The sequence below is a fragment of the Streptomyces sp. genome, assembly GCF_019510245.1.
Classification (GTDB): domain Bacteria; phylum Actinomycetota; class Actinomycetes; order Streptomycetales; family Streptomycetaceae; genus Streptomyces.
The window spans coordinates 1-42,499 of the sequence record NZ_JAEKKT010000170.1 but is presented as its reverse complement, the minus strand read 5'-3'; the positions used below and the strand labels follow the sequence as shown (position 1 = coordinate 42,499).

At 68.3% G+C, this 42,499-nt stretch carries 37 protein-coding genes and 8 pseudogenes; 26 read left to right on the top strand and 19 right to left on the bottom strand.

Annotated elements, in window-relative coordinates; translation table 11 throughout:
• Positions 1-347: 347 nt before the first annotated feature.
• Complete coding sequence (locus JF597_RS33380; RefSeq protein ID WP_294003870.1) at positions 348-683, top strand: hypothetical protein; 336 nt, start codon at positions 348-350, stop codon at positions 681-683.
• 21 nt (positions 684-704) lie between these two features.
• Here JF597_RS33380 and JF597_RS33375 read toward each other — a convergent pair whose 3' ends face one another.
• Complete coding sequence (locus JF597_RS33375; RefSeq protein ID WP_294003867.1) at positions 705-2,297, bottom strand: ISL3 family transposase; 1,593 nt, start codon at positions 2,295-2,297, stop codon at positions 705-707.
• A gap of 151 nt (positions 2,298-2,448) precedes the next feature.
• Between JF597_RS33375 and JF597_RS33370 the strand changes: the two genes are divergently transcribed.
• On the top strand, positions 2,449-2,889 hold the full coding sequence (locus JF597_RS33370) for a hypothetical protein (protein ID WP_294003864.1): 441 nt from the start codon (positions 2,449-2,451) through the stop codon (positions 2,887-2,889).
• A 66-nt stretch (positions 2,890-2,955) separates the two neighbouring features.
• On the opposite strand, the gene JF597_RS55730 is transcribed toward JF597_RS33370, so the two are convergent.
• Positions 2,956-3,204 carry a hypothetical protein gene (locus tag JF597_RS55730; RefSeq protein WP_366916478.1) on the bottom strand — a complete coding sequence of 83 codons (249 nt, stop codon included), beginning with the start codon at positions 3,202-3,204 and terminating at the stop codon, positions 2,956-2,958.
• A 670-nt stretch (positions 3,205-3,874) separates the two neighbouring features.
• Here JF597_RS55730 and JF597_RS33365 point away from each other — a divergent pair.
• From JF597_RS33365 to JF597_RS33355, 3 genes are all read left to right on the top strand, one after another.
• Positions 3,875-5,596: a stealth family protein gene (locus JF597_RS33365; protein WP_294003862.1), complete on the top strand. Its 1,722-nt coding sequence runs from the start codon at positions 3,875-3,877 to the stop codon at positions 5,594-5,596.
• Positions 5,597-5,611: 15 nt separating this feature from the next.
• Positions 5,612-7,459, top strand: a complete 1,848-nt coding sequence (locus JF597_RS33360) for a stealth family protein (RefSeq protein WP_294003860.1) — start codon at positions 5,612-5,614, stop codon at positions 7,457-7,459.
• A gap of 331 nt (positions 7,460-7,790) precedes the next feature.
• Positions 7,791-7,982 (top strand): hypothetical protein, encoded by a 192-nt coding sequence (locus JF597_RS33355; RefSeq protein WP_294003857.1) that lies wholly within the window; start codon positions 7,791-7,793, stop codon positions 7,980-7,982.
• Positions 7,983-8,091: 109 nt separating this feature from the next.
• Here the strand turns inward: JF597_RS33355 and JF597_RS33350 are convergent.
• The 3 genes and pseudogenes from JF597_RS33350 to JF597_RS33340 all read right to left on the bottom strand — a co-directional run.
• Positions 8,092-8,277 (bottom strand): annotated as a pseudogene (locus tag JF597_RS33350) (ISL3 family transposase); the annotation flags it as partial.
• Between the two features lie 1,605 nt (positions 8,278-9,882).
• Positions 9,883-10,011: pseudogene (locus tag JF597_RS33345) on the bottom strand (DUF6207 family protein); the annotation flags it as partial.
• A gap of 157 nt (positions 10,012-10,168) precedes the next feature.
• Entirely contained in the window at positions 10,169-11,014 is an 846-nt protein-coding gene (locus tag JF597_RS33340; RefSeq protein WP_294003855.1) for a DUF1206 domain-containing protein, read from the bottom strand.
• Positions 11,015-12,427: 1,413 nt separating this feature from the next.
• Here JF597_RS33340 and JF597_RS33335 point away from each other — a divergent pair.
• Complete coding sequence (locus JF597_RS33335; protein WP_294003852.1) at positions 12,428-13,873, top strand: aldehyde dehydrogenase family protein; 1,446 nt, start codon at positions 12,428-12,430, stop codon at positions 13,871-13,873.
• 832 nt (positions 13,874-14,705) lie between these two features.
• Here JF597_RS33335 and JF597_RS33330 read toward each other — a convergent pair.
• On the bottom strand, positions 14,706-15,455 hold the full coding sequence (locus JF597_RS33330) for an SDR family oxidoreductase (RefSeq protein ID WP_294003849.1): 750 nt from the start codon (positions 15,453-15,455) through the stop codon (positions 14,706-14,708).
• Positions 15,456-15,853: 398 nt separating this feature from the next.
• Between JF597_RS33330 and JF597_RS33325 the strand changes: the two genes are divergently transcribed.
• Positions 15,854-16,441, top strand: a complete 588-nt coding sequence (locus JF597_RS33325; RefSeq protein WP_294003846.1) for a TetR/AcrR family transcriptional regulator — start codon at positions 15,854-15,856, stop codon at positions 16,439-16,441.
• A gap of 617 nt (positions 16,442-17,058) precedes the next feature.
• The gene (locus JF597_RS33320; protein WP_294003843.1) at positions 17,059-17,502 is read left to right on the top strand and encodes a VOC family protein; all 444 of its coding nucleotides are present in this window, start codon (positions 17,059-17,061) and stop codon (positions 17,500-17,502) included.
• 285 nt (positions 17,503-17,787) lie between these two features.
• Here the strand turns inward: JF597_RS33320 and JF597_RS33315 are convergent, their stop codons facing one another.
• Complete coding sequence (locus tag JF597_RS33315) at positions 17,788-18,615, bottom strand: alpha/beta hydrolase (protein WP_294003840.1); 828 nt, start codon at positions 18,613-18,615, stop codon at positions 17,788-17,790.
• 367 nt (positions 18,616-18,982) lie between these two features.
• On the opposite strand from JF597_RS33315, the gene JF597_RS33310 reads away from it, so the two are divergent.
• The 4 genes and pseudogenes from JF597_RS33310 to JF597_RS33295 all read left to right on the top strand — a co-directional run bounded on the left by JF597_RS33310 (position 18,983) and on the right by JF597_RS33295 (position 22,637).
• Positions 18,983-20,470: an FAD-dependent monooxygenase gene (locus tag JF597_RS33310; protein ID WP_294003837.1), complete on the top strand. Its 1,488-nt coding sequence runs from the start codon at positions 18,983-18,985 to the stop codon at positions 20,468-20,470.
• A gap of 461 nt (positions 20,471-20,931) precedes the next feature.
• A complete protein-coding gene (locus JF597_RS33305; protein ID WP_294003834.1) occupies positions 20,932-21,579 on the top strand; it encodes a cysteine hydrolase in 648 nt (215 codons plus the stop codon).
• A gap of 15 nt (positions 21,580-21,594) precedes the next feature.
• Positions 21,595-22,079: pseudogene (locus JF597_RS33300) on the top strand (transposase); the annotation flags it as partial.
• Positions 22,080-22,259: 180 nt separating this feature from the next.
• Positions 22,260-22,637, top strand: a complete 378-nt coding sequence (locus JF597_RS33295; RefSeq protein WP_294003879.1) for an STAS domain-containing protein — start codon at positions 22,260-22,262, stop codon at positions 22,635-22,637.
• A 299-nt stretch (positions 22,638-22,936) separates the two neighbouring features.
• On the opposite strand, the gene JF597_RS33290 is transcribed toward JF597_RS33295, so the two are convergent.
• From JF597_RS33290 to JF597_RS33280, 3 genes and pseudogenes are all read right to left on the bottom strand, one after another.
• Positions 22,937-23,332: a DUF2267 domain-containing protein gene (locus JF597_RS33290; protein ID WP_294003831.1), complete on the bottom strand. Its 396-nt coding sequence runs from the start codon at positions 23,330-23,332 to the stop codon at positions 22,937-22,939.
• Between the two features lie 98 nt (positions 23,333-23,430).
• Positions 23,431-23,861: pseudogene (locus tag JF597_RS33285) on the bottom strand (Hsp20/alpha crystallin family protein).
• Between the two features lie 207 nt (positions 23,862-24,068).
• Positions 24,069-24,671, bottom strand: a pseudogene (locus JF597_RS33280) (NAD(P)-binding domain-containing protein); the annotation flags it as partial.
• 5 nt (positions 24,672-24,676) lie between these two features.
• Here JF597_RS33280 and JF597_RS33275 point away from each other — a divergent pair.
• A complete protein-coding gene (locus JF597_RS33275; protein ID WP_294003828.1) occupies positions 24,677-24,859 on the top strand; it encodes a hypothetical protein in 183 nt (60 codons plus the stop codon).
• Here the strand turns inward: JF597_RS33275 and JF597_RS33270 are convergent.
• On the bottom strand, positions 24,856-25,131 hold the full coding sequence (locus tag JF597_RS33270; RefSeq protein ID WP_294003825.1) for a transposase: 276 nt from the start codon (positions 25,129-25,131) through the stop codon (positions 24,856-24,858). The two genes, JF597_RS33275 and JF597_RS33270, sit on opposite strands and share 4 nt — an antisense overlap.
• Positions 25,132-25,336: 205 nt before the next feature.
• A complete protein-coding gene (locus JF597_RS33265; protein WP_294003822.1) occupies positions 25,337-26,044 on the bottom strand; it encodes a TetR family transcriptional regulator in 708 nt (235 codons plus the stop codon).
• A gap of 91 nt (positions 26,045-26,135) precedes the next feature.
• Here JF597_RS33265 and JF597_RS33260 point away from each other — a divergent pair, with 91 nt between their 5' ends.
• On the top strand, positions 26,136-26,615 hold the full coding sequence (locus JF597_RS33260; RefSeq protein ID WP_294003819.1) for an SRPBCC domain-containing protein: 480 nt from the start codon (positions 26,136-26,138) through the stop codon (positions 26,613-26,615).
• A 69-nt stretch (positions 26,616-26,684) separates the two neighbouring features.
• Positions 26,685-26,946, top strand: a pseudogene (locus JF597_RS33255) (DUF6233 domain-containing protein); the annotation flags it as partial.
• 12 nt (positions 26,947-26,958) lie between these two features.
• Here JF597_RS33255 and JF597_RS33250 read toward each other — a convergent pair.
• Both JF597_RS33250 and JF597_RS33245 read right to left on the bottom strand, forming a co-directional pair.
• Positions 26,959-27,351, bottom strand: a pseudogene (locus tag JF597_RS33250) (hypothetical protein); the annotation flags it as partial.
• Positions 27,352-27,356: 5 nt separating this feature from the next.
• Positions 27,357-28,334 (bottom strand): GlxA family transcriptional regulator, encoded by a 978-nt coding sequence (locus JF597_RS33245; RefSeq protein ID WP_294003816.1) that lies wholly within the window; start codon positions 28,332-28,334, stop codon positions 27,357-27,359.
• Positions 28,335-28,471: 137 nt separating this feature from the next.
• On the opposite strand from JF597_RS33245, the gene JF597_RS33240 reads away from it, so the two are divergent.
• The 4 genes and pseudogenes from JF597_RS33240 to JF597_RS33225 all read left to right on the top strand — a co-directional run bounded on the left by JF597_RS33240 (position 28,472) and on the right by JF597_RS33225 (position 32,504).
• Complete coding sequence (locus JF597_RS33240) at positions 28,472-29,110, top strand: HD domain-containing protein (protein ID WP_294003813.1); 639 nt, start codon at positions 28,472-28,474, stop codon at positions 29,108-29,110.
• A gap of 80 nt (positions 29,111-29,190) precedes the next feature.
• Positions 29,191-30,402, top strand: coding sequence for an MFS transporter (locus tag JF597_RS33235; RefSeq protein ID WP_294003810.1), 1,212 nt, complete (start codon positions 29,191-29,193; stop codon positions 30,400-30,402).
• A 156-nt stretch (positions 30,403-30,558) separates the two neighbouring features.
• The gene (gene sigJ / locus JF597_RS33230; RefSeq protein ID WP_294003807.1) at positions 30,559-31,449 is read left to right on the top strand and encodes an RNA polymerase sigma factor SigJ; all 891 of its coding nucleotides are present in this window, start codon (positions 30,559-30,561) and stop codon (positions 31,447-31,449) included.
• 179 nt (positions 31,450-31,628) lie between these two features.
• Positions 31,629-32,504, top strand: a pseudogene (locus JF597_RS33225) (NADP-dependent oxidoreductase).
• On the opposite strand, the gene JF597_RS33220 reads toward JF597_RS33225, so the two are convergent.
• Positions 32,491-32,649 carry a hypothetical protein gene (locus JF597_RS33220; RefSeq protein ID WP_294003805.1) on the bottom strand — a complete coding sequence of 53 codons (159 nt, stop codon included), beginning with the start codon at positions 32,647-32,649 and terminating at the stop codon, positions 32,491-32,493. The pseudogene JF597_RS33225 and the gene JF597_RS33220 sit on opposite strands and share 14 nt — an antisense overlap.
• Between JF597_RS33220 and JF597_RS33215 the strand changes: the two genes are divergently transcribed.
• The 4 genes from JF597_RS33215 (at position 32,648) to JF597_RS33200 (ending at position 36,854) form a co-directional block, all read left to right on the top strand.
• Entirely contained in the window at positions 32,648-33,001 is a 354-nt protein-coding gene (locus JF597_RS33215) for a cupin domain-containing protein (RefSeq protein ID WP_294003802.1), read from the top strand. The two genes, JF597_RS33220 and JF597_RS33215, sit on opposite strands and share 2 nt — an antisense overlap.
• A gap of 1,001 nt (positions 33,002-34,002) precedes the next feature.
• Positions 34,003-34,599: a TetR/AcrR family transcriptional regulator gene (locus JF597_RS33210; protein WP_294003799.1), complete on the top strand. Its 597-nt coding sequence runs from the start codon at positions 34,003-34,005 to the stop codon at positions 34,597-34,599.
• A gap of 70 nt (positions 34,600-34,669) precedes the next feature.
• A complete protein-coding gene (locus JF597_RS33205; RefSeq protein ID WP_294003795.1) occupies positions 34,670-35,722 on the top strand; it encodes an aldehyde reductase in 1,053 nt (350 codons plus the stop codon).
• Positions 35,723-35,951: 229 nt separating this feature from the next.
• Positions 35,952-36,854 carry an alcohol dehydrogenase catalytic domain-containing protein gene (locus JF597_RS33200; protein WP_294003792.1) on the top strand — a complete coding sequence of 301 codons (903 nt, stop codon included), beginning with the start codon at positions 35,952-35,954 and terminating at the stop codon, positions 36,852-36,854.
• 518 nt (positions 36,855-37,372) lie between these two features.
• Here JF597_RS33200 and JF597_RS33195 read toward each other — a convergent pair.
• Positions 37,373-37,771 carry a helix-turn-helix domain-containing protein gene (locus tag JF597_RS33195; RefSeq protein WP_294003789.1) on the bottom strand — a complete coding sequence of 133 codons (399 nt, stop codon included), beginning with the start codon at positions 37,769-37,771 and terminating at the stop codon, positions 37,373-37,375.
• 362 nt (positions 37,772-38,133) lie between these two features.
• Between JF597_RS33195 and JF597_RS55725 the strand changes: the two genes are divergently transcribed.
• Entirely contained in the window at positions 38,134-38,385 is a 252-nt protein-coding gene (locus JF597_RS55725) for a hypothetical protein (RefSeq protein WP_366916480.1), read from the top strand.
• A gap of 57 nt (positions 38,386-38,442) precedes the next feature.
• Here the strand turns inward: JF597_RS55725 and JF597_RS33190 are convergent, their stop codons facing one another.
• From JF597_RS33190 to JF597_RS33180, 3 genes are all read right to left on the bottom strand, one after another.
• Positions 38,443-39,021 carry a hypothetical protein gene (locus JF597_RS33190; protein WP_294003786.1) on the bottom strand — a complete coding sequence of 193 codons (579 nt, stop codon included), beginning with the start codon at positions 39,019-39,021 and terminating at the stop codon, positions 38,443-38,445.
• Between the two features lie 384 nt (positions 39,022-39,405).
• Positions 39,406-39,684: a hypothetical protein gene (locus JF597_RS33185; protein ID WP_294003784.1), complete on the bottom strand. Its 279-nt coding sequence runs from the start codon at positions 39,682-39,684 to the stop codon at positions 39,406-39,408.
• A gap of 321 nt (positions 39,685-40,005) precedes the next feature.
• Positions 40,006-40,605, bottom strand: a complete 600-nt coding sequence (locus JF597_RS33180) for a hypothetical protein (RefSeq protein ID WP_294003781.1) — start codon at positions 40,603-40,605, stop codon at positions 40,006-40,008.
• Positions 40,606-40,722: 117 nt separating this feature from the next.
• On the opposite strand from JF597_RS33180, the gene JF597_RS33175 reads away from it, so the two are divergent.
• The gene (locus JF597_RS33175) at positions 40,723-41,205 is read left to right on the top strand and encodes a zinc-binding dehydrogenase (protein ID WP_294003876.1); all 483 of its coding nucleotides are present in this window, start codon (positions 40,723-40,725) and stop codon (positions 41,203-41,205) included.
• 564 nt (positions 41,206-41,769) lie between these two features.
• Complete coding sequence (locus JF597_RS33170; RefSeq protein ID WP_366916479.1) at positions 41,770-42,084, top strand: DUF6234 family protein; 315 nt, start codon at positions 41,770-41,772, stop codon at positions 42,082-42,084.
• Positions 42,085-42,499: the final 415 nt, after the last annotated feature.

Below are 42,499 nucleotides of genomic sequence, written 5' to 3'. Positions count from 1 at the left end.
CTCGGCGGTCCGGTACATCCGAACCGCACGCTCACGCAACTCCAGCGGGTACTTCCTCGGGGCAGGCATCGTCTGGGCTCCTCTCGTGAGACCCATCTGACCCCCTGTCACCCATCCCCGCATCTCGGGGGAACCTCACGGCCCGTCCTGCGACCAAGCCTTGCGCCAACGCAGTACCGATCGCACGCTGCCCCGCAGATCGTGAGCGATCACCGTGTTCTCGTCGCCCTGTCTGAACCGGTCGGCCGCCTTCAACTGATGGCGATTGCTGAAAACGGGTCTGTCCGCAGTTCCGTGAACGGACATATGACAAGGAGCGAACATGCCGCATGTGGCACCCTGGCCGGATGGTGGAGAGCGACCGGGCACGCGGGATAGAGGGCTGGTTCTGGAACGAGGACGTCCAGCCCTTCATGGCTCTCTTGGCGCGTTACGCCAACTATGACTTCGATGGCACCGACTGGCAGGCGGTCGAAGTCGGTCTTGAGGCCACCGATGATGAGCACCCGGATCGTTGGTACAGCTATCCACTCGTCGGATCGGACCATCACCTCGAAGTGCATCTTGCCAAGGCCGTGGGTGGCGATGAGGTTTCTGTACGCGTGGCGGGAACTTCCAACCATGAGCTGCTACTGAGGGCGGACACCCTGATAGCGGCCTTTGCTACCAGGCTCGTCGCGTGAGGCGAGCGTGGGCCGCAGCCCTCATGGTTGGATGAGAATCCTGGTCCGGAGGAGGGCGAACGAGGCTCGGCCATACATAGCCCGCTCGAGTGTCTTCACCCGGTTCACGTTTCCTTCGACGGCTCCAGAGCTCCGGGGCAGGGTCAGGCCTGCGGTCACTGCGTCGAGGTCCTGGCTGAGGAAGCCGGCGAAGCCCTTCATGGGCTTCGGTGCGTCCTGCTCGGCCTGCCGGATCCACTCCAGCAGAAGGTATCCGCGCCGGTGACGCACCAGATCTGCGAAGGCCCGAGCGAGGTCGCAGGCCCGGGTGATGTCCGGGCAGGCGAGCCGGACTTGAAGGAGCCGCTCGTCCTGGCTCTCGTTGAGCGTCTCCCGGGGCCGCATGATCCACGAGGTGATCTTCCGAGGGCTCGGAATGTCGGCCCGGACCGGTTCTGCGGTGCCGACGCGGAGGGCGGCGAGGTGTTTGCGGACGACCCGACGGCTGCCGCGATAGCCGCGAGCCTGGATCTCCAGGAACAGCCGGGTGCCGCTGACCTGGCCTTCAGCCTCAGTGAAGCGGGCGTTGAGGTATGCCTTGAACGGCTCCGGCACGCCGTCTGGGCGTCGCTCGCGGGCGGAGGCCAGCAGCTCGTCGAGAGCGGTGTCGCGGAAGCGGCGCACGGTCGTGCGGTCGAGGTTGAGACGGCGGGCGATGGCGCTGATCGTCCAGCGTTTCTCCAGCAGGCGATGGATGTCTTCATGGCGATGGCGGGTGCGTTCGATGATCTGGGTGCGGGGCAGTTCCGCAGGCGGTAACAGCATCGGGGGCGGCTCCGGCACCTCGGTCACCGTCTCCTCCTCGGCACGTTTGCGCAGGCAGTCGCGGTGCTGGTGGCAGGTCTTCTCCACCGCAGCGGACAGGTTCTGCAACAGGTGCCACCGGTCGGCGACTTCGGCGTGAGGGGCGGCTTCCCTGACTGCCTTGGTGTAGGCGGTGGCCCGGTCCCGGCAGATGATCTCCGCGCCGGGATGCTCGGTGAGCCAGGCCGCGAACGTCTCCGAGGTGCGGTCGGGCAGTACGTCCACGACCCGGCCGGCCTCGACGTCCACCAGCACGGTGCCGTAGGTGCAGCCCTTGCGGAAGGCGAACTCGTCCACCCCCGGCACCCGCGGCGCACGGGCCGGCACCGTCGGCGCCGTCAGCAGCCTGAGCAGCCGGGTCCGGCCCGCGGCCAGCCGCAGGCGGCGGCACAACCGCGCGGCCGGACGTCCGCCGAGCTCGATCGCGATCGACCGCAGCCAGCCTGTCAGACCCGTGCTGGAGCGGCGGTGCCGCTCGGACAGGCCCGGCACCTGCTCCACGAACGTCTTGCGGGCACAGCTTTTCCGGTCACAGAAGTATCGACGGACCCGCAGCCGGACTATGACCCGGTGAGATCCCAACGGCCTTTCGTTCAAGCCGCGTTGATACGAGCTGTGCGTGCGCCTTGCCTTTTTCCGGCAGTCGGGGCAACGGCTCGGGCGAGCGGTGGACACCGCCTCCACCACCGGGACGTCGCAGGAGTCGCTGACGTGCTCCACTCGCACATCTATCCCGGGAAACAGCACAGCCTCGACCGTCTTGCTCGCCATGCCGGGACATACTCTGCCGAAGCGGTCCCTCGCTCACATCGCTGACCTGGGGATTCACGGAACTGCGGACAGAGCCAGTCTCAGACGGTGCCCTCGTCCGGCTTGCCGAGGCCCCGGGTGGCGCCCGGCATGGGAGATCTCCTGGCAGCGCATGTTCCGGCTCGTACTCGCCCAGGTGAAAGCGGACGGCGCCCTCCCGGCCGCACCGGGTCAACTCATCGTCCAGGGCGAGGACCTGGCCGTGTGGATCGCCGCGCAGCGGGCCGGGTGGGAGCGGCTGATGCCCGCACAGCAGTGGCTCCTGGAGACAGTCGGCATCGAGCCTGCCGCCGAGGGAGAGCCGGCCGCGGGCGCGCCCCGGTCGCAGGATGCCCGCTGGACGGCGAACCTCGTCGCCGCCCGCCAGTTCCATGCCCGCGAGGGCCACTTGCAGGCGCCGCGCAAGACGGTGGAGATCGTGGACGGCGCCGAGCACGAGCTGGGGGGCCTGGCTCGACAACGTCCGCAGGAGGGCCGCCAAGCTCAGCCCGCAGCGCCGCGCCGACCTCGACCAGCTCGGCATGCGCTGGCAGCCGGTAGCGGCCGGACATGACGGTGGGCCGCCCCGTGAGATCCGGGACGGGCCACTGAGGTGTGCGTGGCCGTGAAGGGCGGTCGCCTACGCGGCGAAAGGCTCCATGAGGCATCGCCGAACGATCGTCCTCATGGGCAAGAGGTGAGGCCCGGGGACGCTGTCCCCTGCACAAGGTTCTCCGTGACGCGGGCAGGCGGGCGAGCGGGGCCGGCTGAGCCCGGCGATGTGCCGTGCGGTGTCCGGGCGGCACGCCGGGCAGGACGGCACCCTGCCGGTGGTGAGGAGGCGGCGGGCGTCGCATTGGCCGACCGGCTGTCTCCGGCGGTCGGCCATCCCGCAGTCGCCGGCATGCGCGGCCGGGGGGTGCCCCGTGGCGCGGTTCAGTTCGAGGATCCGGTCCGGCGTGGGCGGGCGGCGTGCCGGGCGCGCTCCTCTTCGGCTTGTCGCTGCCGCAGGGCATCAGCCTTGCGGTCGATGCGCTCCAGCCACGTGGCGTGCCGGTTTCGCATTCTGTGGAATCAAGTCTGCCAAGGGTGCCTGGTGTCAGGCGGCGCCAGGCGCTGCGGCAGCGGACGCTGTGTTCGTGGTGGCCTTCGGCGGGGACGTACCCTCCCCCGCCTGCGCGGGACCACGAAGGTCTCGTCCACGGCCTTGGGATGGGTAGGCGTCGATCATCCTGAGCGCTGTATCGGGTGGTGTGAGGCAGCTGCTGTCCACGCTCCGTGACCGTGGAATGCGGTGGCGGCCTGAGCTGCGGCCTCCTCGTCGGCGCGGCCGGCCCTCCCGTCCTCGCCCTCACCGGCGGCGTCCTGGCCTTCGCGATCCTGCCAGTAGCCGTCACCACGTACCGCCGGCGAGCCTGTAGCACACTCAGGTGTGAGGCGGTTGTGTGCGCGTTCGGCTTTTCCTTAATTCTCTGAGAAATTTTCTACAACCATCCGACCCAGGTGTCCGTCTGGTTAACGCAAGGTTGTACAGAGGTTGATGTAGAGGAGCTCAGAACGTGACCGTGCGTTCCTTTGCCCGGCGGATACGACCGCGAGTCGAGCGGAAGGCCGCCGAGAAGGTCTGGCAGCTGCGCACCATGCGGCGGCGCCGCATGGCGGCGGTCACGGACCCGGTGCTCCGCCCGGTGGCGGTGCGCGGCCAGCAGCTCTACGGACGGGTCGTGACCCGGTTCAGCGCCGCCGAGGCGGCCGCCGCCAACCTCGGACTGGTCCTCGCCGCGCTGGAGCACGACGGCATCCCCTACTTCCTGGTGCCGGCCTCGCGCACGCGCCACACGGTCGGTGTGAACGCCGTGGACCGGGAGCGTCTCCTCACCGCCCTGGAGGCGCAGAACGCGGGGAAGGCGGTGTTCATCGGCAGACCGCTGCCCGGCGGAAAGCTCAGGCACCCCGCCCTGTTCATGGACGGCATCCTGCCGGCCGCGCTGCGTACGGCCCCGGTCCTGCGGATCGGGGAGAACCACCTGGGCCCCGCGGGCCAGCTGCTCGCCGGCCCGGAACTCGCCTGCGACGTCGAGTTCTGGGAGGACGGGGCACAGCTCCTCGCCTCCGCCGCAGGGCCCCGGCGCCTGGCCGCGGTCCAGCCGCAGGCCTGCGAGGACGTCTTCGCCGAGTCCCTCGTCGCACCCCGCAACAACGGCATCACCGACGTACTGCCGGCGTCCGAGCAGACACCGGCCGTGGTCCGGATCGGCGACCGGGAGCTGCCGAGCTTCGCCGCGCTCACCCTGCCGACCGTGAACGACGTGACCTTCCCCGTCGACGTCGTCTACACCTGGGTGGACGGCGAGGAGCCGCAGATGCGGGCCAAGCGCGCCCGCTACCAGGAGCGCGGCACCGCCGAGATCCTGGACAAGGAGACCAACGCCTCCCGCTACACGAGCCACGACGAGCTGAAGTACTCACTGCGCTCGCTGGCCATGTACGCCGACTTCGTCCGTCACATCTACCTCGTTACCGACGGCCAGAAGCCGCACTGGCTCGACGACACGGCCCCGGGGATCACGGTCGTCGACCACCGCGACATCTTCCCGGCGGACGTCCTGCCGGTGTTCAACTCGCACGCGATCGAGACCCGGCTGCACCACATCCCCGGCCTGTCGGACCACTACCTCTACTTCAACGACGACGTGTTCGTCGGCCGCCGGGTCACCGCGGAGCACTTCTTCCACGGCAGCGGTCTGATGAAGATCCCGGTGTCCCCGCTCAAGATCGGGGTCGGCAAGCCGCACGCCGAGGAGACCGCCACCAACTCCGCGAGCAAGAACGTCCGCCGGCTGCTGCTGGAGAAGTTCGGGCGGATGACCACGAACAACTTCATGCACACGCCGCTGCCGCAGCACCGCGAGACCCTGCGGGACCTGGAGGACCTCTTCCCGCAGGACATCGGCCGCACCACGGCGTCCCGCTTCCGCTCGCCGCAGGACATCGCCGTTACGGCCCCGCTGCTCTACCAGTACGCGCTGATGACCGGCCGCGGTGTGCCGGGCCGGTTCGGCTTCCGGTACGTCAACATCAGCCGTCCGGACGCCGAGGCCCGCCTGGCCGACCTGCGCCGCACCCGCCGCTTCGACTTCTTCTGCCTCAACGACGTCGACGTGCCGCCGGAGGAGCGGGAACGGGTCGGCGTCCGGATGCACGAGTTCCTGGAGGACTACTTCCCCTTCGCGAGCCCCTTCGAGAAGCCCGTCGAAAAGCCCGTCGAGAAGCAGAACTGACGGGGGCTGGGGGGCATGGACATCCGTCACCGCTTCACGTTCACGGCGCCCGCGGGCCTGCGCGCCGCCCGTAACCTGCCGGCGCGCCTGTGCGCCTGGCTGTCGGCCGGGCTCTGGGCGCTGCGCGCGACCCGGGCCCGACGACGCCTGCGCGCCGCCGTCCCCGGGCGCGGGATCGCCTTCGGACCGACGCGGCTGTACGGCCGTACGGTCGACGCCTACACGGCCGCAAACGCCGCCGGAGCCGATCTCGAACGGGTCTGCACCCTCCTGGAAGGGCTGCACGTCCCGTACTTCCTTATTCCCTCCGACCACGGACACGGCGCGCCGCGGCAGGTCGTCGGCGTCGAGGAGACCCACCGCGACGCGATCCTCGCCCGCGCCGCCCAGTGCTTCGCCGGCACCGCCGGGTACGTCGGCGCCGTCGGACCGGGCGGCGCCGTGACGACCGCGGTGCTGTGGGCCGACGGCAGGCTGCCCCGGGCGCTGCGGCGGGCCGCCGTACTGCGCACCGGCGAGGTACGCCTGGGCCCGGCAGGGCAGGTGCTCAGCGGCCTGGAGACGGGGTGCGACATCGAGTTCTGGCGGCACGGCCGGGACCTCGGCGCTCCCTCGGATTCAGCCGCGGGCAGCGCCGGCGGCACCGAACTGGCCTGGCTCACCGTGCCCGGCAGCCGGCTGCCGGACGTCTTCGGGCCGGCGCTCGTCGCCCCGCGCCGCAACCCCGTGGCGGAAGTGCTCCCGGTGACGGCGCGGCAACCGGCGGCGGTGGCGGTCCGCCGCCGAACCGTCCCGACGTTCGCCCCGTTCGCCGAGCCCGGCATCGACGAGGTGCTGTTCCCCCTCGACGCCGTGTACACCTGGGTGGACGGGGACGACCCGGCGATGGCCGCGAAGCGCCGGGCCCACCAGGAACTCTCCGACAACGTCATCGCTCCGCGCGAGACCGGCGCCTCCCGCTACACCAGCCATGACGAACTGAAGTACGCGCTGCGCTCGCTGGAGATGTACGCCGGGTTCGTCCGGCACGTCTACCTGGTCACCGACTCCCAGATCCCGTCCTGGCTGGACCCGCAGGCGGAAGGCCTGACGGTGATCGACCACCGGGAGATCCTCCCGCCCGACGCACTCCCGGTGTTCAACTCGCACGCGATAGAGAGCCGCCTGCACCACATCCCGGGCCTGTCGGAGCACTACCTATACTTCAACGACGACGTCTTCATCAACCGCCCGGTACACCCCGAGCACTTCTTCCACGGCAACGGCATCGCCCGCATCCCCCTGTCTCCCCTGAAACTCGGCGTAGGCGCCCCGCACCCACTCGAACCGGCCCCGAACTCCGCCGGCAAGAACGCCCGCGAGGTGATCAGGCGCTTCCACGGCAGACACATCACGCACAAGTCGCTGCACACCCCCCACCCCCAACTGCTGTCCGTGATGCGCGAGATGGAGAGCCTGGAAATCGAGGAACTCAAACAGACGTCCCATTCCCGTTTCCGTTCCACCGCCGACGTCGCTCCGGCATCCACGCTCCACCACCACTGGGCGATGGCAACGGGCCGGGCCGTCCCCGCCGACTACCGCTTCCGCTACGTCCAGCTGGGCACACCGGACATGCACCGCCGTCTGGCCCGCCTCGCCGCCGGCGAGGACATCGACTTCTTCTGCCTCAACGACGTGGACACGCCCCCGGAGGCCAGACCGGCTGCCCAGGCCGCCATCCGCAGGTTCCTGGACCGCAAATACCCCTTCCCCAGCCGCTACGAAGGAGTCCCGCGCACCAGCACCCGCCCCATCGCACCGCTCACGACGAGCATCCCCTCCCAGCCCACACGGGAGGAAGCACAGCGCCGCGAGGCGTAGACGGCCCGGGCGCGGCCCGGCAACAGGGCGGCACCGGGGCGCCGTGCGCACGCCGGTGTGTTCCCCGCGCCCCTGCCCCCGCACAGCGGGCCCCTCCCACCTCACCCCCTGGGCGGGTGGCCCTGCCCACGAGAACGGGCTCTGGTCCAACTTCTGTGCAACGGTGACGCTCAGGACCTACGGAGGTGCCGGCAGGACGGTCGGCAATCCCAGTCATGGCAGATCACAGCCCGGTTCTCCGGATCATCACCCCGGCGGCGTGGGAGTTTCTGAAGCCGCTCGGCCCGGCCCGGCACGGTCGGTCGCGGCTGTGGATCGACGATCACGGGTGGTGGCTCGGGGTTGTGAGTTCACCCCGCCGCTCACAGCCGGCAGCGGTCTGCACGTCGGCGCGATGTGGCTGTGGCACGACGTGGATCACCTGGCCTTCCACGTGGAGGCAGTCCGAGTCAGCCCCGAGCCGTTGCGCACCGACGACCAGTGCACGCCGCTGGCACCCGAACTCAGCCGACAGGCGCCGTGACTGCTCGGGCGGCCCGGGCCGTCGACTCGTGCCGGAGCAAGCCGGGCCTGGATCCTGTGTCGCTCGCGATCAGCTGAACAGACCGGCTCGTTGAGCAACAGAGCTGCGGTCAGGCCAGCAGGACTCGCTTCCGCAGCAGGCCGAAGCCGGCCCGGCCGTACATCTGGCGCTTGATCATCTTGATCCGGTTGACGTGGCCTTCGACGACGCCGGAGCTCCACGGCAGTGTCAGGCCGGCGGTGACGGCGGCGAGATCTCGTTCGAGACCGTTGACGAAGGTGTGGAGGCTGGGCAGATCGTCGGCGCGGACCGCCTCGATCCAGTGCGGGAGCCGGCAGCCCTGGAGCTGGGTGAGTATCTTCCCGAACGCGCGGACGTGCCCGGTGAGGGCCTCCGGTTCGGGGCAGCCGGCGAGGACGGATTTGAGCTTCAGGCGCTCGTTCCCAGGCAGAGTGTCGGGGTGAGTCAGGATCCAGCCGGTGACCGGGCGCGGGGCGGTGGCCGGGTTGCCGGTGCGGCCGGGGATGTGCAAAACGGCTGGAGGCAGGCGCGGACGGCTCCGTAGCCGCCGGTGTAGCCGTGCGTCCTGGCCTCTTCCCGAAGGACCAAGGCGTTCGTGCAGCCTTCGGCCCATCGCTCGTGCAGGTAGGGCTTGAAGTCGTCGAGCCTGGTCCTGCGGTTCTGCCACCGCCCCTGGAACAGGTCTTGCGGCCTCGCGGCGCCGGCCAGCCGTTGGACGGTGCGACACGTCATGCCGGGCTGCCGCTGGATCGAGCGTCGGCTGTGGCCGGCGGCCAGCAGCGCGTGGACGGCGGCGTGCGTGGCGCGGGTGCGGTCGGCGAACCGGTCCCAGTGGGCCACGGCGACCCGCTCTTGGCCGGTGCCAGAGCTGGAGCCTTCTCCGACTCCGATGCGGCCAAGGCCGCGCGGAGGCACGGACGGCGGCGGGAGACGCACCGCTCGGCCGCTTCGCCGAGGCTGCGCCAGAGGCGGAACCGGTCGGCGACTTGGACCGCGGCGGGTGCCCCGGTCCTGGCGCCCTCGGCGAAGAACGGGGCACGGTCACGGCAGACGGCCTCGATCCCCGGGTGCTCGGCCAGCCGGGCCGCGACCGTGTCTGCCCTCGCGATCCGGCAGGAGGTCCACCGGTCTGCGGGTCTCGACGTCGGCCGGCACGGTCCTCCAGACACGGCCCTTGCGCATCGCGTACTCGCCGACGCCGACCGCACGCGGGACCGGTGGCTGGGGTCCGGGGAGAGCGCCGACGGGCCGTAGGACCGTGTTCCGGCCGGTCCTCGCCCCGAAGACGTCGGCCAGCCGGGCACCGGCGCGGCCGGCCAGGGCGAGGCCGACCTCCGCCAGCACCGACCGCATTCGTTCGGTGCACTGGCTGCACCGCCGGGTCAGGCCCGCGACCTGCCCGAGGAACGTCCGCCGCCCGCAGCAGACGTCTTCGCACGTGAAGCGCCGGACACGAAGCCGCAGCAGCACCCGCCGTCCCGCCACCGGGAGGCAGCGGGAAACCGCAGGTAAGAGCCGTGCAGCCGCCCGGACCAGCTCCCACCGCCCGGGCACCGAGCCCCCGCCGTCCGGCATCTGACACCGACTTGGATCACCTCGCCACCGTCCTGCACCCACGCCACACCGATCCCCGGATCCGCCAGGAAGACCAGCTCTTCCCGCTGGAGCACTACCTCGCGCACAGCCCAGAACCACCAGCCCGAACGAAGTCGGCACCGCCAGTTTCCAGACGATCCCGCCGAGACCTACAGCAAGGCCGCCACTCACAGAAAGCAGGCACATCACAGAAGTTGAGCCAGAGCCCCCGGCGGCTCCTGCACGCCAGCCACCGGCGACGTCGTGGTGGAGGTCGTGGCGGGCACCACCCGGCACGCGGTCCTCACCGCGGTGCACCGTCGCTGACCGATAGCGACACTGCTTCCGGCAGGGCGGGTACGGCCCACTGGCGCAGGTCCGGGTAACAGCGCAGCCGTACTCCGGGCCCGCCGACGTCCCGCGTGATGTGCTGTGCGGGCGACGCCGCTCAGCGTCCGGCGAGCAGCTGCCGCACGTCCCGACAGCCACGCCGCCACCCGGCTTGGACACCCCCACCAGCCGACCCCGTCTCAGCAGCCCGGCCTCTCCGGTGGGGGCGGCAGGCGGCCGCTCGGGGCGCCGGCCCGCCGTCAGACCTCGCGCCAGCGCGCGCTGGCCCAGGAAAAGGCCCCGAAGGACATGAGGCCGACCGCTATCAGCGCCAGCAGCCAGGGGCCCGCAGGAGTGTCGGCGAACGTGCGCAGGGTGTCGTCCATCCCCTTGGCCTCGCCGGGCCTGTGGCGGACGGCCGCGGCGATGGCGAAGCAGCCCGCGGTGGCGAAGACGGCGCCCCGGGCCGTACCGCCGAACATGCCGAAGAAGGACACGACCTTGCGCACCCTCTGCGACATGGCGGACATCCTGAGGTGCTTCTCGAACCTGCGCAGGAGGGCCCGGACGGCGATCCATATGCCGACGGCGGCCACCGCGGCGCCCGCCACGCCGACGATCCACTGACCGCCCGGCCAGGCAAGCGCCTTCGCCGTGACGTCCTGGGAGTTCTTGTCGGAACTGCCACTGCCGCTGCCCTTGTCCCCGGCCGCGTAGGAGAGCACGGAGTACGCGACGAATCCGTAGAAGCAGAAACGGCCCGCGGCCATCGCCCTTCTGCCCAGCTTCCCGCCGTCGGGGCCCGCCTGTCCGAAGACAGCCTCGGACAGCCGCCACAGAGCCATCCCCGCCAGGGCGATGCCGAGCAACCACAGCAGTACCGTCCCGAAGGGCTTCTGAGCGATTTCGGCGACCGCGCCACCCCGGTCGGCCTGTCTGCCCCCGCCGGTGAACGCGATCCGCAGCGAGAGAACGCCGATCAGTACGTAGATGACCCCGCGGCCGACGAAGCCCGCACGGGCCGCCGCCGCAACCGCTCTGCCGTTCGCCGCACGGTGAACCTGACCCAGTTGGCGTGCCGTTGCCGATGCCGATCCAGTAGCCATGTCCTACCGGATGCCCCCGAAGGACGATGCCATCCCGGCCGCCGGCCGGCGTCCTGCCAGGACACGCCGCCGGCAGGAAGCGGCGCTCGACCTCCCCAGGTGCCGCGCCGCTCCCCCACCAACTCACGTCGACTACCCACGGAATCCCGCACTACGCTCTGGACTCATCTACGTTCTCGGCCTCAAGCCAGATGATTACGTCCGTAACGGCTGCTCCGTAAGTGAAAGCGAATGCCCAGTACGACGGACCGAAAGGGGCTGTCCGGTACGGAGAGATCACGGAAATCCGCACCAACGCCATGAGCAGTGCACAGCCGGCCAGTCCGCTCGCTACAAAGCCCCCCCCCCCGGACCTCCGATCATTGCAAACCAAAACGTTCCCGGCCGCAACAGGCGGCGCAAATAGACTGCACCGACAGGAAGAAGATGCTTCGGCAGTCCGGGGTGCGTGAACAGCCTGAGGAGAAGGATTGACCCGAGGAGCACCCAGCAGATGAACCCGAACCCGAACATGAGCTCTGAAAGTCGTGTCCAGTTGAGGGCAGCCCCCCCGGCGGCGAGGAGGCCGCCGACAACGGCAGGCAGGAAGCACCCTGATGCCAGTCCACGAGTTTCATTTCCACGCGGATCCATGTCCCGGTCAGCCATCCGCCCAGAAAGACAGTGACAGAACACGCAATGAGGCAGATGTATGTACCGGCCGTTTCTGCGTACGGCCCGAGTGCGACCCCGAGGAGCATCGGAACGATCGGGACCAATGAGATGAAGGGGCCAGTGACTGGGTGCGTTAATTCTTTCCCTACGACGTCATCGGCGGAAAAGGCTGCCCACGCAAGCCGGCGAAGTCAGGACCCATAGGGCGCCGGCTCCCAGCCAGAGGGTGACTGCGGGCCACTCGGGCGGGTTCTCTGCGATGGCCGGAACCATGTGCGTCGAGTCCGCAGCGCACAGCCGCATGGAACACGGATTTCATGTCACCACCTTCACGGATGCGACAGCAGCCTTCGGTGGACGCCTTGCCTACGATGCCATGGCCTTGCGGTATCCGCGCATTTCGCACGCGACACTCAGCGTTGAGGAACTCCTTTCCGCAGTCCCGTCCGCGGGAGGCCAGTACGCGAGACATCAGCGCGTCGAGCAGGTTCCGCCGGGCAGGCACACCAGGACCGGATGGAAAGAACCAATGCAGCGACGAGATGAGCGGGGCCGGTCACCGGTGCCGTATCGAACGCAGACAACTGCGAGCCGTCGCCCGAAGGGCGGGCCACCGCGCTCAAGCCTACCTTCCGGCATACGCGTTCATGCGATCCCTACACGACGTACAAAACGTCTGCCACCTCGGCGGTCCTACGGTTTTAACTGCTGGCGGATACACGTCAGCGCACCTTCAGACGTAAAGGGCCGTGACCGGACATGATTCCCACCCGTACTTTCTGGCTCGCCGGTCGCGCGGCCAGTGGTGAGACGACCCTGGCTGTCAGCTCCCCCTGGACCGGGCAACTCATCGGAAAGGTCAGTGTTCCCACCGATGAGCAGGTCGAGGAGGCGGTGGCGTCGGCGTACGCCGTTCGCGACGAGTTCGCGGCTACCCCGGCATATGTGCGTGCCGCCGCGCTCGACCATGTGAGCAAGCGCCTCGCGGAGCGCAGCGAGGAGATCGCGCAGCTCATATCCGCGGAGAACGGAAAGCCGATCAAATGGGCTCGCGGCGAGGTCGGCCGTGCGGTGTCCGTGTTCAGGTTCGCCGCGGAGGAAGCACGCCGCTTCAATAGCGGCGAGGCTCAGCGGCTCGACACCGACGCCGGCGGCCGGGGCCGGCTCGCGCTCACCCGCCGCTTCCCGAAGGGCGTCGTGCTGGGGATCACGCCGTTCAACTTCCCGCTGAACCAATGTGCCCACAAAGTCGCCCCGGCGATCGCGGCCGGCGCTCCGATCATCCTGAAGCCGGCGCCCAACACTCCGCTCTCGGGCCTGATCATCGGTGACCTGCTTGCCGAGACCGGACTGCCGGCCGGTTCATGGAGCGTCCTTCCCGTCGCCGATGACCGGATGCCGGGACTGGTGCAGGACGAGCGCCTGCCCGTCATCTCGTTCACCGGCTCCGAGAGGGTCGGGTACGCCATCATGGACACAGTTCCCAGGAAGCACTGCACGCTGGAACTCGGCGGGAACGGCGCGGCCGTGGTGCTGGCCGACTGTGCGAGCGACGAGGATCTCGACTGGGCCGCCCAGCGTATCGCCGTGTTCTCCAACTACCAGGGCGGGCAGTCCTGTATCTCCGTACAGCGTGTCATAGCCGACGCCGCGGTGTACGACCGGCTGCTGCCGCGTATCGTCGCGGCCGTCGAGTCCCAGGTCACCGGGGACCCCTCGGACGACAGGACCGATGTGGGTCCTCTTGTCAGCGAGGACGCGGCATGCCGCGTCGAGTCGTGGGTCGACGAAGCCGTGGGCTTGGGGGCCACGCTGTATACGGGCGGCAAGCGCGAGGGAGCCTCGTACGCGCCTACGGTCCTCGCGGATGTTCCGGCAGATGCGACCCTGGCCTGCGAGGAGGTCTTCGGGCCAGTTCTCACGGTCCTCAAGGTGTCCAGTGAGGCCGAGGCTTTCGCCGCCGTGAACGACTCCAAGTACGGGCTGCAGACAGGCGTGTTCACACGCGACCTGCAGGCTGCCTTCCGGGCGCATCGGGCTCTGGAGGTAGGTGGAGTCGTGATCGGCGACGTGCCCTCCTATCGCGCCGACCAGATGCCCTACGGCGGGGTCAAGCAGTCTGGTGTCGGCCGCGAAGGAGTGAAGTTCGCCATGGCGGATTACACCTACGAGCGCGTGCTGGTCCTCACTGACCTTGCCCTGTAGGAGCAAGGCCCTCCCGTCAGATGCGGTGCCGGGCGCCGGCCGCCGGCCGCCGGTCGCGGAGGGCGGGCCGGCGCCGGACCCGAACTCGCCGCCGCCGGCCGACCTGCGGACCCGGCTGAGCACTTCGGCATCCTCTGGTCCGGTTCAGCGGGATGCGGACCGTAGGAGCCGCAGCAGTGCACGCCACGGCACACGACTCGTCAGCCGCGGTCTCCGGGCCGCCCGTTCTGTTTTCTCACGCGTCCTGTGCGGTGCGGATTTCGCCGTCACGTCCCTTCGGCGGGCGGCGGCCGCCCTCCTGGTGCTGCGGCTGCGCGGGTTCGTCCGCTCTGCACGGGCGTGGGTGACGGCCGCGAAGGAGGGCGGCGGTGGCGATCTGGCTCGCACGGCACCACAGGAGTGGGTCCGGCCGCCGGCGACCGGGCCCCACTCGTCTCGCCTGCACCGGCGCCGGCGCTCAGGAGCAGGCGTCTTCCCCATAGGCGCAGCCGCGGTCGTGCCGGCCGCCACCAGGGGCACGAGCGCCGGCGACGGGTGCTGTGTGCAGCGGCGGAGAGACTTGAGGCGGTTCGGGCCTGGGGTGCCCTGCCGGTGAAAGGCCCCGTGTCTTCTGCCGCTTCCGACGGCTGTATGACCTCAGCGGCTGCGGCGGCATGCCCGATCGTGGGCGCCGGCGCCGGCCAAGGCCGGCGGCGACGGCACTCTGGTGGTCATCTGTGCGTAGGGCGCCCGGCTGCACGCCCTCGGTCGACTCGTCGACTACGGGTGTGACCGCGGCGCGGTCACATTCTTGTCTTCGCCGGGACGCGCACAGCGCATCCTCTTGCGGCGATCAGATCTGGTTGAGTCCGCCGTCGACGAACAGCTCGGATCCGGTGACGAAGCTGCTCTCACTGCCGGCGAGGAACAGAGCGGCAGCTGCGGTCTCGTCCGGGTGTCCCATCCGGCCCAGCGGAATCTGGCTGGCGAAGGTGTCCCTCATCTTCGCGGCCTGGTCGGCGTCCGCGGCCAGGCCGGTGATGCCGGGGGTGACGATCGGGCCGGGAACCAGGGTGTTCACCCGGATCGCGCGGCCGCTGAGCTCGTTGGCCCAGGTGCGGGAGAAGGAACGGACCGCGGCCTTGGACGCGGCGTACACGCCGAAGGCGGCGGCACCTGAGGTGGCGGCAGTCGATCCGGTCAGGATCACCGAGGCGCCGTCGTTGAGCAGCGGAACGGCCTTTTGAACGGTGAAGAGCATGCCGCGCACGTTGATGCCGAAGGTGGCGTCGAAGTGCTCCTCGGTGACCTGCTCAAGAGTGGCGAACTCGCCGCCGCCCGCGTTGGCGAACAGGACGTCGACGCCTCGGCCTCGCTCGGCTACGGCCGCGTAGAGGCGGTCGATGTCCGCGAGGTTCGCGACGTCGCCCCTGACGGCGGTGGCTTCTGCGCCGATCTGGGCCAGCGCGGCGTCGAGGGCCTCCTGCCGGCGGCCGGTGATGAACACGTGTGCGCCCTCTCGTGCGAATCGCTTGGCGGTGGCCAGTCCGATTCCGCTGTTGCCTCCGGTGACGACCGCCGTCTTCCCGTCAAGCTGTCCCATGATCGTTTACTCCTGTCCGGTGCGAACGCCAGATGCCGCGCACCGTGTGTCACTGCGGGGTTACAGCCCGGAACGTGCGGTTCCGGACCCACTTATGGACTGTACGGTAAAGAACCAAGTTATGGACCGCCCGGGCAAGAACGTGACCGCATCCACACCCCGGCGCACTCGCGGGCGGGCCGGCGCCGGCCCGCCCGCGAGTGCGCCGGGAAGGGCTCCGCCCGGCAGCCGTGCACCACGCACCCCCGCCATCGCGCGGCCTGCCCGCCTGCGTGGCGGCGGCGGAGAGACCGCCGGGGCCTCCCCCGGCCGTACCCGGCGCCGGGTACGGCCGGGGGAGGCCCCGGCGTACCCCGCAATCTGGACCGGTAGGTCAAGAAGAACGTATGCTCCTGGACATGGGACGACCGCGGAACTTCGACGAGAACCAGGTGCTGGAGTCTGCGCGCGAGCAGTTCTGGAACCAGGGCTACGCGGCTACGTCACTGCAGGACCTGACGGACGCCACGGGACTGGGCAAGGGGAGCCTTTACGGGGCCTTCGGCGACAAGCGGCAGCTGTTCCTGCACGTGCTGGACGGCTACCGCGACGAACAGCTCAAGGGCGTCCGGGCGGTCCTCACGGGGCCCGGTACGGCCTTCGAACGCCTGACCCTGCTCGTCGAGGGGGTGGCCAAGGGATTCACGCAGGACCCGCAGCGGCGCGGCTGCCTTCTGGTCAACAGCACGTCCGAGCTGCACAGCAATGATCCGGATGTCGTCTCCCGGGCCCGGACCAGCTATCAGGCGGTCGAGGACCTTCTGATCGCCTGCGTGAAGGAAGCCCAGGACGAGGGGGCGGTCGAACCGGACGCGGACGCCCAGGAGCTGGGGCGGCTGCTCCTCGCGGTCATGCAGGGCATCGAGTTCCTCGCCAAGACCGGCATGGACGGATCAGCCCTGCTGCAGACAGGCCAGGCCGCCCTCAAGCAGCTGTCCCGGCACTGACCCTCCCGCCACACCCGCGGGCCGGCGCCTTCCAGCGGGTGATGCGCCGGCAGGCGGGGACCCTGGTGCGCCTGCCCGAGCCGGCCGGCGGGCATCCAGCGCACCCGCCCCACGAACGCCCCCCACGCGCGCGGCCCGGGCGCGGCCCGGCTGCGGGTGCACCGGCGCGGTTGACGGCCCGCCCCTCTCGCCATGCCCGTGAGCAGGCTCTCCGGCCGCCCAGCCGCGTCATCGACGGCGCCTCGACGCGGGCCGGACGGCGCCTTGGCGGCCGACGACACCGGAGCGTCGCCCACAGGCCCCGGAGGCGAGGACTCCAGCTGCCCGCGTCCGCGCAGTACCGCGGCCGCGCCTCTCCTGCGCAGGCCGGCGGCCGGTGATTGATCACCGACTTCGCGATGCACCCGAAGAGGACACATGTTCTTGACTGAATGGTCCATAAGACCTACCTTTGAGCCATGGCCCGTGGATTCGCTCCTGCAAGTGGCATTGGGCCGACAGCAGATGGGCACAGACCGTTTCCGCTGCTACGGCCGAGAGAAGCCGGGCGGGACCGGGCGAGGACCTCGCGTACCCAACCGCAAACCACTGCACATGCTCAACGAAAAGTGATCACCATGACCACCGCTGCCCAGCCGCCCTTCACCTACAGCCTTCACAATGTGACGATTTCCGTCAGTGACCTCGACGCGTCGATCCAGTGGTGGAACCGGGTCTTCGGCCTCACCCTGCTGGCGAGGTCCCGCTTCGACGCCATCGGGGCGGACGTCGCCTTCCTGGAAGGTCCCGGGTTCCGGCTCGAGCTCCTCCAGCCCGCGGACGGCGTGCGGATCCCCGAACTGACGGCAGAGCCCCCCGCGCACATCCGCCCGATCGGCACCAAGGCCCTGGTCTTCCGCGTCGAGGACCTCGCCGGCGCGACCCGCACCTTCCGCGATCTGGGCGTGAGGACCGTCTGGGAGCAGATGGACCTCGGCGACGGCAGCATCTCGACCGCGATCCGTGACAACGACGGAAATCTCATCAACGTCTTCCAGCAGGGCGCAAGCCCGATCGGCTGACACAGCCGACCGATCGCGCTCCGTCCATCCACGGGGCACAGGACCGCACGCCCGAAGCGGAGACGGCGCACGATCGCCCTCTCCGCCAAAGCGCCGCCATCCGCCAAAACTGCACAGCGCAGGGCTGCGACCGCCGGCCGGCGAAACCCCGCATGCGCCCAAGGCCCGCGGTCTGTCAGGCGGCGCGCGTCCCGCCCGACGGCCGGCCGCAGCGCCGCTTTCGAATGGTGCCCCGGCCGGCGGCGGTGCCGGCGGATGTCCCGTTCCCCGGGGTGCGGGCCGCCGCTAACCGCGCGCGAACTCAAGCAGGTCCCTGTTGAAGATCTCGGCGTACTTGGGCACCATCGCAAGGCCATGCGGTGCGCCCTCGTAGACCTTGTACTGCGCACCCTTGACGAGCTTCGATGATTTGGCGCCCGCGGAGACGATGGGGACGATCTGGTCGTCGTCGCCATGCACGATCAGGGTCGGCACATCGACCTTCTTCAGGTCCTCGGTGGTGTCCGTCTCGGAGAACGCCTTGACGCAGTCGTAGGCGCCCTTGATGCCGACCGTCATGCTCCAGAGCCAGAACTCGTCACGCGTTCCCTGGGAGACGGTCGAGCCCTCACGGTTGGCACCGTAGAACGGGGCGCTGAGGTCCTTGTAGTACTGCGAGCGGTCCGTGAGCACACCCTGGCGGATCTCGTCGAACACCCCGATCGGCAGGCCCTCGGGGTTGGCTTCCGTCTTCAGCATCAGCGGCGGGATCGCACCGAGCAGGACCAGCTTGGCCACCCGCGCCGTACCGTGCCGGCCGATGTAGCGGGTGACCTCGCCGCCGCCGGTGGAGTGCCCGACCAGAATGACATCGTGCAGGTCCTCGGCTTCGATGACCGCGGCCAGGTCGTCGGCGTAGGTGTCGAGGTCGTTGCCCTCCCAGGGCTGACCGGAACGGCCGCCACCACGCCGGTCGTGGGCGACGGCACGGAATCCGTTGTCCGCCATGAGCTTCATCTGCGGGTCCCAGGCATCGGCAGTGAGCGGCCAGCCGTGGGAGAACACGACGGGCTGGCCCGAGCCCCAGTCCTTGTAGAAGATCTGCGTGCCGTCCCCGGCGGTGGCGAAGGGCATGGTTGCGCTCCTCTCGAGGTCCGTTCGCGGGCCCCCAACGCCACGCCCTGCGCGGATGTGACGGAAACGGCACCGCATTCGGTCAACATAAGCGCGGAGCACCGATTCAGCGCGCCGGGAACCACCGCTCCGCCATGAGCGGGACGGCCCATGCCCGACAGGCGAGGAAGAGGCCCCTCTCGTACGGTGGTCCACACGACATGCTGCGGGCACCTGCACGGTCAGGAGAAGCCACACGGGTTACGCCACCCAAGTGAACTCCCCGGACGCCTCCACTCACCCGCCCAAACCCGCACCGCCCGCAGCAGACGGCAGCCCGGTCATCACCCGCCGTACCGCTCGTTCAGTCGCAAGCAAAGGACAGAACATGAGATCCGACGTTGACGTGCTGGTCGTCGGTGCCGGTCCAGCAGGGCTGCTGCTCGCAGGCGACCTGGCAGAAGCCGGAGTGCCCTGCACCGTCGTGGAACGGCGGGAAGGCGAATCCCGGCTGACACGCGCATTCGCCGTTCACGCCCGAACGATGGAGCAACTGGACGCCCGCGGCCTGGCCGACGACCTGCTGCTGACCGGCCTGCGCAACCCGGTCCTGCAATTCCTGCGGATCGATCTCTCGCACCTGCCCACGCGCTACCCCCACGTCCTCGTGACACCCCAGTACAACACCGAGCGGCTGCTCCTGGCCCGCGCCCTGGACCACGGCGTGCACATCATGCGGGCCCACGAAGTCACCGGCCTCCAGCAGGACCCCACCGGCGTCGACGTCACCATGAAGACACCAGCCGGCACCGAACACCGCCTGCGCGCCAACTACGTCGTCGGCGCAGACGGACGCAACAGCTGCGTACGCCAGTCCCTCGGCCTGCCGTTCCCCGGCCGCTCCGCCGTCCGCTCCATGATGCTCGCAGACGTCCGCATGGCCGACCCGCCGAACAAGCCGCCCACCGTGGCCGCTATTGGAGACGCCTTCGCCATCGTCGTCCCGTTCGGCGACGGCTGGTTCAGGGTCATGGCCTGGAATCGCCACCACCCCATGCCCGACACCGCACCGGTCGACCTGGAAGAAATCAAAGACGTCGCCCGCCAGGCACTCGGCAGCGACTTCGGCATGCACGACCCCCGCTGGCTCTCCCGATTCCACAGCGACGAACGCCAGTCCCCCCGCTACCACGTAGGCCGCGTGTTCCTCGTCGGCGACGCCGCACACGTCCACTCCCCCGCCGGCGGCATGGGCCTCAACACCAGCATCCAGGACTCCGCAAACCTCAGCTGGAAACTCGCAGCCGTCCACCGCGGCCGCGCACCAGACACCCTGCTCGACAGCTACCACGACGAACGCCACCCCGTGGGACACCGGGTCCTCAGGATGAGCGGCGCACTGCTCCGCGGCGTCCTCACCACACCACGGGCACTGTGCGGCCTGCGTGACCTCTCAGCACGCACAGTGCTGCAAACCCCGCCAGTAGCCAGACGACTGGCCATGGCAATCTCAGGAATCGACATCGCCTACCCCGCACCCGCCGGCGCACACCCCCTCACCGGCAAACGAGCACCCGACATCCCCCTCACCGACAAACGCAGACTCTACGAAGCCCTCCGCGCCCGACGATTCGTCCTCATCACCCCACCCGACACCGCACACCTCCCCCCACTCACCACACAGTGGGATGGCGAGGTGGAGATCGTATCCCCCAACGGCACCACCAAAAAAAGCGTCCTCGTCAGACCAGACGCCTACATCGCATGGGCCACCACAGACAAATCACCCGAACGTCACACCGACGCGGTCCGCCAAGCACTAACCCAATGGTGCGGCCCACACAACGCCCACTCCCGAACCCCCCCACCGCACTAGCGATGGTTTGTTGACGCTCTGCTTCACGGCCTACTTCTGCACGAACCCGCCGTCGACAAACCACCGGACACGGCCAGAGGTGCTTCTCACACATGACTCACTCTGTCCGACGCTGGGCGGCGAGGCGGAGTGCGGCCAGGCCCTTGGACGTGTGCGGTGCGTAGATGGCGTGCTTGTCGGGGGCGGTGAGGCGGCCCGTAATAGTCCGCATTCCCAGTCCGACACACTGTGGTCGGAAGGCGTGGGCAAGGAATCCGGCTCGACGGCCACCCGGCGGAAGAGGTCCTGCGGGGAGGTCCAGGTGCAGCCCCGTGTCGTCGTGGCCGATTACTTTCCCGGGGACGATGACGGGCGGACCGAAAGAGACCTCGCACAACCGGAACGGAATGCAGCTCGGAAGGGAATCCGCTGTACCGACTATTTGTAACACCAGTGGTGTGTCATCGCGTGAGGAGCGTCAGGTGGAAATCAAGAAGATCGACACGGCGGTTGTGTTCATCGACCCACAGAACGACGTGCTGAGCGAGGACGGGGCGAACTGGGACGCGGTGGGAGCGAGCGTCACAGAGAACAGAACAGTCGAGAACATGGAAAGAATTTTCGAGGCGGCGAAGGCGGGCGCATATGAGGTCTTCATCTCGCCGCACTACTTCTACCCGACCGACAGCGGATGGCGAATGAACGGGCCGCTCGAGACGAGCGAACTCGAGACCCACACCTTTGCACGAACGGGGCAGCTCGATCTAACCGGGTTCCGGAACTCCGGGGCAGACTGGCTGGACCGCTTCAAGCCTTATATCGAAGACGGCAGAACAGTGGTCGCCAGCCCGCACAAGGTATTCGGACCGGAAACCAACGACCTCGTACTGCAACTGCGCAAGCGGGGCATGCAAAGGATTATTCTTGGCGGGATGCTGGCGAACATGTGCGTCGAGTCCCACATGCGTCACCTCATTGAGGAGGGTTTTGAGGTCGCCGTGGTCAGGGATGCAACTGCTGGACCCCGACACCCGGTCTGGGGCGACGGGTATCAGGCGGCAATCATCAACTACCGTTTCTTCGCACATGCGTTGCTGTCGACCGACGAAGTGCTCGACAGAATGGATTGAGGAGCTTACGGCCTGGAAATTGCGGTCTCGTCCGTCCGCAAGGCCATCGCCGACAAGGTCCCGTTCGCCTGGGTGACCGCGGATGCCGCCTACGGCTTCAGCAAGGGCTGGCGATACGAACTCCAGCAGGCCGACGTCTTCCACGTCATGGCCACCACCCGGCACGACACCGTCTCACCCGCTGGTCGATCGACCACCCCGTCCACGACCTGTTCCCCGGCCTGCCCCGGCAGAAGTGGAAGCACCGTTCCTGCGGCGAGGGAGCCCACGGCCGGCGGATCTACGACTGGGCCCACGTCGAGGTCAGGCCCTTCCACTGCGAGGACCGCCGGCACTGGGTCATCGCCCGCCGCAGGGTCGGCAGGCCCAAGCAGACCTCCTACCACCTCGCCTACTGCCCCGCCGAGACGACGCTGGACGAACTCATCCGCATTGCCCGGAGCCGGTGGGCGGTTCAGGAATACTTCCGGACGGCGAAGCAGCAGTGCGGCCTGGACGAATCACCCCCTCACCAACCGGCAGCCCCCGCCCATCGACCATGGCTCGGACGGCACCGTACGGCACGGTGGGCAGCCTCGTGCGGGCCTGTGGATAACTCGGTGCGCGCGGGCCCGACGGGGTGCCGCTTCGACCCTGAGGACCTCTCGCGTGCACACGATCTTCACGGCATACTCACCAGCATGAGTTCCGGAAGCGGCGGTGAGGGCAGGGAGCCAGATCCGACTACGGCGCATGCGGCATCGTTGCCTCGCCTCGAACAGCACGAGGAGGGTGATGCGTGGGTGGTGGCCCTCTTCGGCGCCTTCGATCTGAACTCGGTCCCGGCCCTGTCGGAGGCACTGGAGAGCGGAGCTCGGGCGCACGCCAAGGTGGTGGTGGACGCCGGCGGCCTTACCTTCGCGGATTCGACCGTCCTGAACGTGCTGCTGAGCTTCAACCGGAGGGCCGTGCTGCGGGTGGCCAGGCCCGCGACAGCGCTCGCGAGGGTCCTGAATCTGACGGGCGCGGACATCGTCCTGGACGTCCGGGCGACGGTGGAGAACGCAGTCGCCGGCTGAGGGGCAGGCGTCATGCCTTCGATTGCGGCACCCAGGCTGGACCTCGACCAGTTGCTCGTCGGTGCAGTCGGCGTCCTCCAGGCGCTGCTTCTGTCTCTCCCCGCTGACCGCGTCGTACGCGATGACCGCGTCGTACGCGACGGCCGACGCACGGTGTACCCCTTCGCTGTCAGCCCAGAGGAGCCCTTCTCCAGCCTCTGCTCGTATGCCGGCCGCCGGACGGTGCGTGCCGGTCGGAGATCACTGGAGTGGTTGCCTTTCCTGTGCGAGCGGTGTTCGGGCATCGGGGTGCGGGATGGTCAGGTGGGCTGGGGTCGGCCGAAGAGCAGGTCGTAGCCGACGGGGAGCTGGAGCAGGATCTGGCCCAGCAGAACCTCGCCGGCGGCGTCGGCGACGGTGGACAGTACGGCGCTGACGTCCCAGGCCGCGGTCTGCTCGGTGGCGCCTTCGATCCACGCGGCGGTGGCGCGGACGAACCGCTCCGGGGGCAGCGGCTCGGCGCTCTGCAGCGGGTTGAGCAGGATCAGGGCGAACGCCTCAGGCAGCCGCGCCGCCAGCTGGGCACGGACGTCGCCGACCAGGTGTGCGCCGAGGAGGGCCAGCACCACACGGGCTGCACGCTCGGCTTCCTCCAGAGTGTGGTATTCGCCGCGTTCCTTCACGTGGCCGAGGAACGCTTCACGTCGCAGAGTCATCTCGGCAAGTCACCCCTTCTTCATCGGACTGCCCACGGGGTGCGGAGAGCAGCTGTGGGGGAGATCAGGTGCCGCCCTCCGCACCCGTGCGGCCGGTGTCAGCCGGAGATCTCCTGGCGGCCGGATCCAACGCCGATGGAGATCTTGCGGGGCTTGGCCCGCTGGGTGATCGGGATCCGCAGGGTCAGCACGCCCGCGTCGAAGTCGCCCTGGATGTGCTCGGTGTCGAGGGTGCCGGCGAGCACGACCTGGCGGGAGAAGACACCCAGCGGCCGCTCGGACAGCTCCATCTGCACGTCGTCGGCCTTCGCCACCGGCCGCCGCTCGGCCTTGACGGTGAGCGCGTTCCGCTCGACGTCGATGTCGATCGCGTCCGCGGGAACGCCCGGAAGGTCGAAGGCCACCACATACTCGTCGCCCTCGCGGTAGGCGTCCAGCGGCATCGTCGACGGGCGGGACCAAGTGCCCGGCCCATCGGCTGCTGCGCCAGCCGGTCCGGCTCACGGAAGAGGTCAGTGCGCATCAACATCGTCAAAGCACCTCCATCCAGTCCAGGCAGTTGCTGCCAATGCTCCTCACTGACACCATTGAACATGTCATCCAATGGATGACAAACATGATGTCGTCCATATGATGACAATGAGAGAGGTGTTAGAGACCGCAGCCGACCAGCCCTCCACGACGAGTACGAATGCCCTCGGAAGGCCTTCTCGGCGTCTTCTGGTTCTTCGTGTGTCGGTCCGGCGCCGCAGGCCAGCGGGGGTGCGATTGCTTGGGCACAGGCCTTCTCGTCGAGCCAGAGCCCGATGAAGGGCGCAGCGGTGGCTTCCAGGAGTCCCGCTCGTTCGCGACCAGCGCCGGCCCTGGGCTCGCAGCCGAGCCGCTGCACCAACCGGTGTACAAGCGCGAGGGCCGTTCGCCTCCGCAGACCGGAACGGCCAGTGGCCGCCCGTCGAAGATGGGCGGCGTCATGCGCCACACGTCCTCATGGCAGAGATTGAACGCCTTGACCACATGAGTTGTCGGTGCCGCAGTACCCAGTTGTTGTGCGGCCGAAAGTCCGCGCTGTATCAGCAGCCGGAAGCCCGGACCGACCGGATGGGAACAGTCGATCAGCACCTTGCCGTCCAGGGCCGTCCGCAGTTCCCACGCCCCGCTCGCCCCCGGGCCGAAGGGCAGCGCGGCCACCACCTGCCCGAACTCGGCCCGCCTCACGCAGACTGGCCGGCTTCGCGGTGCCCCCGAGACGCGTCGCGAGCCGCTCCGCCTCGTGCACGTCCCGTCCTCCGACGACCACGTCGTGCCCAGCCCGCACCCAGTGAGTGGCGAGCGCATTCACGGCGCGTGCGCGCCTGGTCGGCGATGGCGAAGGCGTCCTTCGCGTTTCCCGTCGCCCCGGTAGGAGCCGGAGGCGTGGTGGACGGTGCGGCCGGGGACGTAGACAACCTGCTGCTCGCGGCCGGTCAGCAGCGCGATCATCGGGGCGGCCTCGCCGCGTTGAGGTCGATCGCCCAGATCACAGGCTAGTGCTCACTGAGCGCGAGGACATAGGCGATCAGCTGGAGCAGTACAGTCTCGTCGGTGGCCACCCGCCGCGACAGCTTTCGCTTGCCGTCTGCGTCGATCACCACACCGTGATGCTCGGTCTTGCCCGCGTCCGTACCAGCCCAGAGTTCGGGCACCCCACCTCCGAAATCGCTCCTGCACTTGTCCGAGCAGACGACCTCGCCAGCGCGTCCTTGCCAAGCGATCTTGTCGCGCCCAGCCCAATGAGTGGTCGAGTCGTCGCGGGATGCCACGCGGCCAATCGTTTCAGCCACCCGGGAGGCTGGAGACACGTAGCCGCACCCGAGTCACGAACTCGCGCCACCTGACGGCACACCAGCCAAGTACCCACGAACGCGCCTCTGACCAGCAGGAATATCGAACTGCAACTGGAGTATCAGGACTCCAGTCGTAGATCGTGATCCGTTGGGGTTCTCACGCGATCCGTGGCTGAGCACGTCAGCGGGCCGGAGCCGCGCCTTCGAACGAGGTCAGGCCGGTGTCGATGAGCTTGGCTGCGCGGCGGACATCGGCGGTCACTGCCTCATGAATCTGCGTTGCCGTGCGGGCGGCGTCCAGATGTCTCCCTAGGCTTTGGAACTGGATGGACCACAGTCCGAGCAGGGCAGTTGCCGCGATCTGCGGTTCCGGGTCGTCCGGGCTTCTGCGCGCCCGCCGGGCCAGCACCTCGGCTGCTGCGGTGACGAGCCGGTCGGTCATGTCCCGGTGGTAGGCCCTCAGTGAGGGCGTGGACCTGGTCAGTGCGCCGAAGCGCCTGATCATGGCGACGGCCTGGTTGGGGTCGTCCTGCGCGGCGATCCAGGAGGTCATGGCCCGCAACTCATCCGAGAGAATCCGCAGCGCCGCCTCGACCGCAGAGTGGTCCGTGTCGGCCAGACCGGCCCGCAGAGCAGTCATCGTGGACTCGCCTCGGTCCAGGATGAGCGATTCCTTGGTGGGGAAGTAGTTGAAGACCGTCTTCTCCGAGACTCCGCAGGCCCGGGCGATCTCCGATACGCGGACGGCATCGAAGCCGCGCTCCAGGAACATCTCGGTGGCGGTGTCGGACAGGCGTTGCCGCAACAGACGCTTCTTCTGCTCCCGCAGTCCTTCGGCCTGGGGCACCGCTGTCTGCGGGCGCCATGCCGTCCAGTCCACCGTGCTCATGGCGACAGAGTAGTGCAGCAGCAATACACTTACTGCTACTGTAAATTTTCAGTGACTGTACATTTCGCTGCTTGATCGTTTCGGGAGCCCCATGAGCGCCATCCACATCGTCCGCGACTACCCGCACTCCCCCACCAAGGTCTGGCACGCCGTCACCACCCCCCGGCTCATACCGCTATGGACAGCCACCGGGGCCGGGGCACGCCCAGAAGGATTCACCACCACCGTCGGCGCCCGGTTCCGGTTCATCGCCAAGCCCAAGCCCGGCTGGAGCGGCATCGTCGACTGCGTCGTACTGGAGGTGGACAAGCCCCGGCTGCTGCGCTACTCGTGGACCGACCATGGCGGCAGCGAGACCACCGAGGTTGCCTACCGCATCGAACCCCATGGCAGAGGAACGCGCTTCACCTACGACCACACGGGCTTCACAGGTGCAGGCGGGCTCCTGATGACCCAGATCCTGGGTCACGTCCGGCGGAAGATGCTGCGCGTTGGCCTGACCGCCGTGCTGAACGATCTGGACGAGGACGGCAAACTCCGTCCCGGAAGCACTCTCCAACCCAAGACCTGACGGGCACGACCTGACCACGGGCGCACAGAACGAGGCCGACGAGTACCGCGTCCACGACCCGGCCGGCCGCCGCCGTCGACGGTGCGCGAGATCCTCGGGCCCCGCCGGCCGACGGGCTGGGTGCTGCAGGAACCTGGCGGCGGTCACGGTCCCGGCCGGGGCGTCGTCGCACGCCGTCGACTGTGAGGAAGCGCCCGACGGGGCGCCCCCGCTGCCCCTGGACCAGGCACCGGACGCGGCGGAGCGCCCGGGCGTCCGCCTGTGTTCTCCGCGCGGCGCCGCGGCCGAGCTTGACCCGGTCCTGAAGGGCTTCGACCACCAATTCGGGTGAGGGTGCGCAGGGTCAGCTGTCAGCGGTCCGCGACGCGATGAGCCGGTTGGTGAGCTCCACCGTTCCGAGGTACCACCAGAAGATGCGGTTGGCGATCTCGAACAGTGCCCCCTCATCCTTGCCGAGCCGCCCTTTGAGCAGGGCGCGGCGTTCCTCGAGGATGCCTGCGAGGGTGACGATGGCCGACCGCTTGCCCTCCACCGTCGTGTCCCGGCCGTGGAACAGGGCGATCGCGTGGCGGACCCGGGTCGTGATGTCGGGGGCGCTGTCGCTGAGCGCGCGGTGCACCAGCGCGCTGCGGGCGTCGTCGGTGATGGCGACCAGGCGCCCGAGGTCCTCGCCTTCGGCAACCAGTTCGTACTCGATGCCGGCCTCGCGCAGCAGCTCGTTGACCTTGCCCCGATATCGGCTTACTGCTGCCCCTCGTCGGCTCGGCGCGCTGTGCTGAAGCGGCGCTGATAGGCGGCGGGGCTGAGCGACAATTCCCTCACGAAAACTCTCCGCATACTCTCGTAATTCGGGAATCCGGCAAGGGACGCCGTCTGCGTCGCGGTATGCCCCTGGTCGAGTAGAGCTTTCGCCATGTCGAACCGGATCATTTCCACGTACCGGGCCGGCGTGGTGGACAGCTCTTCGCGAAAGAGCCGCGTGAGATGCCGAGGGCTCACATTGAGGTGCTTGGCGAGTTCGCCGAGTGAGTGGTTTCCCCCGGGATTCGCCGTGATCACGTCGATGATTCTGCGGAGGGCCGGGGATCGGGGCGGCGGTCCCTGCAGTGAGGCGGAGAATTGTGACTGGCCGCCCGAACGCTGCAAATAGACCACCAGGGCGCGGGCGACGTCGCGGGTCAGATCAGGGCCGTGATCCTCCTCGACGAGTGCCAGTGCCAGGTCGATGCCGGCGGTCACGCCCGCCGAGGTGTAGGTGGTGCCGTCACGGACGTAGATCGCGTCGGGTTCGACGCGGCTGGCCCGGCAGCGGGCGGCGAGCTCGTGCGCGACCTTCCAGTGCGTGGTCGCGCGCTTGCCGTCCAGGAGGCCGGCGGCGCCGAGGATGAATGCTCCGGTGCAGATGGACGCGACCCGGGCGGCCCGGACCGCCAGCGTTCGCGTGGCCTCGACCAGATCACGGGGCACAGGTGTGCGCGGGTAGAGGTCTGCGCCGGCCACCAGGAACGTGTCAGGAGCAGGCTCCGTGGCGGCGGCGTCGACCGCGATGCGGATCCCGATGGACGAGGTGACATCGGCACCGGTCGGTGAGACCAGCGCGATCGTGTAGTCGGCACCGAGCCGGTTCGCTTCCCCGAACACCTCCGCGGGGCCGACGACGTCAAGGAGTTTGACCCCGTCGTAGACGAGGATCGCCACCCGATGCGCGGCGGAGCCCACAGTCCCGCTGCCCCCCTGTCCGGATTCGGGTGACTCATGGCCGGACCGAGGGAGCGCCGGACGCCGGGTGGTTGGCACTGTGGAAGACGAACGCACCGTCCATTCGTAACACACCGATATCGGAAGGAGCAGAGGTCATGAGCGAGATCATCGCGGGGGTGGAGATTCCTGAAACGGCGGCAGCCGCCGAGGCCACCCGCCTCATGCAGGAGATGACCAGCCCCCTCATCTACCACCACTCCCGGCGCGTTTTCGTCTTCGGCGCGATGCATGCTCACAGGCTCGGCCTGGAGCCCGACCCGGAGCTTCTCTACCTGGCCGCCATGTTTCACGACACCGGCCTCTTGACGCCGTTTTCCGACGTGGAGCAGCGTTTCGAGGTCGATGGAGCCGACCACGCACGCACGTTCATGCTCGGCCGCGGTTTCCCGGCCACGGCCGCCGACGTGGTGTGGACGGCGATCGCGCTGCACACGACCCCGGGAATTCCCGGGCGGATGGGCCCGGAGATCGCCATCACGAATCTGGGGGTTCTGACCGACGTGCTCGGACTGGGCCTGAACGAGCTGGACCACAGCCAGGTGGACGAGATCACCGCCGTCCATCCGCGGGGTGACTTCAAGAACGAGTTTTTGCAGGCCTTCGTCGACGGACTCAAGCACCGCCCGGAGACCACGAACGGAACCGTGAATTCGGATGTGCTGGAGCATTTCATTCCCGGCTTCCAGCGCACAACCACGGTCGAGCGCATCATGGGCGCTCCCTGGCCGAGCTGATCAAGGCGCCATAAAACGTGATGAGACGTGTGAGTGGCCCTCGCGACGAGCGTCGTCTCGGGCGAGGTGCGGCCTTCGCCGTGCTGGCCTGCGCCAATGTGGTGATGATGGCCACGGCAAGCGCACCGTCACCGATCTACCCGCTGTACCGGGAACGTTGGGGCCTGTCGGTCACGATGCTGACTGTGATCTTCGCCGTGTATGTCGTGGGTCTGCTCGGCGCCCTGCTGACGGTCGGACCGCTGAGCGACCAGCTGGGTCGCCGCCCGGTGCTGGTCGCCGCCCTTCTGGTGGCGGCTACCAGCACGGCGGTCTTCTGGACGGCCGACGGCGTCGTCGCCCTCCTGATCGCCCGGGTGGTGCAGGGCATCGCCACGGGGACGGCCACGGGCGCTCTTGCCGCCGGACTGGTCGAACTCTCACCCAAGAGACATCCGCATCTGGGGCCCACGACGACAGCGGTGGGCACGAGTATCGGCATGGCCACCGGCGCCGGAGTGGTGGGGCTGCTGGTTCAGTCGACCTCACGCCCCGATGCGTATGTCTTTCCTTTCCTGACGCTGACCTTCGTCGTTCTGGCCGCGGTCGTCCTCACGATCCCTGAGACACTCGTCCCGCGAGCGGTGGGACTGGCGTCGTTGCGACCCAGAGTCCGGGTTCCTCGGGAAGCCCGGCCGGAGTTCTTCGCCTCCATTCCTGCCCTGGTCGCGGCATGGTCCGTCACGGGTCTGTTCCTCGCGCTCACTCCGTCCCTGGTGAGCAATGTCCTGCATGTGCGGTCCGGCGCTGCGGGCGGGCTCAGCATCGCGGCGCTGTTTGTAGCCAACAGCGTGGGCGGGTTGTGGTCCGTTCGGCATGCGGCTCGGCTCGCCACTTTGCTGGGCGCGGTTCTCCTGACTCTGGGTGCGTCCGGGCTGGCGGTGGCCATCGCTGTCGCTTCGCCGGCCGTATACGTGGGCGGATCGGTCGTCGCAGGGCTGGGCGTCGGCCTGACGTTCAACGGCAACCTCCGTGCCATCAGCGCGGTCACTACCGCGAAGTCGCGGTCGGAGGTCTTTTCGGCCGTCTACGTGATCAGCTATGCGGCCTTGAGTCTTCCGGCCCTCGCGGCCGGGCTCGCGGCGCCCTCATGGGGGCTGGAAGCCACGGGCTACCTGTACGTCGGCTTCGTCGGGACGCTGTCCTTGGGTGCGGCCCTGCACGCCGGACGATCACATGCTCACAGGCCCACCAGCGATCCGATACGCACGGGCCGGGAAAGCCGACCTCGCAGCGAACGGTCCCGTTGCTGAGCGCGCCCGCACGCCGTACCAGCACCATCCCCGAAGCGGCTTGATCAGGACTTGCGGCTGCCGTGTCGGAGCGGCTCGGCTCGCTTCTGCTGAGCTGTCTTCGAAGATCCCGAGATCGAAACAGTTGCGCTGCATCTGCAAGCTGGAGGAGGTTGTATGGGTGACGGGCATGGGCCCGGACGATCTGAGCAGGCGGACCCGCTCGGAGCCGAATGGGAGAGGCACCGACCAGCGGTCTTCGGTGTGGCCTACCGGCTGCTGGGGACTGTGGCCGATGCCGAGGATGTCACCCAGGACGTGTGGCTGCGGGCGGCCGGAGCGGACCTGCAGGACATCGGTGATCTGCGGGCCTGGCTGGTGACGGTGGCCGCGCGACGGTCGTACGACATTCTCAAGAGCGCCCGCTTCCGCCGGGAGACCTATGTCGGGCCGTGGCTGCCGGAGCCACTGCTGACAGGGCCGGACGCGTCGCAGCCGGTACTCGTCGACGAGTCCGTCAGCTCGGCGATGCTCCTGATCATGGAAGAGCTGAGCCCGCCGGAGCGGGTGGCCTTCGTCCTGCACGATGTCTTCGGCCTTGAGTTCGGCCGGATCGCCGAAGTGTTGAACGTCTCCGTGCCGGGCGTCCGGCAGCTCGCCTCGCGGGGACGACGGCGGGTGGCCAGGGCGAAGCAGTCCACGCCGCAGGCGTCGAAGGCGGAGCGCGAACGCGTCCTCACGGTCTTCCGCGCCGCCTACGAGGCCGGGGACCTGGCCGGCCTGGTCAGGCTCCTGCACCCGGACGCCGTCTACGTCACCGACGGCGGCGGCAAGGTCTTGGCGGCACGCAAGCTCGTTCACGGCGGCGAGCGCGTCGCCGAAGTCATGGTGCGTACGGGGCGTCAGTGGCACCCGGACCGTATCGACTTCGCCGAGGTCGGCGGCGAGCTCGCGCTCGTGTTCCACCGAGAAGGCCGGGTCCACTCCGTCGACACGGTCCAGATCACGGACGGTCTGATCACCGCCTACCGCAGGGTGCTCAATCCCGACAAACTCGTGCGCGTCTGAGCTGTCACACACGTAGGGGCCACCTCGTCTCCCTGATGAGAACGCACAACGGGCGACGAGGAAGGCACCGGAACAGGTGAGATCGATCATGTGGCACGGCATACATCCACCTGCAGCCGCTGTGAGCCCTGCGCGCGAGCGCCGTGCGCTCGGGTCGCCCCTCCCCAGTTAGGACCTGTATGCAAGCCATCACTGTGCTGGACCGTGACGCTGGCCTTGCCAGCATGTCCCTGACGGACATGCCCTACCCTCATGCGGCCGGGAACGACATGGTCGTGCGGGTGCACGCCGCAGGCTTCACCCCTGGCGAGCCGGAATGGCCCGCCACGTGGACCGATCGCACCGGCCGCGACCCGACGCCGAGCGTGCCCGGACACGAGCTGTCCGGTGTGGTCGTGGAGCTGGGGGTACGGCATCACCGGCCTGCGCGTCGGACAACGGGTGTTCGGCATGGCCGACTGGACCCGTAACGGCGCGCTCGCCGAGTACACCACGGTGGAGGCCCGCAACCTCGCTCCGCTGCCGGCGGACATCGACCACACGGTGGCCGCCGCGCTGCCGACCTCCGGGCTGACCGCCTGGCAGGGCCTGTTCGACCACGGCCGCCTCACCACAGGCCAGACGGTCCTGATCCATGGTGCCGCGGGCGCCGTCGACTCGTTCGCGGTACAGCTCGCCCGCGAGGTCGGCGCCCGTGTCATCGGCACCGGCCGGGCCTCGGGCAGGGACAGGGCACCCGCACTCGGCGTCGACGCCTTCACCGACCTGCAGACCGAGAAGCTGGAGGTCGCCGACGAGGCCACGTCGTGTTCGACGTGATCGGGCGGCGACCTCCTCGACCGCTCGGCCGCACTCGTCCGGGCCGGTGGCTGGCTGGTCAGCATCGTCGTGCCGCCCAAGGTCCAGCCCAAGAACGGGAGAGCGGTCTTCTGCTGAGGGACCGCCGTCCCAAGCCGATCGTCGGCGCCGTGCGGCCGCTCGCCGAAGCACCCTCCGCCTTCGTCCCGGGCAAGCGCAGCCCGGGCAAGACGATCACCCGCGTCACTGAAGACTGAACAGGAGACCGATCATGATGGGAATGCGGATCTCTGGTGGCTTGCTGGCCTTCGCCGCGCTGACTACGGCCACGGCCTGCTCGACCTCGGACCAACCCGCCCAGCCCAAGGGGACGACCGTGGCCGTGGCATCGCCTGCGGCCATGGCATCGACACGCCCCACCGAAACCCTCAAGCCGCTGCTCCAGCAGGCCCTTCCGGGGGTGAAGGGCAAGACGTTCACCTCGGTGATCGTCGACTTCCCGGCCAACGCACGCGCGCTGCCGCACCGGCACGGCCAGGCGTTCGTCTACGCCTACGTCCTCGAAGGCACCGTGCGCAGCCAGCTCGAGGGCAAGCCCGTGCGTACCTACCACCAGGGCGACAACTGGGTCGAGCCGCCAGGTGCCCACCACGTCCTCACCGAGAACACCAGCCCGACCAGGCGGGCCAAGCTCCTGGTCGTGTTCGTCTCCACCACCGGAGAAAAGCTCAAGGTCGACGACCCGGCGTCGTAGTAGGGGGTACGCAGCGGGCGGCACCGCCCCGCCCACCACTCGGCCCCTGCCAAACACACCCGACCGGCCACCTCCACGCACGCCAAGTGCACGGCGCAGGCCACCCAGACGAATCGAAGGAATCATGACCGACCCTCAGCGCGTCAACATCGGCAAGCAGCACCCGGCCGCCTACAAGACCCTCGGAAGTCGGTGCCCTCTCCCTGCTGCACCGCCCCGACGGCAGCTCCGGCCGCACCGCGCGGAGCCGACTCCCCTGCCGGTACTGACCGACAGTGACTCAGTCAGCCATGACGACAGCACGGACCCAGATCTCCCCTTTGATCACAGAGCGTCGCAACTGCACGATCACCGGACCGCGAGGGCCAGCGCCTGTGGTGCGTGCCCGTTCTGGTGCCGGTATCCCCCAAATGCGCCTATCCGCGTGACCTCTCAACCTGCACACGGCGATGCGCCGAGCCACTGCTTCCACGTCAGTAAAGGCCCGGCGCAGAGCGTGGCGTACCGCGGGTAGTGCAGGAGCGGACATCGAGAGGCTGGTGACGCCGGGCTGGTCAGGGCCAGTGCCATCAGCGGATCGGCTGCCGACTCCCGCACACTCCCACTGGCTGGTGTGCCGTCGTTCCGGCGCGCGGTCACTGCGACGAGGCCGAGTACGGCGGGTTGCCACGGGGCGAGCAGGTTCTGGCCGAGGTCGCTGGTGTCGACCAGAGAGCGCGACCGACGCCGACAACCGGACACCCTGGACGGCCTATGTGCCGGATGACACCTTCTACCGTCCCATCACCCAGTCCACGGTTGACCCCAAGCACTACACGGGGGCCGGTAACTTCCGCCGGTCACTTGGCCCTCCCGGACGGTGGCAAGACCGCCGTGCAGGATGCGCTTCGCGGCGGACTTGATTCCAGGTTATCGAAAACGTATTGTCGAAAGTACGTTTTCGAACTGAAGCTGTCCAGCGGACAGACGCGGACCGGCAAGCCGGACGACGGGAATCACTGATGAGCGAGCAGGCACCGGCCTCCGGCCGGCGCAAGCGGCTGACGCAGGAGCGTGAGCGCGAGATCCTCGAGGCCACCTTCGCCCTGGTCGCCGAGGTCGGCTACGAGCAGGCGACCGTTGACGAGGTGGCCCGACGGACGAAGGCGAGCACGGCCACGTTGTACCGGCAGTGGGAGAACAAGCCCAAGCTCGTGATCACGGCGATGATGGCCCGCAAGTACCCGCCCCTGCCGAACATTGACGCAGGCAGCTTGCGTGACGACCTGGTGGCGCTGGCTCGCATGATGCCGGCACCGCACCCCAAGGGCGCCCCGACGCTGGGAATCTGGCAGGCGGTCATATCCGATCCGGGCCTCGCCCAGGCACTGCGGGACGTCCTGTTCGCCCCCTACCTCGACGCGCTGCGCACCATCCTGGCCCGGCACGTCGAGCGCGGAACGATCCGTCCCGACAATCCGGCCCTGGCACACTCCGAGATGTTCCTCATGGGCAGCGTCCTTGTCGAGAAGCTTTTCACCGGCACCGAGGCCGACGCCGACCAGCTCATCGCGGTCATGGATGCCTTGCTGCTGCCGGCGCTGACCAGTAGCAGCTGATCCCTTCCTCATCCGGCTGACGTCCCTTGGGCCAGTCGCCATGCGCACGAAAGGACAGAGGAACTTGGCCATGAGCAGCACTGCGACCGATACCGTCCTGGTCACCGGAGGCTCCGGGTTCCTGGGCGGTCGTGTGATCGCCCAGGCACTCGGCGAGGGTTACCAGGTCCGCACCACTGTGCGGTCCCTCAACCGTGAGGCGCAGGTCCGCGGGGACTTGGCGGCCATGGGCGTGGACGCGGGTGAAGAACTCACCTTCGTGGAGGCGGATCTCACCTCGGATGACGGCTGGGCCGAGGCGGTGGCGGGCTGCCGCTACGTCCTGCACACCGCCTCGCCCTTCCCAGGCGGCGAGCCCGACAACGAGGACGACCTGATCCTCCCGGCCCGGGAAGGCACGCTGCGCGTGCTGCGTGCGGCCCGCGACACCGGCGTCGAACGCGTAGTGGTCACCTCCTCGTTCGCCGCCGTCGGTTACGGCAGGCCCGCCACCGAAAAGCCCTTCACCGAGGACGACTGGACCGCACCGGTCGGCGACCTCCCCGCCTACATCAGGTCCAAGGTGCTGGCCGAGCGAGCGGCCTGGGAGTTCGTCGAGCGCGAGGGCAACGGCCTTCAACTCGCCACCGTCGCCCCGGTCGGCATCTTCGGGCCCGTCGTCGGCAGCGACCACTCCTCCTCGATCAGCATGATCACCGGTCTGTTCAGCGGCGCCCTGCCGGGCACACCCCGCCTGTACTTCGCCGTCGTTGACGTCCGTGACGCCGCAGCCTTGCATCTGAAGGCCATGACCGACCCCAGGGCTGCAGGCGAACGCTTCATCGCCGCTGCCGGTGACGCCGTCTCCCTGCACCAGATCGCCCTCGCCATCCGCGACCGGCTCGGCGAAGCCGCCAGTGCCGTCCCCGTCACCGAGCTTCCGGACGAGACGGTACGCAAGGCCGCCGAGGCGAACCCGGCGCTGAAGGGCATGCTGCCCAACCTCGGCAAGGTCCGCCACGTCAGCAACGAGAAAGCACGCACCGTCCTCGGCTGGAACCCCCGCAGCAGCGACGACGCCGTCGCGAGCACCGCCCAAAGCCTCCTGGAACTCGGCCTCCTGCCCATGACGAATCCCGCATAGCCGCATGCGCACACCCGCGCTCCCGCCTGCTCGACACCTCGGCGGCAGCGGCCGTCGCATCGGAAGCCAACGCGCAGTGAAGGGCCGCCGCTCCCTCGCAAGCCAAGTCCGGGACGGCGTATGGCGAGACTTCTGGACAAGCAGCCCTCGAAAAGAAGAGGCGCCGCCCGCGCTGGAAACACATCCAAGAACGTGGGCTCAGCATTATGGACTTCCCGACGGAGGAAACATGCCAAAAGCAATCACGCTGACCGACTTCGGCAATCCTGACGTGTTGCGGTGGACGGACGTGCCCACGCCTCAGCCGGCCGAGGGGCAGATCAGAGTGAAGGTGAAGGCCGCGGGTGTCGGCCCGACCGACCTCGCTCTGCGGTCGGGCCGTCTCAAAGCCTTTTCGCTGCGGGAAAACGCCGTCCTCGGATTCGAGGTGGCCGGGACTGTCGACGCGTTGGGTCCCGGAGTGAACGGAACACAGATCGGCGACGAAGTAGCAGCGCTGCTTTTCGACCTTGGCGGATACGCCGAATACGCGGTCTCCTCGATGTGGGTCGAGAAGCCGGCCTCCGTCCCGTGGGCAGCCGCAGCTTCTCTTCCGGCCTCGGCGGAGGCGGCATCGGGGGTGTTGCGGCAGTTGGCGGTGAAGACAGGCGACACGCTGCTGGTGCTCGGTGGCGGCGGAGCAGTCGGCTTGATCGCAACCCAGTTGGCCATCGCTCAGGGCATCAAAGTGGTTAGCGCGGTAGGCGCGCGGGACGACGCACTGGTCACGTCCCTGGGTGCCACGCCCGTACGCTACGGCGCGGGGCTGGTGGACGCAGTCCGGAGCGTCGGGGCTGTCGACTTCGCGTTCGATGCGTCCGGCAAGGGGGTGCTGAGCGATGCGATCGCGTTGACCGGAGCCGCCGACCGAGTCATCACCTTGTCCGACCCAGCTGCGGCGGACTTCGGCGTCACACTGTCACATCCCAGTCCGGGGCGAGCTCCTCACGCATTGGAGGACGCCATGTCCATGATGGCGCGGGGGCAGCTGCGACTGCGGGAGTACACAACTATGCGCATGCAGGACGCACGCGAGGCGCACCGTCTGCTGGAAAGCGGCCAGGTGCACGAGCGCGTGGTACTGACCCTCTGATCGCGATTCCAGGCACAAGGCTCGCCGACAGGCGATCATCAGGAGGACAGCGCGGTTTCGAGCGAGGAGTGATGCCGATCAACCGGAGGGCTGACCTGCCAGCGGCGATGCACCGCCGCTGAAGCCCGAGCTCGACAGGGGCAGGGTCGATCGGGACGAGGTCCTCCAGGCTCCCGCGCCATGCTCGCCGTCATGCAGCGGCACCACCCGCTGGAACAAGTCCCGCAGATCTACCGGCGCCAACCGTTCGACAAGCGCAGCAGTCATCACCCCAGACTGTCGCAAGACCACACCAGCTGAAATGACCTCTCAGTGGCAGCTGTAGCTCATCTCGTTTGGGCCTGCCCATGCCTGTGGGCAGGCACCGGCGAGCGTGCTTGTCAAGGGCCCCGCGTGCCTCGACGTACGATGGGGAGCTGTCCGGGCGATCACGCACCTCTCGTGACGTCGATGGCGGGCCCCTCGCTCCCCGCCACCTGCTGGTGACTCACAGAAGCCTGAGCGGGTCCGGGTCCCGTTCAGTCGGTGTCGGGGCTCTGCTCCGCCGCGGTGTCGTAGGCGGCGCGGGCCTCGGCGATGGCGGACCGATGCCGCTCGGCCCAGCTCACCAGACCGGTCAGCGAAGCGTGGAGCTCCTGGGCTATGGGCGTGAGGCTGTACTCGACCTTGGGCGGCACGGTCGGATACACGGTGCGAACGAGCAGTCCGTCCCGCTCCAGCCTGCGCAGGTTGAGGGTGAGCATGCGTCGGCTGATGCCGTTGATGGCGCGTTCCAGTTCGGTGAAGCGGACCGGGCCGTGGGCGGCAGCGATCAGGATCCCGATGCTCCACTTGCCCGCCACACGGTCGAGCACCTCGGTGACCGGACAGGCTTCATCCCTCAGTGCTTCGGTAACACGGGTGTGACTGCGTGACATGAAAGTGCCTCCTTCCGATGAGCAGCAAGGTTATCGATGATGGTTGCTGTTACAAGTCGTAACCCAAGGGGGATATATGTCCGTTCGCGCTCTCGTCGTCGATCCGTCCGCATCCGCCGCCGTCCGCCTCGCCGAGGTGCCCGACCCCGTGCCCGGGCCGGGCCAGGTTCTGGTGGGCGTCTCCCACGCCTCGTTGAACTATGGCGACCTCAACGACGCCCGCTCCGGGCGGGTCCCTGTCGGGGTGGTGCTCGGCCGGCGCGGCGTATGTCCCAGACGTCTTCCCAGCCCCCGCCTGGACCGGCCCAACGACCAACCCACATGCCTATTAGGCGTACGGCTCCCGCGCGAACCGCGCTTACCTGCGCGAGCGCGGTATCGCCTGCACGATCCCGGAGAAGCGCAACCAGATCACCAACCGCAAGAAGCGCGGTCCCCGGCCCCGGGGTGGTCGGCCGCCGAAGTTCGACGCCGCGGATTGCACAGCGCGCCATGCGCTGGAGTGCGGCATCAATCGCCTCAAGCGCCACCGAGCAGCGGCGACGAGGTACGACAAGCTCGCCGTCCGCTACGAGGCGACCGTGCTGGTCGCGGCCATCAATGAATGGCTGTGATGACCTGCACGGTGGCGGGGACCGCGAGGCTGGGACGAGCTCAGGGCTGGTGACACATCATTCGATTCCGAGGGGTCCGATGCCCAGGTCCTCACGCATGAGGCGACGCATCTGCGCCATAGCCTTGCGCCGCCGTTCTATCAGGGGCGCGTCGTCCGCGGAGCCGACAGCCACTCCACGGGCATAGGCGTCGCGGATCGCGCGCAGGCGGTGGAACGCCTCGTTCCCCGCCTCCACGACCTGCGGGGGGCCCACGAGCCAGAGGCGTTCGCTCGCCGTGTAGATGCCGGTGCCGCGCACGGCTTCCCGCACTGCCGCGTCGCGTGCCGACTCGGACATGTGGTCGCCCAAGGCGACGGCCCGTATCTCCTCACCCGCGGCTTTGAGAGCGGAAACATACTCCGTGTAGACCTCGCGCCGTACTTCCAGAGCGTGCCTGGCTTCCTCCCGCCGCCACCGGTTGCGATCGGCGATCAGAGTGGCTGCGATGCCGATGACGGCACCGGTCAGTGTGGAGAGCAGGGGCGTCCAGTCCATGTGCCGCAGCTTGTCGAAATCGGTGCGCTGGCACCAGTGCTTTCGCCACGCATGGCTGTGACCAGCACTTTCGAAACACGCCCTGTGCCGCAGCAGCATGAGACGCCGCTACATCAGCTGGCAGAACAAGCACTCCTCTGACCAGCGCCCTCGCAAGGTCGTTACCCAGGGCGAACATCGCCTGAATCGGGCCGTGTTGGCGTTCACGGCTGCGGTCAGGCACCAGCCCTTCTGACATCACGTTGCCCGGGCCTGACCAGCCAGCCACCGCTTCACTTCGTGCCAGGCGGCCCACTCTTTCGCCTCGGCGCCCCCCACCTGGTGAAAGGCGATTCGTTGGACGTCAACTCCTCCCGCCACCAGTCGAGGCTGTCGGCCTGGTGACGGCGGGCGACCGGTGCCGTCTCTCAAACACCGCACACGCAGAAATGGACGGCGACTTCGTCCTCAGGGTCTGCGTCCACCATGCGTCCAGGAATCCGGTCACTGCCCCAGCCTGCTTGCGGGGCCACCGTGACCAGCTTGCCGCGGGCAGTCAACGGTCATGAGATCGGACTCGGCCTCGCCGTCGGCAAGCACCACGACGAGCTGCGGCAGAATCCGACGGATGATCGCAGGCCGGTCGTCCCAGTGGAAAGAATCTTTCTGCGCGACCCGGCGGACGAGGTCCGCCGGGAGGGGGACGTCAGGACTCCGCAGCAGCTCGATCTCGCCCTCATCGAAGCACCGCCCGCAGCCGGCCTCATCCGCTTGGGCCGTCATGCCGGCCGAAGGTCTTCGCGACCCTCGCCATCGCAGCGACAAGAACACTGCCATCCGGAGAAGTCACCATGCATCCCGTCAAGACTACTCCCGAACTACTCCCGACGGCGAAGGGAGGCGCCGCGCGAATCTCAACGTCGACTCTGGCTGGCCAGGCCCACCCCTCTCGCGTGATCCGCGACCACCTGCACAAACGCCTCATCGGGACGGTGATCCTCGTCCCTGCGGACTGGAGTGGCCGAAACTGTTTAGGCGCACAGGCGGTTGAGGGCGTCGCACTGCTGCGGCGCGGCAGCAGTCCAGCTGGCGAGGAGCTTCAACTTATGTTCCTCGGCGCAGCCGGGCTCGGCAGTGCAGACGCACACGTCCACCACGGTCTGGACGGAGACCGCAGCTCCATCGAGTGGTAGGCCAGCTTGAGGCAGCCGGTATCGGGGTGCCGACGGAATATCTTGGCGTCACGCTTGCGGATGAGGATGTTGTGCGTGACCCATCGATACGGAACTCGGGGCTGAGGACGGTCAGTTCACCAACGAGATCCCAGGTCACCTGGTCATGAGGGTTACGGTCGGCTTCGGTACGCAACAGCGCCGCTAGGATGTCCGCGCTGACATTCCAGTCGCCGTGGAAGTCGCGCGCGCCGGAGTCGAGGAAGTGGTACCGCGCCAGGTTCGCGTGACCCCGGTCACGGGTGGTAATGCTCTCGAAGACCGGCGAGTACAGGGCCCGCGCCAGCGGGTTGACTGCCAAAATGTCCTGGCGTTTGTTGGCGACCATTGCGGCGGACAGGGTCATGCTCTCCAGCATCCACTGGATGTTCGACGGCAGTTGTGGCGTCGGCTCCTGGGTGCGTGTGCGGTCTACGGGCCGGGACGCTCGGGCCAGGTCGAACAGATAGATCCGCTCCTCGTGGGTTACCACGCTGCGGTGGCCGGTGGCGTCACCGCTGGTTCCAGCGTGACGGTCGTCGGGGATGGGCCGGTCGGGTTGCTGGCGGTGCTGTCCGCCAAGCGGCAGGGCGCAAAGCGGATCATCCTCATGGGCCGGCACAAGTCGCGAACCGACCTCGGCCGCGAATTCGGTGCCACCGACGTGATCTCCGAGCGCGGCCAGGAAGGCATCGAACTGCTGCGTCAGCTCACGGGTGGACAGGGGACGCGTCTCGTAGTGGAGGCCGTCGGCAGCCGCTCCGCGTACGACCAGGCCATGGGCGCCGTACGCCATGGCGGCATCACCAGCCGGGTCGGCATCACCAGCCGGGTCGGCATCACCAGCCGGGTCGGCATCCCGCAGTACGAAGAAGCCCCGATCGGCGTCGGCAGTCTGTTTATGAACAACGTCCGCCTCGTCGGTGGAGCGGCTCCTACCCGGGCCTACATACATTCGATCCTGTCCGACATCCTCGAAGGAAAGATCGAGCCCGGGAAGGTCTTCGCCACCACCACGGACCTCGCAGGCGTGCCGGCCGGCTACCGGCAGATGGCGGGTAGGGAGAGCCTCAAGGTCCTCGTGCGGCCCTGACGGTCACAGGCGCGGTGCGGACGGACCGCTGATTGGCTCTCGGTCGCGATCCCGGATCCGGCGTGGCTTCACCCTGGCGCCCGTCCGTCGCTGTATAGCAGGAACCCTGACGGTGGAAGCACTGCTGGAGAGCCGACCTACTTCGTAGACCAACTGCCCCCCGCCCTGAGCTGGCACTTCTCCCTTGGGGCAGCGGGGCTTTGACCCGCGACCTCTTTGTCCCGAAGCAACTTGGATGGGTGCGTTGTCTTGGGCTGGTACGTCTCTCACCTGCGCTGGCGGGCCGCGGACGTCCGCACTCGTCCGTGGTTGTGCGTCGGCGTTGTCACGCAATTACATACTTACTGAGGAGTTCGACCCTCATGGGTGGGTTGTTGGTCGGGGGCCGTTCCCGTGTTGGTTCCCGTGGCCCGTGGTGTCCCGCTCGATCGGGCACGGTTACTTGATCACTGGGCGGTTGCGGTGGTAGCGGCGCATTTGAGTAGTCGTACTCATGTGTAGTGCCTGCCACTACAGCATTCTGGGCCGTATGCGATTAACAGTTTGTCTTCCGCTGGCAGAACGGTGGTGAGGCCTGGGGGTGGGCCGTCAACCGGCCTGCAGGTTGGCGTCAGCGTGGCGCTACTCGTCATCGACCTGATGGGCATGGCCTGGTTACTGTTCCGCTACGGGATCACGGGCTGGGCCGACAATAAGGGCCAACGCAATCCACCCCAGGCACCGAAGGAAGCGTTGAGGGGGATGTGGCTCCTGGTCGGCGGCGCTGTCATCACAGGTGGCGGTCTCCTCTACCTGAGGTGGCGTATTCCCGGTGTCGCGCAGCTGGTTGTCCTGGGAGTCGGCGTGGGGCTGTTCGCCTGCCTCTCCGCTCGTGAGTAGCGCAATTCCCATCCCGCACGCCATCGACCCAGGCGGAGCCGAGCAGAGGTGGTCTCTGGAGTCCCGCTAGTCAGGGCCAGCACCCAGGTGCCGGCCGATCCAACACCGAAGTCCCGCGCTCTCAGCGTGGGAAGCTGCGGGCATTTGGGGCTCGTACGTGTGCGGAGCCGCCCGGACGGATCGGATGCAACCCGGTCGGCCTCGGCGGTACTCCCGGTGATTCCTCGCTGTTCCCCGCTCGATCTGGTGCGGTTGCGGTGCGGTCACGGGTGCCATCTAGTGTGATGCGCCAGAAATCCTGAGGTTTAGTTCTGCTCTGTTTTCTGGTCGGTGGTTCCGACTTTGGTGAGGTAGTCGGCGAGGGAGTTGAGGATCTCGTCGGCCGTTTTGGTCCAGGTGAAGGGTCGCGGGTTTT

Excerpts from the sequence above, each read along its gene's own strand:
- JF597_RS33370 (WP_294003864.1), top strand. The coding sequence starts at position 2,449 with ATGTTCCGGCTCGTACTCGCCCAGGTGAAAGCGGACGGCGCCCTCCCG.
- JF597_RS33220 (WP_294003805.1), bottom strand. The coding sequence starts at position 32,649 with ATGGCCGCAGGCGATGCCACGGCCACGGTCGTCCCCTTGGGCTGGGCG.
- JF597_RS33195 (WP_294003789.1), bottom strand. The coding sequence starts at position 37,771 with ATGTCACGCAGTCACACCCGTGTTACCGAAGCACTGAGGGATGAAGCC.
- JF597_RS33340 (WP_294003855.1), bottom strand. The coding sequence starts at position 11,014 with ATGGCTACTGGATCGGCATCGGCAACGGCACGCCAACTGGGTCAGGTT.
- JF597_RS33200 (WP_294003792.1), top strand. The coding sequence starts at position 35,952 with ATGCCAAAAGCAATCACGCTGACCGACTTCGGCAATCCTGACGTGTTG.
- JF597_RS33190 (WP_294003786.1), bottom strand. The coding sequence starts at position 39,021 with ATGCTGCTGCGGCACAGGGCGTGTTTCGAAAGTGCTGGTCACAGCCAT.
- JF597_RS33265 (WP_294003822.1), bottom strand. The coding sequence starts at position 26,044 with ATGAGCACGGTGGACTGGACGGCATGGCGCCCGCAGACAGCGGTGCCC.
- JF597_RS33320 (WP_294003843.1), top strand. The coding sequence starts at position 17,059 with ATGACCACCGCTGCCCAGCCGCCCTTCACCTACAGCCTTCACAATGTG.
- JF597_RS33295 (WP_294003879.1), top strand. The coding sequence starts at position 22,260 with ATGAGTTCCGGAAGCGGCGGTGAGGGCAGGGAGCCAGATCCGACTACG.
- JF597_RS33310 (WP_294003837.1), top strand. The coding sequence starts at position 18,983 with ATGAGATCCGACGTTGACGTGCTGGTCGTCGGTGCCGGTCCAGCAGGG.
- JF597_RS33205 (WP_294003795.1), top strand. The coding sequence starts at position 34,670 with ATGAGCAGCACTGCGACCGATACCGTCCTGGTCACCGGAGGCTCCGGG.
- JF597_RS33210 (WP_294003799.1), top strand. The coding sequence starts at position 34,003 with ATGAGCGAGCAGGCACCGGCCTCCGGCCGGCGCAAGCGGCTGACGCAG.
- sigJ (WP_294003807.1), top strand. The coding sequence starts at position 30,559 with ATGGGTGACGGGCATGGGCCCGGACGATCTGAGCAGGCGGACCCGCTC.
- JF597_RS33375 (WP_294003867.1), bottom strand. The coding sequence starts at position 2,297 with ATGGCGAGCAAGACGGTCGAGGCTGTGCTGTTTCCCGGGATAGATGTG.
- JF597_RS33260 (WP_294003819.1), top strand. The coding sequence starts at position 26,136 with ATGAGCGCCATCCACATCGTCCGCGACTACCCGCACTCCCCCACCAAG.
- JF597_RS33330 (WP_294003849.1), bottom strand. The coding sequence starts at position 15,455 with ATGGGACAGCTTGACGGGAAGACGGCGGTCGTCACCGGAGGCAACAGC.
- JF597_RS33335 (WP_294003852.1), top strand. The coding sequence starts at position 12,428 with ATGATTCCCACCCGTACTTTCTGGCTCGCCGGTCGCGCGGCCAGTGGT.
- JF597_RS33325 (WP_294003846.1), top strand. The coding sequence starts at position 15,854 with ATGGGACGACCGCGGAACTTCGACGAGAACCAGGTGCTGGAGTCTGCG.
- JF597_RS33290 (WP_294003831.1), bottom strand. The coding sequence starts at position 23,332 with ATGACTCTGCGACGTGAAGCGTTCCTCGGCCACGTGAAGGAACGCGGC.
- JF597_RS33215 (WP_294003802.1), top strand. The coding sequence starts at position 32,648 with ATGGCATCGACACGCCCCACCGAAACCCTCAAGCCGCTGCTCCAGCAG.
- JF597_RS33175 (WP_294003876.1), top strand. The coding sequence starts at position 40,723 with ATGGGCCGGCACAAGTCGCGAACCGACCTCGGCCGCGAATTCGGTGCC.
- JF597_RS33185 (WP_294003784.1), bottom strand. The coding sequence starts at position 39,684 with ATGACGGCCCAAGCGGATGAGGCCGGCTGCGGGCGGTGCTTCGATGAG.
- JF597_RS33315 (WP_294003840.1), bottom strand. The coding sequence starts at position 18,615 with ATGCCCTTCGCCACCGCCGGGGACGGCACGCAGATCTTCTACAAGGAC.
- JF597_RS55730 (WP_366916478.1), bottom strand. The coding sequence starts at position 3,204 with ATGGCCGACCGCCGGAGACAGCCGGTCGGCCAATGCGACGCCCGCCGC.
- JF597_RS33360 (WP_294003860.1), top strand. The coding sequence starts at position 5,612 with ATGGACATCCGTCACCGCTTCACGTTCACGGCGCCCGCGGGCCTGCGC.
- JF597_RS33240 (WP_294003813.1), top strand. The coding sequence starts at position 28,472 with ATGAGCGAGATCATCGCGGGGGTGGAGATTCCTGAAACGGCGGCAGCC.
- JF597_RS33380 (WP_294003870.1), top strand. The coding sequence starts at position 348 with ATGGTGGAGAGCGACCGGGCACGCGGGATAGAGGGCTGGTTCTGGAAC.